Annotated in this window: 53 protein-coding genes (1 of these 53 running past the window's edge); 23 read left to right on the top strand and 30 right to left on the bottom strand. The window is 43.4% G+C overall.

Annotated features, from left to right (window positions below; all coding sequences use genetic code 11):
• Positions 1-201 (top strand): winged helix-turn-helix domain-containing protein (locus J5X94_RS00005; RefSeq protein WP_210539200.1); only part of this gene is annotated, 201 nt, incomplete at its 5' end.
• A gap of 1 nt (position 202) precedes the next feature.
• A complete protein-coding gene (locus J5X94_RS00010; protein WP_210539201.1) occupies positions 203-1,735 on the top strand; it encodes an ATP-binding protein in 1,533 nt (510 codons plus the stop codon).
• Between the two features lie 674 nt (positions 1,736-2,409).
• Here the strand turns inward: J5X94_RS00010 and J5X94_RS00015 are convergent.
• From J5X94_RS00015 to J5X94_RS00075, 13 genes are all read right to left on the bottom strand, one after another.
• Positions 2,410-3,771: an MFS transporter gene (locus J5X94_RS00015; RefSeq protein WP_210539202.1), complete on the bottom strand. Its 1,362-nt coding sequence runs from the start codon at positions 3,769-3,771 to the stop codon at positions 2,410-2,412.
• Between the two features lie 392 nt (positions 3,772-4,163).
• A complete protein-coding gene (gene pcaD / locus J5X94_RS00020) occupies positions 4,164-4,940 on the bottom strand; it encodes a 3-oxoadipate enol-lactonase (protein ID WP_210539203.1) in 777 nt (258 codons plus the stop codon).
• Positions 4,941-5,028: 88 nt separating this feature from the next.
• On the bottom strand, positions 5,029-6,261 hold the full coding sequence (gene pcaF, locus J5X94_RS00025; protein ID WP_210539204.1) for a 3-oxoadipyl-CoA thiolase: 1,233 nt from the start codon (positions 6,259-6,261) through the stop codon (positions 5,029-5,031).
• A 51-nt stretch (positions 6,262-6,312) separates the two neighbouring features.
• A complete protein-coding gene (locus J5X94_RS00030) occupies positions 6,313-6,972 on the bottom strand; it encodes a 3-oxoacid CoA-transferase subunit B (protein ID WP_210539205.1) in 660 nt (219 codons plus the stop codon).
• A 37-nt stretch (positions 6,973-7,009) separates the two neighbouring features.
• The gene (locus J5X94_RS00035) at positions 7,010-7,711 is read right to left on the bottom strand and encodes a 3-oxoacid CoA-transferase subunit A (RefSeq protein WP_194621168.1); all 702 of its coding nucleotides are present in this window, start codon (positions 7,709-7,711) and stop codon (positions 7,010-7,012) included.
• A gap of 115 nt (positions 7,712-7,826) precedes the next feature.
• Entirely contained in the window at positions 7,827-9,023 is a 1,197-nt protein-coding gene (benE, locus tag J5X94_RS00040; RefSeq protein ID WP_210539206.1) for a benzoate/H(+) symporter BenE, read from the bottom strand.
• A gap of 78 nt (positions 9,024-9,101) precedes the next feature.
• The gene (locus tag J5X94_RS00045; RefSeq protein WP_210539207.1) at positions 9,102-9,881 is read right to left on the bottom strand and encodes a 1,6-dihydroxycyclohexa-2,4-diene-1-carboxylate dehydrogenase; all 780 of its coding nucleotides are present in this window, start codon (positions 9,879-9,881) and stop codon (positions 9,102-9,104) included.
• A 49-nt stretch (positions 9,882-9,930) separates the two neighbouring features.
• Entirely contained in the window at positions 9,931-10,956 is a 1,026-nt protein-coding gene (benC, locus tag J5X94_RS00050; protein WP_228293090.1) for a benzoate 1,2-dioxygenase electron transfer component BenC, read from the bottom strand.
• 138 nt (positions 10,957-11,094) lie between these two features.
• The gene (gene benB, locus J5X94_RS00055) at positions 11,095-11,601 is read right to left on the bottom strand and encodes a benzoate 1,2-dioxygenase small subunit (protein ID WP_416346159.1); all 507 of its coding nucleotides are present in this window, start codon (positions 11,599-11,601) and stop codon (positions 11,095-11,097) included.
• Positions 11,602-11,663: 62 nt separating this feature from the next.
• Complete coding sequence (benA, locus tag J5X94_RS00060; RefSeq protein ID WP_210539210.1) at positions 11,664-13,043, bottom strand: benzoate 1,2-dioxygenase large subunit; 1,380 nt, start codon at positions 13,041-13,043, stop codon at positions 11,664-11,666.
• 131 nt (positions 13,044-13,174) lie between these two features.
• Entirely contained in the window at positions 13,175-14,098 is a 924-nt protein-coding gene (gene catA / locus J5X94_RS00065) for a catechol 1,2-dioxygenase (protein ID WP_189582365.1), read from the bottom strand.
• A gap of 213 nt (positions 14,099-14,311) precedes the next feature.
• Positions 14,312-14,602, bottom strand: a complete 291-nt coding sequence (gene catC, locus J5X94_RS00070; protein ID WP_102077926.1) for a muconolactone Delta-isomerase — start codon at positions 14,600-14,602, stop codon at positions 14,312-14,314.
• 89 nt (positions 14,603-14,691) lie between these two features.
• On the bottom strand, positions 14,692-15,864 hold the full coding sequence (locus J5X94_RS00075; RefSeq protein WP_210539211.1) for a muconate/chloromuconate family cycloisomerase: 1,173 nt from the start codon (positions 15,862-15,864) through the stop codon (positions 14,692-14,694).
• Positions 15,865-16,104: 240 nt separating this feature from the next.
• Between J5X94_RS00075 and J5X94_RS00080 the strand changes: the two genes are divergently transcribed.
• Together J5X94_RS00080 and J5X94_RS00085 are read left to right on the top strand one after the other, a co-directional pair.
• Positions 16,105-17,022, top strand: a complete 918-nt coding sequence (locus J5X94_RS00080; RefSeq protein ID WP_194621161.1) for a LysR family transcriptional regulator — start codon at positions 16,105-16,107, stop codon at positions 17,020-17,022.
• A gap of 254 nt (positions 17,023-17,276) precedes the next feature.
• Positions 17,277-18,404, top strand: a complete 1,128-nt coding sequence (locus J5X94_RS00085; RefSeq protein WP_210539212.1) for a M14-type cytosolic carboxypeptidase — start codon at positions 17,277-17,279, stop codon at positions 18,402-18,404.
• A gap of 55 nt (positions 18,405-18,459) precedes the next feature.
• Here J5X94_RS00085 and J5X94_RS00090 read toward each other — a convergent pair whose 3' ends face one another.
• Positions 18,460-19,350 (bottom strand): LysR family transcriptional regulator, encoded by an 891-nt coding sequence (locus J5X94_RS00090; RefSeq protein WP_210539213.1) that lies wholly within the window; start codon positions 19,348-19,350, stop codon positions 18,460-18,462.
• Between the two features lie 189 nt (positions 19,351-19,539).
• Between J5X94_RS00090 and J5X94_RS00095 the strand changes: the two genes are divergently transcribed.
• The 14 genes from J5X94_RS00095 to J5X94_RS00160 all read left to right on the top strand — a co-directional run bounded on the left by J5X94_RS00095 (position 19,540) and on the right by J5X94_RS00160 (position 34,632).
• A complete protein-coding gene (locus J5X94_RS00095; protein ID WP_210539214.1) occupies positions 19,540-19,929 on the top strand; it encodes a RidA family protein in 390 nt (129 codons plus the stop codon).
• A 231-nt stretch (positions 19,930-20,160) separates the two neighbouring features.
• Positions 20,161-21,636: an aldehyde dehydrogenase family protein gene (locus J5X94_RS00100; protein ID WP_210539215.1), complete on the top strand. Its 1,476-nt coding sequence runs from the start codon at positions 20,161-20,163 to the stop codon at positions 21,634-21,636.
• Between the two features lie 107 nt (positions 21,637-21,743).
• Complete coding sequence (locus tag J5X94_RS00105; protein WP_210539216.1) at positions 21,744-22,733, top strand: membrane dipeptidase; 990 nt, start codon at positions 21,744-21,746, stop codon at positions 22,731-22,733.
• A gap of 199 nt (positions 22,734-22,932) precedes the next feature.
• Positions 22,933-24,621, top strand: coding sequence for a BCCT family transporter (locus J5X94_RS00110; RefSeq protein WP_210539217.1), 1,689 nt, complete (start codon positions 22,933-22,935; stop codon positions 24,619-24,621).
• A 134-nt stretch (positions 24,622-24,755) separates the two neighbouring features.
• The gene (locus J5X94_RS00115) at positions 24,756-26,483 is read left to right on the top strand and encodes a hypothetical protein (RefSeq protein ID WP_210539218.1); all 1,728 of its coding nucleotides are present in this window, start codon (positions 24,756-24,758) and stop codon (positions 26,481-26,483) included.
• The gene (locus J5X94_RS00120) at positions 26,480-27,205 is read left to right on the top strand and encodes a DUF3726 domain-containing protein (protein WP_210539219.1); all 726 of its coding nucleotides are present in this window, start codon (positions 26,480-26,482) and stop codon (positions 27,203-27,205) included. Before J5X94_RS00115 ends, J5X94_RS00120 begins: the two co-directional genes overlap by 4 nt.
• Before the next feature lie 387 nt (positions 27,206-27,592).
• On the top strand, positions 27,593-28,384 hold the full coding sequence (locus J5X94_RS00125) for a putative hydro-lyase (RefSeq protein WP_194365333.1): 792 nt from the start codon (positions 27,593-27,595) through the stop codon (positions 28,382-28,384).
• A 159-nt stretch (positions 28,385-28,543) separates the two neighbouring features.
• Positions 28,544-29,074: an acetyl-CoA carboxylase biotin carboxyl carrier protein gene (locus J5X94_RS00130; protein ID WP_210539220.1), complete on the top strand. Its 531-nt coding sequence runs from the start codon at positions 28,544-28,546 to the stop codon at positions 29,072-29,074.
• Between the two features lie 79 nt (positions 29,075-29,153).
• A complete protein-coding gene (accC, locus tag J5X94_RS00135) occupies positions 29,154-30,500 on the top strand; it encodes an acetyl-CoA carboxylase biotin carboxylase subunit (protein ID WP_210539221.1) in 1,347 nt (448 codons plus the stop codon).
• 81 nt (positions 30,501-30,581) lie between these two features.
• Positions 30,582-31,235, top strand: a complete 654-nt coding sequence (gene pxpB, locus J5X94_RS00140; protein ID WP_210539222.1) for a 5-oxoprolinase subunit PxpB — start codon at positions 30,582-30,584, stop codon at positions 31,233-31,235.
• 52 nt (positions 31,236-31,287) lie between these two features.
• Entirely contained in the window at positions 31,288-32,211 is a 924-nt protein-coding gene (locus tag J5X94_RS00145) for a biotin-dependent carboxyltransferase family protein (RefSeq protein ID WP_210539223.1), read from the top strand.
• A complete protein-coding gene (gene pxpA / locus J5X94_RS00150) occupies positions 32,201-32,938 on the top strand; it encodes a 5-oxoprolinase subunit PxpA (protein WP_210539224.1) in 738 nt (245 codons plus the stop codon). Before J5X94_RS00145 ends, pxpA begins: the two co-directional genes overlap by 11 nt.
• A 54-nt stretch (positions 32,939-32,992) precedes the next feature.
• A complete protein-coding gene (locus J5X94_RS00155) occupies positions 32,993-34,180 on the top strand; it encodes an NRAMP family divalent metal transporter (RefSeq protein ID WP_210539225.1) in 1,188 nt (395 codons plus the stop codon).
• Between the two features lie 23 nt (positions 34,181-34,203).
• Complete coding sequence (locus J5X94_RS00160; protein WP_210539226.1) at positions 34,204-34,632, top strand: acetyl-CoA carboxylase biotin carboxyl carrier protein; 429 nt, start codon at positions 34,204-34,206, stop codon at positions 34,630-34,632.
• 308 nt (positions 34,633-34,940) lie between these two features.
• Here the strand turns inward: J5X94_RS00160 and J5X94_RS00165 are convergent, their stop codons facing one another.
• From J5X94_RS00165 to J5X94_RS00190, 6 genes are all read right to left on the bottom strand, one after another.
• Positions 34,941-36,818 (bottom strand): hypothetical protein, encoded by a 1,878-nt coding sequence (locus tag J5X94_RS00165; protein ID WP_210539227.1) that lies wholly within the window; start codon positions 36,816-36,818, stop codon positions 34,941-34,943.
• Between the two features lie 775 nt (positions 36,819-37,593).
• Complete coding sequence (locus J5X94_RS00170) at positions 37,594-38,178, bottom strand: TetR/AcrR family transcriptional regulator (protein WP_210539228.1); 585 nt, start codon at positions 38,176-38,178, stop codon at positions 37,594-37,596.
• A gap of 236 nt (positions 38,179-38,414) precedes the next feature.
• Positions 38,415-39,272 carry a glutathione-dependent disulfide-bond oxidoreductase gene (gene yghU / locus J5X94_RS00175; RefSeq protein WP_210539229.1) on the bottom strand — a complete coding sequence of 286 codons (858 nt, stop codon included), beginning with the start codon at positions 39,270-39,272 and terminating at the stop codon, positions 38,415-38,417.
• 29 nt (positions 39,273-39,301) lie between these two features.
• Positions 39,302-39,985, bottom strand: a complete 684-nt coding sequence (locus J5X94_RS00180) for a glutathione S-transferase family protein (RefSeq protein WP_189582305.1) — start codon at positions 39,983-39,985, stop codon at positions 39,302-39,304.
• Between the two features lie 133 nt (positions 39,986-40,118).
• The gene (locus tag J5X94_RS00185; protein WP_210539230.1) at positions 40,119-41,381 is read right to left on the bottom strand and encodes an MFS transporter; all 1,263 of its coding nucleotides are present in this window, start codon (positions 41,379-41,381) and stop codon (positions 40,119-40,121) included.
• A gap of 507 nt (positions 41,382-41,888) precedes the next feature.
• Positions 41,889-42,806, bottom strand: a complete 918-nt coding sequence (locus J5X94_RS00190; protein WP_194621143.1) for a LysR family transcriptional regulator — start codon at positions 42,804-42,806, stop codon at positions 41,889-41,891.
• Between the two features lie 161 nt (positions 42,807-42,967).
• Here J5X94_RS00190 and J5X94_RS00195 point away from each other — a divergent pair, with 161 nt between their 5' ends.
• Complete coding sequence (locus J5X94_RS00195) at positions 42,968-43,423, top strand: DoxX family protein (RefSeq protein WP_201588626.1); 456 nt, start codon at positions 42,968-42,970, stop codon at positions 43,421-43,423.
• Positions 43,424-43,617: 194 nt separating this feature from the next.
• Positions 43,618-44,715, top strand: a complete 1,098-nt coding sequence (locus J5X94_RS00200) for an L-dopachrome tautomerase-related protein (RefSeq protein ID WP_210539231.1) — start codon at positions 43,618-43,620, stop codon at positions 44,713-44,715.
• Between the two features lie 327 nt (positions 44,716-45,042).
• Here J5X94_RS00200 and J5X94_RS00205 read toward each other — a convergent pair whose 3' ends face one another.
• Entirely contained in the window at positions 45,043-45,939 is an 897-nt protein-coding gene (locus J5X94_RS00205; RefSeq protein WP_210539232.1) for a 3-hydroxyacyl-CoA dehydrogenase, read from the bottom strand.
• Between the two features lie 532 nt (positions 45,940-46,471).
• Between J5X94_RS00205 and J5X94_RS00210 the strand changes: the two genes are divergently transcribed.
• The 3 genes from J5X94_RS00210 to J5X94_RS00220 all read left to right on the top strand — a co-directional run bounded on the left by J5X94_RS00210 (position 46,472) and on the right by J5X94_RS00220 (position 49,753).
• Positions 46,472-47,713, top strand: a complete 1,242-nt coding sequence (locus tag J5X94_RS00210; protein ID WP_210539997.1) for an efflux RND transporter periplasmic adaptor subunit — start codon at positions 46,472-46,474, stop codon at positions 47,711-47,713.
• Positions 47,710-48,981 (top strand): ABC transporter permease, encoded by a 1,272-nt coding sequence (locus J5X94_RS00215; protein ID WP_228293091.1) that lies wholly within the window; start codon positions 47,710-47,712, stop codon positions 48,979-48,981. Before J5X94_RS00210 ends, J5X94_RS00215 begins: the two co-directional genes overlap by 4 nt.
• A 64-nt stretch (positions 48,982-49,045) precedes the next feature.
• A complete protein-coding gene (locus J5X94_RS00220; RefSeq protein WP_189582290.1) occupies positions 49,046-49,753 on the top strand; it encodes an ABC transporter ATP-binding protein in 708 nt (235 codons plus the stop codon).
• A 283-nt stretch (positions 49,754-50,036) separates the two neighbouring features.
• On the opposite strand, the gene J5X94_RS00225 is transcribed toward J5X94_RS00220, so the two are convergent.
• The 9 genes from J5X94_RS00225 to urtD all read right to left on the bottom strand — a co-directional run.
• Positions 50,037-50,723 carry a HupE/UreJ family protein gene (locus J5X94_RS00225; RefSeq protein WP_210539233.1) on the bottom strand — a complete coding sequence of 229 codons (687 nt, stop codon included), beginning with the start codon at positions 50,721-50,723 and terminating at the stop codon, positions 50,037-50,039.
• A gap of 117 nt (positions 50,724-50,840) precedes the next feature.
• The gene (ureG, locus tag J5X94_RS00230) at positions 50,841-51,494 is read right to left on the bottom strand and encodes an urease accessory protein UreG (protein WP_210539234.1); all 654 of its coding nucleotides are present in this window, start codon (positions 51,492-51,494) and stop codon (positions 50,841-50,843) included.
• 38 nt (positions 51,495-51,532) lie between these two features.
• A complete protein-coding gene (locus J5X94_RS00235; RefSeq protein ID WP_210539235.1) occupies positions 51,533-52,348 on the bottom strand; it encodes an urease accessory protein UreF in 816 nt (271 codons plus the stop codon).
• Complete coding sequence (gene ureE, locus J5X94_RS00240) at positions 52,341-52,901, bottom strand: urease accessory protein UreE (protein ID WP_210539236.1); 561 nt, start codon at positions 52,899-52,901, stop codon at positions 52,341-52,343. Before ureE ends, J5X94_RS00235 begins: the two co-directional genes overlap by 8 nt.
• A 74-nt stretch (positions 52,902-52,975) precedes the next feature.
• Complete coding sequence (ureC, locus tag J5X94_RS00245; protein WP_228293092.1) at positions 52,976-55,108, bottom strand: urease subunit alpha; 2,133 nt, start codon at positions 55,106-55,108, stop codon at positions 52,976-52,978.
• A gap of 143 nt (positions 55,109-55,251) precedes the next feature.
• Complete coding sequence (ureA, locus tag J5X94_RS00250; RefSeq protein WP_010200554.1) at positions 55,252-55,554, bottom strand: urease subunit gamma; 303 nt, start codon at positions 55,552-55,554, stop codon at positions 55,252-55,254.
• A 150-nt stretch (positions 55,555-55,704) separates the two neighbouring features.
• A complete protein-coding gene (locus J5X94_RS00255; RefSeq protein WP_210539237.1) occupies positions 55,705-56,694 on the bottom strand; it encodes an urease accessory protein UreD in 990 nt (329 codons plus the stop codon).
• 44 nt (positions 56,695-56,738) lie between these two features.
• Entirely contained in the window at positions 56,739-57,437 is a 699-nt protein-coding gene (urtE, locus tag J5X94_RS00260) for an urea ABC transporter ATP-binding subunit UrtE (RefSeq protein ID WP_011513331.1), read from the bottom strand.
• Between the two features lie 46 nt (positions 57,438-57,483).
• Positions 57,484-57,671 carry the end of an urea ABC transporter ATP-binding protein UrtD gene (gene urtD, locus J5X94_RS00265; RefSeq protein WP_210539238.1) on the bottom strand. The gene runs 784 nt beyond the window's last position, so the window shows 188 of its 972 coding nt (coding positions 785-972); its start codon lies beyond the right edge, outside the window — the gene reads right to left on this strand; the stop codon is at positions 57,484-57,486.

Below are 57,671 nucleotides of genomic sequence, written 5' to 3' on the forward strand. Positions count from 1 at the left end.
GTCATTGCTTCTCAAGTATGGGATATGAATTTTGAAAATGATACCAATGTGATTGATGTGGCGATAAGGCGTCTTCGTATAAAAATAGATGATGAGCATGATGCAAAGCTGATTCATACTGTGCGCGGTATGGGTTACCGATTGGAGGCTGTCGATACAGTGCTTGATAATAATTCGTCTCACGAAGCTGGCAATATCTAATATGAAACACAGGTTGGACAATCGACGCTTGCCACTATTGTGGCGTACTGTGTTGCTGCTCACGATATTTGTCGTTATGTCACAGATTATTATTTATATTTGGGTACAGCACTCTGTTAAGGGCCATTTTGAACAAATGGATGCTGAGATTATGACTCATGCCGCGTTTAACTTACGTAAGCAAGTGGCAGAACCTAACAGCCATATAACCTCTCAAATGCTAACAAATTCTCAAGGTCTATTAAATAACCAGCCACCGTTAAGCTTGTCATCTGATACAACGTCATTTTCTGCAGAAGCATCAGAGGAGGCTGGTCATCTACATTCTTCTTGGCTAGATTACGATCTAAAAACGGTCATTGCTAACAAAGACGGACAGATACTGTCTAGCACCCCCAACAACTTTACTCAAGAGCTAGGGGAAGCGTTTAATCTGTTGTCACTGCGACAAGATAATGATAAGCAACAGTTTGTGATGAGTATTAACAGTAGATATTATCGAGCGATGGTCATTGAAGACGACAAAATGCTCGCGCTTATCGCGTTACCTATAGATGTACATCATCAGTATTTATTACAGTTCAATCGTCAGCTTAGTATGATTTTATTCGCCATTACACTATTACTCGTCTCAATCGCCGCATTGAGCGTGTATTGGGGTTTTGCGCCTTTGGCCACTATCGTACAAAAAATGAAAAGAATCAATCCTGAAAGGTTGGATGAAAGAGTAACGGTCAGTGACATGCCATTAGAGCTGCGACCGCTAGCCGAATCTTACAACTCAATGATGGTCAAGCTTGAAAGCAATTTTGAATCTTTGTCACGATTTTCAGACAATATCGCCCACGAGCTGCGTACCCCAATAGCGACGCTTAGTACACAAACGCAGGTCATGTTAACTAAGCCAAGAGAAGGCGACGAATACATTGAGCAACTGCATCATCAGCATGATACGTTAGAGCAGTTATCGGTGCTGATTAATAATATGTTGCTGCTGGCAAAAACTCAGAAAGGATTAAGTGACTCGCAAATTAATCACGTAGATACTGAAAACCTAATCACCAAGCTCGTTGATTACTATGAAATGATTGCAGAGGATCGAGGGATAACTTTTGAAAGATCAGGCGAATTTAAGACAGTATTAGGTGATGAAGGCCTATTGCAGCGGCTGTTTGCCAATCTGATGTCAAATGCCATTTATTACGCCGCTAGTGACAGTGTTATCACAATATCAGCTACCATTATTACCTCAGGCAGCACCCTTGATACGGCGAAAGAAGAGGCTCTATCCTCAAAACAGTCGTTATCAATAACAGTGGCCAATCGCTTAGACAAGATGCTCAATCAGAGTGAAGCTGATAAATTGTTTGAGCGATTCTATCGTCACGATAAGACCAGCCATCAGCACTCAGGTACAGGACTAGGGCTATCTATTGTTCAGGCTATCGCTAATGCTCATAAAGGCAAAGTTGGCATCACGATTAAGGATGACTATTATTTTCAAGTCAGTGTAGAATTATTGACTGAGGGTTAAGGTCTGTTGAGCATTCAAATATTAGGACTGCTGATTTTAGCATCAGCCTTTCAGGGCAGGGCTATTTTTTGCCAATACCTGGCGAAATTGTCTACCCTAGAATGACTAGGCGTCAAAAATTTCACTGCGTATTGTCTAAAAAATAACCACTGCCAGTACCACATTTGAATGCTCAACAGACCTTAATCTAAACCTTCGATAGTTGAGCATATAAATTTGATCTGAATAGATATAGCAGATTCACTTTAAAAAGAATGCAGTACTGCTGGGATAAATTTTTCGACGCCTCTAGAGGGCAAAACACGCAGCAAGCGAAAAAATTTTATACCAGCTGAGTGCTTTATTTTCCATATCTTTTTATATTGAACTGACTATATCGTTCTAAGCGATGTTGAAGAGGTCGAAAGATAATAAAAGCCATTCTCTGGAAAATACGTACAGGTGCATCTTCCCATTGAACCGTCCCAGTATTGTCGGAGACTCAATATTCTGGGAGGATACGTCAATGATTGTCATCTTAGACACCGATTAAAACGAACTACTAGAAGAACGAGTTGTTTTTCTAAGAAGCTCGACAATCATTCTGGCGTATTTGAGTTGATGTTCTTTTATTCTATGTTTGATGCCAGTATTCTTTTTAGAACACTACCAAATTTTCAAGCTTACTATTATTTTTACGCTGACGAAGTGTCTAACCTTGCGGGTTGCATTTTACTTTCCTTGCTGTCCACTGCTGCAGTAAGATTCACTAAGAAGATAGCGATGGCTGCGATAATACCTGGTATAGCGATAAACAAAAAATTCATCTGATGGGTCAGCTCTAAGGTGAGTAGCGCACCAGTTAGGATTGGACCTACGATAGCACCAATACGCCCAATACCTGATGCCCAACCCATAGCCGTCGTACGTACAGCGGTAGGATAATATTGAGCCACAAAAGTATAGAGCAGAATTTGTGAGCCGATAGTGGTAGCGCCAGCAATCGCAATAAGGGTATACAGTACAACTTGAGGACTATTGTAGCCAAGTAGTATTAATGCCACGGCACCAGCGACAAACATAATAGTCAATACAGGTTTTAAATGAAACTTATCGGCCAGTACGCCACCGCCAATAGCCCCAATCATCCCACCAATATTAAGTGCAAATAGAAATAGCATACTAGCACCTAGCGAGTAACCGGCTTGAATCATTAGCTTTGGTAACCAACTTGCTAAAGCGTAAACCATCAGCAAACACATAAAAAATGCGATCCAAAACATAATAGTAGTGAATCCACGTCTATTCAGAAATAACGCTTTAATTGGGGCATCATCACCTTTGGTGGGTTCGTCCAGTACTAAAGTGGTAGAGGGTGTAACTTTTTCTTGAGGAGCCAATTTTTGAACGATATTTTTAGCTTCATCTTCTCGATTTTCTTTGACCAAATACATCAAGGATTCAGGTAGCATCTTCCATATAATTGGCAATAGTAAAGTAGGAATGCCCGCAATATAAAACATAATTTCCCAGCCAAAATCTAGAACCAAAAAAGATCCTAATAATGCTGACGTCATACCACCAATTGCATAACCACTGAACATAATAGCGACTAAAGTACTACGCATACGTTTCGGTGCGTATTCAGATGTTAGTGCCACGCAGATTGGCATCACGCCGCCAATACCTAGACCTGCAATGAAGCGTAAAGCCGCAAACTGCATAGGCCCACTAGCGAAAGCACCAAAGAAAGTAAAGCTACTGAATAGAGCGACACAGATCATAATTGTTTTTTTACGACCGATCTTGTCAGATAAAGTGCCAAAAATCATGGCGCCAAACATCATGCCGAATAGTGCTGCGCTAGCAAGAAAACCTGCTTGTACCGAAGTTAACGACCACTCTTCCATAAGTAGTGGGAGAGCCACGCCGTAAATAATGAGGTCGTAGCCGTCAAAGATAATAATCAATAAGCACCAAAACAGGACTTTCCAATGAAAAGGTGAAAATTTGGCTTCATCAATAACTTTATTGATGTTTAAGGTTTGAGATTCCATTCATATTCTCCGTTGATGATATCCTTATACATGCTTTACAAGTTAGGGTTTTACAGGGGCTAAGTCAAAAACTATCTAGGTATTAATCGATACCTAAAAGGTATATCTTTCCATATAACACTTTATTGAAATAATGTTGGCCTTCATCTTAATTAGAGGAGTGAGTACTCTTATAAAGTATTAGGTACGAAGAATGATGCTTGCAGTGAGTGTATGTAAGACAACTAACACCAAAAATTTTCATTGATTTCTAATATAAAAATACCGGATGCGCAGAAAATCATCCATATACTAAAAAAATATATAGATGATTAAAAATGTAAGATAAATAGATTAAATTAGCCTAATTAATCAAGGCTAATAAATGTGTTTTTTAAAAGCATTTACTGGCGTTATTGTAGGTAATATCTAACATACTCATTAAATGCTTCAGGTTGTTCAATATTTGAGATATGCGAAGCATTGATAGTCGCAAGCGTAGCATTAGGTATATGATCGACCATATATTGGCCATCGGCAACGGTCGTCACTGGGTCTTCAACGCCTGCTAACACTGTAATTGGTACACGAATATCTTTTAACTGTTTGTGAGTATCAGCGATAGATAACGCCTCGCAGCAGCTTGCGTAGCCCTCTGCACTGCCAGCCGCAAGAGTGTTAGACAATGACGCGACTACATCTGGGTAATGATCGATAAAATCTGCTGTGAACCAACGCGGAGCGGCCGTAGCCGCGATAGTAGCTAGACCTTGCTCACGTACCAATCTTGCACGCTCCGTCCATGCTATTTCGTTACCAATTTTCGCTGCAGTATTACATAACATCAAGTGGTGGAAGCGGTCAGGGTGATTGATAGCTAGCCATTGACCAGTCATACCGCCCATAGAAATGCCACAAAAAAATGCCTTATCAAGATGCAGGTGATCTAACAAGTCAATCACATCTTGCCCCAGCTGGTTTAAATTATAAGGACCTTTGGGTGCTGATGATTTACCATGGCCACGAGTGTCATAGCAGATAATAAAGTAATCGGCTTGCAAAGTATCGATTTGTGGTTGCCACATATGATAGCTAGTACCTAAAGAGTTGGAGAATATTAGGGCAGGGTTGCTGCTATTGCCAAAGGTGGCATAGTTTAGCGTGACACCTTTATTTTCAAATACAGGCATGATGAACGTCCTTGTGTTAACTGTCGGGTGATTGAGGTCTTCTTTTTGATTTATCAAGCTGGGTGTCTATTTTATTTTGAACGATTAATCAGCTCTCAACACGTTCAATAATCATTGCGATGCCTTGTCCAACACCGATACACATTGAGCAAATTGCATAACGCTTACTCGTTTTTTCAAGCTGGTTGAGAGCGGTTAAGATCAAACGTGCACCTGATGCGCCGAGTGGATGACCAAGGGCAATCGCACCGCCATTCGGATTGACACGTGCGCTATCGTCAGGCAGACCTAAATCACGAGTACAGGCTAATGATTGCGATGCAAAGGCTTCGTTTAACTCAACGACATCCATATCATCAAGTGACAGGCCAGTTTGCGCTAGTAGCTTTTTCATCGCTGGTGCTGGGGCAAAGCCCATAATACGTGGCTCAACGCCTACCGTAGTTGAGGCCACGATACGTGCACGTGGCTTCAAATTGAATTCTTTAACCGCTTGCTCTGACGCTACTAAGAAGGCTGCTGCGCCATCATTGATTCCAGAAGCATTTCCAGCGGTTACGGTGCCATCTACGGTGACGATAGGGCGTAATTTGGTCAACTTTTCAAGTGTAGTATCAGCACGAGGATGCTCATCAGTATCGATGGTGACAGGCTCGCCTTTACGTTGGGGGATGACGACAGGAGTAATCTCATCTTTGAAGAATTCTGACTCTTGCGCCGCTGCGGTACGTTGTTGGCTACGTAGCGCAAATGCATCTTGGTCAGCTCGATTGACATTAAATTGCTCTGCAACATTTTCAGCCGTTTGAGGCATGGTTTCTGTGCCATATAGCTCATCAAGTTTTGGATTGATAAAGCGCCAACCCATGGTGGTATCTTCAAGATTTTGGCTACGACCAAAGGATTTGTCTGATTTACCCATCACAAATGGCGCACGGCTCATACTCTCAACACCACCTGCAATAATTAGATGAGCTTCACCGGCTTTAATCGCACGCGCCGCTATCGCTAACGCATCCATCGACGAGCCGCACAAGCGATTAACAGTAGTTGCAGGCACTTGATAAGGTAGGCCGGCTAGCAATGACGACATACGTCCGACGTTACGGTTGTCTTCACCGCTTTGATTAGCACAGCCGTAGATGACGTCATCTACTTTTACCCAATCGACATTAGTATTACGTTCGATTAGCGCCTTGATAGGGATAGCACCTAAATCATCCGCACGTACTGGTGCTAGACCGCCGCCGTAACGACCAAAAGGAGTGCGAATGGCATCGATAATATAAGCATTGTTTAAATAGACAGTTGAATCAGTCATGGCGATTATCCTGAATTTTTGGTTGTTTGAAGTTTTGAGTAAGACCTGTTTTTATTGAGTAGCGTCAATTAACATTGCACCAGTCAATTCTTGCAAGTCCAAAAAGCTCATACCATCGACCATTTCAGTGACTAGCAGTCCTTTATCAGTGACATCAATGACGCATAAGTCAGTATAAATCCGATCTACGCAATTTTTCCCAGTCACAGGGTAGGTAAGTTCGCTGACGATTTTAGGATCCCCAGTTTTGGTGATGTGATTGGTCATTACAAAAACTTTTTTGGCGCCGACGGCTAAGTCCATAGCACCTCCAACAGCGGGTATCGCATCCTCTGCACCAGTACTCCAATTGGCTAAATCACCATTAGCAGCTACTTGAAACGCACCCAACACGCAAATGTCGATATGGCCACCGCGCATCATGGCAAAAGAGTCACCATGATGAAAGTAGCTACCGCCATCGAGCATAGTAACGTATTCTTTTCCAGCATTAATCAGTTCGGGATCTTCTTCACCTTTGGCAGGTGATGGACCAAAAGCTAATAAGCCGTTTTCTGAATGCAAAAATACGTCTTTATCATTAGATAAATATTGTGCGATTTTAGTCGGTAGTCCGATGCCTAAATTGACATAGGCTCCATCTGGAATGTCTTGTGCAGCTCGTTCGGCTATTTGGTCACGGGTCAAAACGGTGTAAGAGGTATGGCTCATGATGACGCTCCTTATAATTGGCAGTATTTAGCGGTGGCTACGCTGCAGTATCAGAAAGTTCAGTACTAGTGCTAGCAGGTTGGACTTGCACCACGTGCTGCACAAAAATGCCTGGTGTAATAACGTGCTCAGGATCAAGCTCACCAAGATCAACTGTTTGAGAGACTTGAGCGATAGTCACGTCAGCTGCCATTGCCATAATTGGACCAAAGTTACGTGCAGATTTTCGGTAAACTAAGTTACCCCAACGATCACCCTTGTTTGCTTTTATTAAGGCGAAATCAGCTTTAATTGGATATTCCAAGACATAGTCTTTGCCATCGATATGACGAGTTTCTTTGCCTTCTGCGAGTAGAGTACTGAAACCTGTTGGGGTATATACGGCTCCAAGCCCCATGCCTGCCGCTTGAATACGGCAAGCCAAATTACCTTGTGGTACTAATTCCAGATCAATTTTGCCCGCATGATAAAGCTCATCGAATACCCATGAGTCTGATTGACGAGGAAAAGAGCAAATGATTTTACGTACTGCGCCCGTTTTTAATAATCTAGCAAGACCATGATCACCGTTTCCAGCATTATTATTAATAATGACAAGGTCTTTAATACCTAAATTTATAAGGCCATCAATGAGTTCAGCTGGCTGCCCTGCAGTTCCAAAACCACCAATCATAATAGTGGCGCCATCTTTAATTTGGCTAAGTACATCCGTGATATTTTTTTCAGCTTTATTAATCATGTTTATGTCCTATACAAAAGTAATATTAGGTATTGCGAGACTTAAGTTTTATGCATCTTCGAGACTGTCTTGTTGTTTTAGCTGTTCTATTAATAAAAGTGACGTATATTTTTGCTTATGAAAATAGAGGTAATAATCGTTTTTTGGTTAAAACATAGTAAGCAATCATGCCGATAAGAATGCCCCAAAAAACAGAGCTTAATCCAAGAAAACTCATACCAGATGCTGTTGCTAAAAAAGTGATTAGCGCTGCATCTCTTTGAGAGTCATCTTTCATTGCTATAGTAATGTTGGTAGAAATAGCACCGATAAGTGCAAGACCGGCTAATGCTGCAACTAGCTCTTTGGGCAGCAAGCTAAATACCATCACGATGCTACCGGCAAGTAGTCCCCCTAATAGATAAAAAATACCGTTTGCTACACCTGCTATGTAGCGTTTCTCTTTTAATTCATGGGCATCCTTACCAGTACAAAGTGCTGCGGTGATTGCTGCTAGGACAATCGTAATACCCCCTACACAAGCGACTGCTAACGAAGCTAGGCTTGTAATACTGACGATAGGCTTGGCTGGTGTGTCATAACCACTAAGATTAAGAATCGCCATACCAGGTAAAAACTGTCCAGTTAAGCTAACAAGAATGAGTGGAATCGCAAGGTTGAATACGGCATTCCACGTCCACTCAGGCCATATCACAGTAGGTATGGTAATGGCTAAATCTATATTGACAGGGTTCATTTTTCCTAATAGAACACTTAAAATGACACCGCATAGCAGTACCCAAATCATCGTGTAACGTGGTGCAAAACGTTTGGCTACTAAGTAACAGCCAAGCATGCTAAACACGATAAATGGCATCGTATTGGTTGCTACAAATAACTCTAAACCAAATTGAAACAGGATGCCTGCCATCATACCGGCAGCGATACCATTAGGAATCCATCTTAAAATTTTGTCAAAAGATCCAGTTGCGCCTACTAAAAAAATCACAATCGCTGATACGATATAAGCGGCTATCGCTTCATTAATACTCATATTCGGAAAGACGGTTACCAATAGTGCGGTACCAGGCGCTGACCAAGCGGTAATAATAGGGGTTTTATACTTAATGGATAAATAAATACCTGAGACAGCGGCACCTATAGACACCCCCCAAATCCACGATGCCATCATCGCTTCTGACACCTGCGCTGCTTGTGCTGCCTGAAAGAAGATAATTAATGGGCCAGCATAAGAGATTAGTACGGCCAAAAAACCTGCTACGGTGGCAGAGATTGACCAGTCGTCTTTCAATGTGTGTATTACGTTTGCCATATTGCTTCCTTGCAAATCAGCAGCGAGTAGATAGTTCTCTGTTCAACGCTATGCTACTTAATAATCTGAGGAGAGAGATTAGCCTGCGTCACCACCGCCTACAGGGATAGTGCTTCCAGTGATATAGGAAGATTCATCAGAAGCCAAAAATGCGATGGCATTGACTTGTTCATCTATTGTGCCGTAACGTTTCATAAATGTGCTGTCGATGGTTTGATCAACAACTGCGTTCATCCAGCCTTTCTCCTCATCAGTTGAAGGCTTTGTATTACGTGGAATCTTTCTAGGCGGGGCTTCAGTACCACCCGTTGCCACTGCATTAACGCGAATTCCGTCACTTGCATGTTCAAAAGCAAGTGATGCAGTCATGGCGTTTACACCGCCTTTTGCAGTTGAGTAGGGTATACGGTTGATACCACGCGTCGCGATGGAGGAAATATTAACAATAGTGCCAGATTGTTGTTTGATCATCGATGGTAATACTGCATGGCAACACCATAATGTTGGAAATAGTGAGCGACTAATTTCTTTTTCAATCTCTATCTCAGAGAAACTGATGAATGGTTTCATCCATATTGCACCGCCTACATTATTGACCAATATGTCAATACGACCGTAGGTATCAAGTGCTTTATCGATAACATCCTGTGCCCCTTGATAAGTCTCAAGATCAGCTTGGATAGTCGTCGCATGCCCGCCATTTGCAGTGATTTCTGCTAATACGTCTTCTACCAAAGGTGAAAAGTCTGCCATAACTATCTTGCCACCCTCATTTGCTAAGCGTAATGCGACCCCGCGACCGATACCTTGTGCGGCACCCGTTACGACACATACTTTATTATCAAAGCGCTTACTCATTGCTGTCTCCTAGAGAAAAGTATTATCTCGCTGTATTGTTTGAGCTATATTACTGCTCACTAGGTGTGAACTTTTCATAATAAAAATTGCTAGGTTTGAGGCTACTTGTATCTAACCAATTACTAACGGCATCGACCATCGCCAGAGGACCACACAGATAGACATCAACATCGCCATCATTTAGCCAATCAGCTTCAACATGGCTGGTCACATAGCCTTTGCGCTCATGGTCGCTTTCTTCGCTTGCTACACAGGTATAATAGTCAAACCAATCGTGGTTTTTCTTCACTTCTTCCAGTTTTTCAATCTCTATCAAATCAGCATCATTAGTAACACCATAGACCATCTTGACAGGATGATGAGCACCCGATATTTCTAAGCTTTTTAGCATCGATAAAAAGGGTGCGATACCTGTACCCCCAGCTAAAAATACAGTAGGGCGTACGATAGGACGTAAATAGAAACTACCGAATGGTCCTTCAAAGTCAATATCTTGACCTAGCTTGGCAATATCAGATAAAAAGGTACTCATCTTGCCATTTGGAATATTACGGACGACAAATTCAGCCTGATTGGTACTAGGCATTGAGCTAAAAGAGTAGGAACGTGTCTCATCAGAGTCAGGGATGGTGATATTGACGTACTGCCCAGGTAAAAATACTAAGGCATCTGGGTTATCAACTTCAACGCCGAAATGAATGGTGGATTCTGACAATACATTTAGCTGCTGTAGCTTACCTTTGAACACAGATTTGCTGACTTTGCAGGCTTCTGATGAGGTTGGCACTTTAATGACGCAGTCGCTCTCAGGAATCATTTGACAGGTCAAGACGTAGCCATCATTAGCTTCGGTTTCGGTCAGCGCCTCTTCAATATACATATCAGGATGCATGTCATAGCTGCCCGACTCACAATGACAACGGCAGGTACCGCAGGCGCCATCAAGACAGTCCACAGGGATATTATATTTTTGACGATAAGCGGCTTCGGCGACGGTTTCATCCTCTTCGCATTTGATAAATCCCGTGACACCATCTTCAAACTGTAGAGCTATGTTGTATTCCATGAGAAACATCCTTTTTCAATATATGGCTACTGACTAACATCACTATATTTTTGGTTGGCTCGTTGATACTTCATAAATTACCAACAAGCTATTTTTAAATTTGATTATTTGTACTAGCTGGCAAGCATAAATAAAATCATGCGAACTCTAGACGTGATATACATCCATAATTTGATGTACGTAATCATCTTTTAATACGATGTATTTGTCCAAGATCTTTGGGCTAGCTTGATTCATGTCTATCTTGTATTTAGAGAATCCCCAATAAGTGTTAGTCTCATGATAACGATAAGACTTATTGATCCAGTTAAATCGGATGCTAACAATGCCGTCATTATCTTCAAGTAATTCGATATTAGATAAGTTATGTGTGGTACGGGTATCAGGAATGGTTGCAGAAGAACGCTCAGTCTCGATACGGAAAATACGATCTTCAAGTCCACGACGATCAGGGTAATAAATCAGAGATATTTCACGTTGCGGATTGCTTATTAGTTCGCCATCATCATCCCAACTAGGCATCCAAAATGGACATTCTTCGTCATAACAAGCCAGCCATTCTTCCCATTTTTTTTCATCAAGCAATCGTGCTTCACGGTACAGAAACTGACGCACATCTTCGATATTAACCGTTGCATTTTTCATTAGCGATATCCTTTTATATTTGTTCGTCCTGCAATAACTAGCAAGTTACTGGTCTAAGTAGGTAGCTAATATTAGCCTGCGCCATGTAGCTGCTGTTCTTGCTCTAGGGCTTTTTTCATCTCTTCATGCCAGTATCGATGTTGCACGGTATACAATCCTTCATCTTCAGTCTTAGCTCCGCTTAACAAAGGCTTCAAGTCGATGGCTTTTGCACCTTCGTCAGCGCCTTCTATCCAGTGCTCGGAACCACGACACATGTCGTTCCATTCGAGCTTAATGCCGTTATAGCCTTGCTGGCATGAGCGGAATTCTTCTAAGTCATCTGGTGTTGCCATACCAGTTACGTTAAAGAAGTCTTCGTACTGACGGATACGGCGAGTACGTGCTTCATCGCTTTCGCCTTTCGGTGCGATACACCAGATAGTGACTTCAGTTTTATCAACGGCTATTGGACGCAGCATACGAATTTGCGAGCTAAATTGATCCATGATATAGACGTTTGGATATAAGCATAAGTTACGAGAGCGTCCAATCATCCAGTCGGCCATTGCTTCACCATACTGGGCAACATAGTCATCGCGATACGCAAAATTAGGACGATCCTGCGGGTTTTCCCATTGAGTCCAGAGTAGTAAATGACCGTTCTCAAAAGAATAGAATCCGCCACCTTGACGACCCCATTTACCAGCGTTCATGGCTTTAATATTGTCTTCTTTTTTTGCTTCGTGCTCTTTGCGACGTGCTGTTGTCGCAGCATAGTTCCAATGGACAGCTGAAACATGGTAGCCATCAGCACCATTTTCAGCTTGTAGTTTCCAGTTACCATCAAAGGTATAGGTTGAGGTGCCGCGTAGTACTTCTAGGCCTTCTGGTGATTGATTGACAATCATGTCAAGAATTTTGGTTGAACCGCCAAGCCAGTCTTCAATCGGTTCGACGTCATCTTTAAGACTAGCAAACAAGAAGCCTTTGTAATTGGCAAGTTTGACTTGCTTTAGGTCATGAGAGCCGTCTTTATTAAAAGCGTCAGGGTAACCTGCGCCGCGTGGATCTTTAACTTTAAGTAGCTTGCCAGAGTTGTTATAAGTCCAACCGTGAAAGGGGCACGTATAAGTTGCCTTATTGCCTTTCTTATGACGGCATAATTGAGCGCCTCGATGAGAGCAGGCATTGATCATACAATGCAGTTCACCTTCTTTATTACGCGCAACGATGACCGGCTGGCGGCCGATGTATGTTGTATAATAATCGTTGTTATCAGGAATTTGAGTCTCATGAGCCAGATAAACCCAATTGCCTTCAAAGATATGTTTCATTTCAAGCTCAAACAGCTCTTCATTGGTAAAGGCACTGCGATGTAGGCGATAAATTCCTTTTTCTGCATTTTCTTCTAAAAAATCATCGATAGCGATATCTGATCCTTCAGGTATTAGATTAATACGCTCGCTCATGGCTGTCTTCCTTGTAAATAACGGTGTTAAACGATGTTGGGGTATGACGCTTGATACGCCAACTGCATGCATATCAAGCGAAAATCTATAATATTTAGTAGTTGCTAACAGTAGCTAGGGATATTCAACAACTAAGCTTGCGCACGACGGCGTTCAACTTCACTGCCTTGTACTGGCTTATCGATGTCTTTTACTAAGTGAAAGTCAAAGTCGATACTGGCATAAGGCTTGTCCAGACCGTGCTCTTTTAACTTGTCAGCATCTTCTACCATATTTACTTTAGGGACTAATCCTTCACGACTAGCAAAGGCAAAGTCATCCCATAGGTACTCATCACCATCGATGTTAATTTGGGTCGTCAATTTGCGATGACTGTCAGCACTCGCGAAGAAGTGAATGTGTGCTGGACGATGACCATGACGTCCTAGTGCGCCCAATACCTTTTGCGTCATACCTTCTGGCGGCACTGAATAACCTAATGGGACGATACTGCGGAAAGCATAAAGTCCGTTTTTATCAGTGATAATGCTACGACGTAGGTTAAAGTGAGACTGCGACTCATCAAAGAAAGAGTAGTTACCTAAGCTGTTGGCATGCCAGACTTCTACTTTTGCATTTGATAAAGGCTTGTCATCTTCGCCATAAACGCATCCTTGCATGAATAAAACGGTACCATTCTCAATATCAGTGCCATCATCTAAACGCGCAAAGCCTTTTTCTTCTGGCGCACCAGCGACATATAGTGGGCCCTCGATAGTACGTACAGTGCCACCGTCAAGACCCGCCGCTTTTAAGTCTTCTTCAATCATTAAATCCATAAAGTGATCAAAACCAAGACCAGGGGAGAGTAATCCTGCCTCTTTGCCTAAATCTCCAATGAACTCAACCCCAGACCAGTATTCATCGGCCGTGATTTTCAAATCATTGATGGTTTGCATGAGGTCGGTTACGATACGTAAGACAATGGCTTGTATACGTGGGTTAACTTGTTCAGGAAAGTCAATTTTACCTTTGATGAACTGAGTGGCTAATGCTTCAATTTGGCTGCGTTCCATGTCTCTCTCCTTGTTGAGGACTATTTAAAAGGTAGTTATATCGAGTACTCTTACTCAAACTTTATTCACTCATTGCTTATTTTTGGCAACAGGTGTCCGTTGGTCTGGTATAGACCAATAATTGTTAAAAAATAGATTAAGGCGATTTTGGGGTGCTATTATTTGATTAACATCAAAGGTAATAATGAAATCTAGTAATAGCGTTATAAGGCACTAACTATCATCATCGCGAATAGAAGAAGGATGACGAAGTAGAGGGGTGACCTCGACTTTCATATAAGGGTAAAGTGGTAGCGACATCATAATGTCATGTAGTTCTTCATTACTTTCGACATCGAAAATACTAAAGTTAGAATACTCTCCCGCTAAGCGCCAAATATGACGCCACTTACCTTGTTCCTGCAGTTTGTGTGATAGCGCTTTTTCAGCTTGTTTAAGTTCACTGACTTTATCAGCATTCATATCTGTCGGTAACAATACATCCATTCTGACGTGATATAACATAATTATGTCCTTATACTTTATAGGTAGTTATATAGCTAATATTTGGTCTTTATCAGCACTTATTGCATGGATCCTTTAGTAAAGCACTATCAGACCCCAGCGTGAGAGTCGCTTACGTAAGTTCCTAACGATATAGGATTTGAGGATGATAAATTTGCTTGTCTGGCATAGTGATAGACTTTGTCATTATCTACTTCTATACCTAGACCAGCGCCAGTTGGAATAGTTAAACCAAAATTTTGATAATCAAGCGGCTGAGCTAGGATATCCTCTATTAATAGCAACGGACCAAACAGCTCCGTGTCAAAGTTCAGACTAGGATAAGTAGAGAACACATGCGCTGATGCAGCAGTACCAATGGGTCCTTCTAGCATCGTCCCGCCATAAAGCTCGATACCCGCTAGATGTGCCATTTGTCCAATGAGACAGGCAGCCTTCAATCCGCCGGCTTGATTGATTTTTACAGCAAAGACATCAGCACAGTGATCCGCTGCCAATTGAAACGCATTATATGGATCTTGCACGACTTCATCAGCCATAATAGCCACGTCGAAGTGTTCAGCTAAACGCTTTAACGCTGATTTATTACGCATCGATACTGGTTGCTCGATCAAATCAACGCCGCCGTCCTGCAACAGACTAATACCTTTCATAGCTTCAAGCTCTGTCCATGCTTGATTAACATCAACGGTGATGCGGCAATCGGGTAAAGCTTGTTTAATAGCCAACACGTGGGCAACATCATCAAGAATAGGGTTGCTGCCTATTTTCAATTTGAAAATTCGATGTTTTCTTTGTTCAATCATTTGATGAGCTTCAGCGATATCGGTATCAGTATTTCCGCTAGCAAGCGTCCATGCTACTTCGATACGATCACGGATGCGACCACCGATGAGCTCGCTGATAGGTAGGTTGAGTCTTTTGCCTTCGATGTCTAGTAGAGCAGTTTCAATCGCGCATTTTGCAAAACGATTGCCACTGATGTGGGTGTTCAATAGCTGCACTGCTTTTGCTGTGCTTGTAGGCTTCTCTTTCATCAAGAGAGGGGTGAAGTAAGTATCGATATTGGTTTTTATACTATGAGGGCTTTCTTCAGCATAACTTAAGCCGCCAATCGTTGTTGCTTCGCCCCAACCTTCGTAGCCATCCTCGGTTTGGATATGTACCAGAACCAATACCTGTTCATTCATTACGGTACAAGCCAATTTATGCGCTCGAATAGTAGGTATTGGTACTAGTAAAGTATTAATTGAACGAATCATATCTGTCCTTAGTATAAAATTTTGGCTTCCTTATGCTTAATAAGAACTATAGGTGCTAAGTATTGATATGTCTAAGACCTATTTAGTCTTATTTTGATACCTTTTAGGTATTTTGTTGAAAGGTATATAACATGTTATGTTCTTTAGGTATGAATATTCTGTATATGAAGTAGATTGTAGAGAAGAAGGAAATAGAACGAATTAGGATAGAAACGATAGATAGTCAATCAAGGAAGAATAATGGAACTCAGGCATTTACGCTATTTCGTAGCCGTGGCAGAAGAAAAAAGCTTTAACAAGGCAGCTGCTCGTTTGTATATCTCACAGCCACCACTTAGCCGGCAGATAAAACAATTAGAAGAAGAAATTGGCGTTACGCTTATCGATAGGGAGAACCGTCCCTTGAAATTGACTGAGGCTGGCGAGTTCTTTTATGATCACGCGATTCAAATTTTAAAAAAATCAGACGACCTACGTACCATGACTATCCGTAAGGGAAATTTTGATAATTCGCTTTCGATAGGCTTTGTGTCGTCTATATTGTATGGCATATTACCGAGAGTGATAGCGCGTTTTAGAGAGGTTCATCCGAATATTGAGATTAAACTGTATGAGTTGAATTCTTGGCAGCAAACGCAGGCATTGACAGAGGGCAAGATAGATGTAGGTTTTGGCAGGTTGTTATTTGAGGATGCTTCTATTAGGCGAATGGTGCTTAGAGAGGAAGACTTAGTAGTTGCTGTTCCTATTGAGCATCCTTTATCAAAAGAAAAATGCAAAAGTTTGAGCCTTATTGATTTAACGAATGAAAATTTATTACTCTATCCAACAGCACCGAGGCCAAGTTTTATCGATTACGTATTGGACTTATTTGAAACTCGCAACTTGAAAGCGAACTATTTTATAGAAGTGCGTGAGTTGCATATTGCCTTAGGGTTGGTAGCAGCAGGAGAAGGGTTGACTATCGTACCAAAGACACTTGAGCACTTACGCGGTCAAGAGATAACCTATATACCATTTGAAGAGGGGATACTAACTTCGCCAATTGTGATGAGTATCAGGCATTTCGATAAGTCCGAACTATTAGAAACGCTATTAGATGTCACTTATCAAATTTATGATGAAGAAGGCTTTATTTATAAGCGTGAATATATTTAGAGGATTTGAAAAAACAAAGATAGACAAGTTTAATTAAGAGCTTTGGGTGTTGAAAGTTCTTGCTTGATAGCTATACAGTATTGATAAGTAGGGGTTGGGGCAATGATAAACTTTAAAAGGTATGCGTAAAAACTTGGTCAGCCAATGACTTGAAAAGAAATTTACTATGACCAAGTAAATGCATATCTACCATTTTTCTTATATTTCACCATATGTTTTAAAACACAACTATAAAAAACAATTAAGGAGCGATTATGCATATCACAGCGAATTTTGACGCAGGAAATATTGACATTATTAATGCAGATGACAAAAAAGACATTCAATTAGCGATTCGTCCAGACGTTGGCGAAGAGTTTTTTCAATGGTTTAACTTTCGCCTATCTGGCAAGGTTGGAGAGCAGTATATTCTCAATATTATGAATGCAGGGGAAGCGTCCTATCTGGAAGGATGGGAGGATTACCAAGCGGTTGCTTCTTATGATCGTCAGCATTGGTTTCGTCTGCCAACGGCTTATAAAGATGGCAAATTAACCATCGTGGCAGAGTTAGAATGCGAAACCATGCAAATTGCTTATTTTGCGCCTTATAGCTATGAGCGTCACCAAGATTTATTGGCGGCCGTGCAGATGCACCCGTTAGTAACTTTGGAGCATCTAGGCGAAACGCTTGATAAGCGCGATTTAACTTTGGTTAAGATTGGCGATGGTGCTGCCCACAAGCGCAATATATGGATTACTGCCCGTCAGCATCCAGGTGAAACGATGGCTGAATGGCTCATCGAGGGCTTATTGTATAGCTTGCTAGATAGCGATAACGCGACCGCAAAACAGTTATTAGACAAAGCCAACTTTTATATTGTGCCCAATATGAATCCCGATGGTAGTGTACGTGGTCACTTGCGTACTAATGCTGTCGGAACCAACCTAAATCGTGAATGGCAAAGTCCAAGCTTAGACAAAAGCCCTGAAGTATTTCATGTGATTAATAAAATGGAAGCGACAGGCGTGGATCTATTTTATGATGTGCATGGCGATGAAGCATTGCCATACGTATTCCTTGCTGGGTCACAAGGGACACCAAGTTATAGTGACCGTCTCGCACAGCTACGCGATAGATTTTCAGACGTATTAAAATTAGCCAGTGCCGATTTTCAGTCCGAATTTGGCTATGAAATTGATGCACCGAGTGCTGCCAATATGACCGTTGCCACCAATTGGGTAGCAGAACGTTTTGATTGCCTTGCTAATACGTTAGAGATGCCATTTAAAGATAATAATAATCTGCCTGACGAAGAGATGGGTTGGTCACCAGAGCGTTCTATCAAATTAGGGGAAGCATCACTAATTGCAATGCTTGCTGTCGTCGATGATTTACGGTAGGTAGTGATTCAATAGGAGAGAGAAAATAATAGATATCCCAGTGATAATAACCCAATTACAATAAATAGTGCTCTTGAACATACGCAACACAGAGATCATAAAAAGCTTGAGCTGGGGGAGAGATAGATTTATTAGCGAGTTTAAAAATTCCGATCTGCCGGTTTAAAGACGGGTCAACTAAATCTATCCAAACTAGTTCCGGCTCATTCGCAGGGAAGGCAAGCTTGGGTAAAGTAGTGATACCTAGATCATTACGCAATAAAGAAAACAGCGATGTGATGTTTTCTACCGTATATCGCGCCCTGCGATTGAGCGCCTCAGCTGGTGTGTTTTCGAGCAATCGGCAAGTGCCATTATAGATAAAAGGCTGGGTCATGAGTTGCTGCCAGCTTAGCCCTTGCGACTGATTTAACTGGTTGTTTAGCTCATTACTTTGCAGACAGACCACGCCAATTGGGTCTGATATGAGTAAAGTAAAATCTATATTCGTTTGATCAATACTGGTGCAATTGCCCAGTGCCAAATCAATTTCTCCGGCTAACAATCGATTGGCCACACCGACAGAGTTATCATCTATCAATACAATCTCGATATCAGGATGTTTTTTTGAGTATTCGACCAACACGCTAGGTAACAATTTAGTCACTAGCGACGGTACGCTTGCAATCCTAATCTTACCTTTTTCGCCAGACGCAGAGGCTTTTAAGTCGTCTTCTAGCGCTTGATAAACGCTAAGAAACTGCTCAACTTTTGGTAAGCAGGTTTCACCAAAGGGCGTCAGTATGGCTTTGTTTCCAACTTCAAATAAACGCTGTCCTAACGTTTTTTCTAATTCCTTTATCGAGGCTGATAAAGCGGCTTGCGAACGGTTAGCGCGATCAGCCGCCGCACGAAAGCCGCCTTCTTCCACGACAAATAAGAAATGACGCAATTGCTGTAGCTTCATATTCAGACCATCCAAAACTATTCTTTAATAATCTATCTTAGATGATAGATTAAATCTATCAAAATTCAAATTTAATTAGTTAGATTTATCGTTGCTAATTGAGTAGGATAAGTCATGTAGCAATTGGCAGTGATTAAATAAATCTCAAATCGCTTACTGCTGAAACCACTTATCAAAGGACATGACGATATGACGACTCACTTAACCAAACAGGCCATCAAAACCTCACTTTATGCGTCTAAAGCACCTTTGGAATGGGCTATTACTAATAATGGAACCTTATACACCGCGCAGATTCCTATCGATGAGAATGGTGATGTGGTTGCAGGTGGTATTGAAGCGCAAACCCGCCAAACGTTAGACAATCTCAAGCACACACTAGAATGTGCCAATGTTGGCATGGATGCAGTTCTACAAGTAATGATCTACGTAACCGACCGCGACTATCTAAAAACCGTCAATCAAGTCTACGCCGAATATTTTGAAGCACCATACCCAAATCGGGCAGCGCTGGTGATAGCCGGATTGGCTCGTGAAGAGATGCTGGTTGAGTTGGTCGTATATGCCGCTGTGCCCTAAATTTTGAATGTACTCTAGGGCGTGTCCTCAATTCAAACGAGTGTCCTCTAAATGGGCTAAAAATAGCTAAATTTTGCCAAACATCGTCAAATAGTTGGTCAATATCTCGATATTATCTGCACTATTTTCCTCGTTTGACGGCAATTTATCTCATTTTTATCACCATTTTTAAAATGAGGACACGCCCTAGTCAATAAATAAAATATTTAACACTTTATCAAGGAAGCTCTTATGTCAGCTCACACCGCCCAACAGATATTGCAGCAAGACCCAACCAAATCACTTTATATCAATGGTGAATGGCAGGCAGGCGCAAATACCGTTGCCAATATTAACCCATCTGATATCACTGAAACTATCGGCGAGTTCGCACAAGCGAGTAGCGATCAAGTCAAAGATGCCATTGCGGCGGCGCGTCAAGCCCAGCCAAAGTGGGAAGCGACTCCTTTAGAAAAAAAGCAGTCTATCCTACAAGCGATTGGCGATGAAATGATTGCTCGTTGTGATGAGCTAGGTACGCTGTTGTCTCTTGAAGAAGGTAAGCCGTTTGCGGAAGGTCGCGGCGAGATTTACCGCGCAGGTCAGTTCTTCCATTACTATGCAGCGGAAGTACTGCGTCAAATCGGTGATAACGCTGATTCAGTACGCCCAGGTGTCAAAGTCGAAGTCACCCGCGAAGCAGTCGGTGTGGTTGCCATTATCTCACCTTGGAACTTTCCAACTGCCACCGCTGTATGGAAAATCGCGCCAGCATTAGCGTTTGGTAACACTGTCATTTGGAAGCCTGCAAATTTAACACCAGCCAGCGCGGTCGCATTGGCTGAAATCATTCATCGTCAAGGCCTGCCAGAAGGTACGTTTAACTTACTATTGGGTGGCGGCTCGTCAGTCGGTGATGCCCTCATCAATTCTACAGACATCGACGCCGTTAGCTTTACAGGTTCTGTACCAACAGGTCGCAAAGTCGCTGCTGCTACTGCACCAAACTTTATCCGTTGTCAGCTTGAGATGGGCAGCAAAAACGCCTTGGTCATCGCTGATGATGCTGATCTGCAAGTCGCTATCGATGCGGCAGTGGCTGGTGCGTTCGGCGGTTCAGGGCAGAAATGTACGGCTTCTTCACGCCTCATCGTGATGGACAGTATTCACGATGCGTTTGTAGACGGTGTGATTGCCAAAATGAAAACCTTAAAGGTCGGTCATGCACTCGAAAACGGTATTTTTATGGGCCCTGTCGTCGATGACAAGCAACTGGCATCAAACATGGACTGGATCGAAAAAGCCAAACAGTCTGGTGCTCATTTAGCATTTGGCGGTGAGCGGTTAGAGATGCCACATGATGGCTATTATATGTCGCCGACGTTGTTTACGGAGACGGATAACAGCTGGGATATCAACCAAGAAGAAGTGTTTGCACCGCTGGCGTGTGTCTTGCGTGTCAAAAACCTAGAAGAAGCGATTGCCATGACTAATGACACGCGCTTTGGTCTGACGGGCGGCATCATCACCCAAAGCTTGCGTAGCAGTGCGATGTTCAAAGAGCAAGTACAAGCAGGCTGTGTCATGGTCAATCTAGCAACTGCGGGTACTGACTATCACGTGCCATTTGGTGGCCGTAAAGAGTCAAGCTTTGGCCCGCGAGAGCAAGGTCAATATGCCAAAGAGTTCTATACCATCGTCAAGACCGCTTATCAAAAAGCGTATTAGAGACCTTCTTGACAAGCATGTTAGCCGCTATCGAGGCGACAGGGTGTAAACACGCACTTAATAGCAAATGATAGCGGTCACTCATAAAAGTATTAAAGGGAATTGATATGTACCAAGACCATATCGTCATTGACGGATTACAGTATAGCCATTGGGATCGCGATTATTTTAAGATGCTGCAAGCCAGTGGTATCAATGCGGTACATGCCACCTTGGTCTATCACGAAGACGCTCGCCAAACCACGACTCGCTTTGCTGAATGGCATGCACGCTTTGAGCAAAACTCAGATCTTATCTTGCCCGTGTACTCAGTGGCTGATATCAAGATGGCAAAAGAGCAGGGCAAAGTTGGCATCTTTTTTGGCGCGCAGAATTGCTCACCAATCGATGACGAAATTGGTCTGATTAGCGTGATGCGGCGTTTAGGTCTATTGATTATGCAGCTGACTTACAACAACCAGAGCTTACTAGCGACAGGTTGTTATGAGCAGAATGATAGCGGTATTACTCGTTTTGGTCAGCAGGCCATCGCTGAGATGAATCGTGTCGGTATGATTATTGACATGTCACACAGCGCTGAGCGATCAACGCTTGAGGCGATAGAAGTGTCATCGCGTCCGATATGTATCAGCCATGCCAATCCGACCACGGCTCATGAGGCCTTGCGTAATAAGTCAGACACGGTCATCAGTGCCTTGACCCAAGCAGGCGGGTTGTTAGGGTTTAGTTTATATCCATTCCATTTGCCAAATGGTAGCGCATGTACGCTTGATGACTTCTGTACCATGATTGCCAATTGCGCTGATAAGTATGGTGTGGAGCATTTAGCGATTGGCAGTGACTTGTGTCTTAATCAACCACAAGCTGTACTTGAGTGGATGCGTAATGGACGTTGGTCAAAAGCGATGGACTATGGCGAAGGCAATGCCAGTAATTCAGGTTGGCCAGATACTTTGCCATGGTTCGCTGGCAAAGACGGTATGGAAAACATCTATAACGGTCTGCTAAAGCACGGTTTTAATGAAAGTGATGCTGGGAAAGTCATTGGTCAAAACTGGTTCGATTTTTTAGAGCAAGGCTTAAAGCCTTTGGCTTAACCAATCAGTCTTAAAACAGTGTTTCAATCAACGGTTACTCGAAATCGCTATAAGACGTCTGTCGTCTTATAGCGTATACCCATTTGAAGTAGGTAATTTCGAATTAGATAGTATGTATAGTGAGGTTGTTTGGTTATATCCTCATTGCTACCCCTCTGATTTAAAACGCAACGTTAGCATTAGTATATGGAGCCACATCATGGCCGATTTAAAGGGATTTAATCAAGATGAGCAAGGACGCTCAGCGCCTGTTAATCAAGGAACAAGTGAGTCCGAAGCCGCCGCTATTTCTACCGACACGTTAGGCTTTAAAAATCCTGCGTTTTGGTACAGTGGCGGATTCATTGTAGCCTTTGTTTTGATGGCGATTTTTGCAGAAGCACGTTTAGCAAAAATAGTCGAAGTGGGCTTCTCGTGGTCCGTCAAAATATTTGGACCTTTTTGGCAAATATTGCTACTAGCTACTTTTGTCATTGCTTTGGCAGTCGGTGCTGGCCGTACAGGTCGCGTGATATTGGGCAATCTACCCGTACCTGAGATAGACAGTTTCAAATGGATGGCTATCTTATTTTGTACGCTACTTGCAGGGGGCGGGGTTTTTTGGGCTGCCGCTGAACCCATCGCGCATTTCGTTTCAGCACCTCCTTTATACGGTGAGTCAGCCGATCTACAGCAACGCGCTTTTAACGCATTGTCTCAATCATTTATGCATTGGGGGTTTTTGGCGTGGGCGATTGTAGGTAGTTTAGCCGCAATTGTGATCATGCATTTGCATTATGACAAAGGCCTACCATTAAAGCCTCGCACCTTACTCTATCCTATGTTTGGTGAGCGTGTACTCACAGGCCAAACTGGCGCAATTATTGATGCTTGCTGTATCGTGGCGGTTGCTGCCGGTACTATCGGTCCTATTGGTTTTTTGGGATTGCAAACCAGCTATGCGCTGAATGAATTGTTCGGTATTCCCGATACGTTCACCACTCAGCTAATCATCATTGTCTTTGCCATCGTACTCTATACGTTGTCTGCGATCAGTGGTCTGACTCGTGGTATGCAACTACTCAGCCGCTTTAACGTCATTTTGGCTTTTGCGCTGATGGTCTTTATTTTAATATTTGGACCGACCAATTTTATTGTCAACGGCTATATCCAAGGTGTGGGTACGATGATTGACAACTTCGTTCCAATGGCAACCTTTCGCGGTGATGAGGGTTGGCTGAGTTGGTGGACGGTATTCTTCTGGGGTTGGTTCTTGGGTTATGGCCCTATGATGGCAATCTTTATCGCTCGTATTTCACGTGGTCGTACGATTCGTCAGCTGATTACGACAGTCTGTATTATTGCACCGCTTGTGACGTGCTTTTGGTTTACGGTCGTTGGGGGCTCTGGTTTAGCATTCGAGATTGCCAACCCCGGCAGTGTCAGTAGTGCATTTGAAGGCTTCAACTTACCTGGTGCGCTATTGGCCGTGACGCAGCAACTCCCATTTCCTTTGATTACCTCGATATTGTTCTTGATTTTGACGACGGTATTTATCGTGACCACTGGCGACTCGATGACTTATACCATCAGTGTGGTCATCAGTGGCGAGCGTGAGCCGAACGCCATGATTCGCACCTTTTGGGGCATCATGATGGGGGTGACGGCCATTGTTCTAATCTCGCTTGGTTCGGGCGGCGTGACAGCATTGCAGTCCTTTATCGTTATTACTGCCGTGCCAGTCTCTTTTGTATTATTGCCTTCATTATGGAATGGCCCGCAAATCGCGCAACAAATGGCACGAGAGCAAGATTTGTATCGCCCTAATCAGGTAGAGGTAAGGCATAAAATCAGTGAAGCCGAAAACGCTCAAACGTCTAAAGAAAGCATGACGCAAAAAACTGATTAAGGTTCTAGATCACCAAACGGTAAATATGAGACAGCCATTGCATGCGCCGCTAATTTTATATTTACCAATAGATATCATCATTGAGATTATTAACGAAGCTGCTGGCTCAGTATATTAGGTAAGGTAGTGACATTATGAATATGGTTTATGCAAATGATAAAAGTATCGACGTCAAATCGCCTTTACTTAGTACAGGTTTCCGTACTCGTGATGTGATTATGGATGCGCAAAGACTGGGCGCCATGCATCAAACCCGCGTTAGCTTTGTGCGTACGTTATTGCGTAAGATTGATAGAGAAAAATGGACGCTCAGCACTCATTTGTGGGATTTGGATGAGCAAGGCTATGGCAAGGTTATCTATCGTCTACATACCCCAGAGCATCTGTATCATCTGGTGGTGTTTTGTAATGAGCTGGCTGATGACGAGCGTAATGATAGAGTGATTGCCCAAAAATGGGATGTCACCTTTGGGCTTGTATTTGGTGAGATAAGCGAAGAATTACTGAATAATCTACAAGCCAACGTACCGCTACAAGAAGCCGGTCGTAACTCCAACATGATGATGGTGCTGGCACGAGCAAACAAGAGCGTGCGGGTCTTTGATCATATCGTCAGCTCGCTTGCGGCTGGCAAGCAGCCTGAAATTGACGTACTCGCACAAGTGGGCTACATCCTGCGTACCACGGCGGTCTATGGCAATGGTAAGTTCGGTATTTATGATTTTAAGCCGTTAGATCATAGCGAGGACTTTGATCAGTCGTTCCGAGCGCAGATGTGTGCGGTGTACTTGCTGCGTGAGTTCAGCCTCGATTGGGTCGATTATTTAGCAAAACAAAAAGGCGGTAGCAAAGCCGCGGTTCTGCATCCAGAAATCAAGCGTTATCTGGGGATTGGTAATGCCACCGGTTTAGGTATGGCGCCTTATCTAATCAATCATCCATGCGTCGTTGATCAATGGCTGACTACTCGTGAGGAAGCGTTGCAAACGACATTGGTTTGTCAGATTGAGCCCAAAGAATCGGCGCATTTTGCCAGTCTAATCAAACGTGCTATCCAGCATTTTAGCGAGATTGTCACCATCAATGAGCAGCAAATTAAACGCAATGAAACGGTTGTTAGGGAGTTAATTGTTTTACAAAATAACTTGATGACAACCATTAATAATCATGCGACATGGGCGCATTTTTTACAGGCGCATGACCATTTGAGCTTTGAGAGCCAAGAAGTCATCATTTCGTGCTTAATAGAGCTGTATCCTGAGCGTGTCGATGCACTGCTCGACAGAGTTAATGCTGATGAAGTATTATCGTTACCAAAAGGCAAAGTCATTCAGGATCTAATTGACGTCTTAGAGCAGCATTATCGCTGGGCCATTGATATTGACTTTACTCAGCCTGATAACAGTCATTGGTTTTGGTATCGTTCCGTCGATAAAGAAGAGCCGCGCATGGGCGTACGTGAGCAAGAGGTGGGTGCAGATCGTGAGCTGTCCTTGGATATCGCTCGCCAAGCCAATCATTTATATTTGGGTTTAAAACAAGCCAATCCACAGCAGCTGATATCCGAATTCATCTTGAATAATCCCAAATATCGCTCAATTGCGCGCCGCGTCTGGACAATGGGGCATAAGCAGCTGGGTGATATTCAGATGAATGTTCTGCATAAAGACGCATTGCCCATGCATCTATTACGGTGTAAATTGTCAATGTTTGGGGCAACCAAGTTTGATCCCAGATCCGATCGCTGGGTCAGGATTACCCTGTTTCAAGGCGCGCCATTATTTGCAGAAGTAGGTAGTGATGAATGGCTTTTTCCTTTACTGCCTGATGTATCAATAGAGCAAGGAGGCTCTGACTTATGATGGTATCGCACAATGAAATCGTCACGATGGTATACAAAGCTTTTACTGGGCTGCACCGAGAGGTAGGGGAAGCTGATGTGATTGCCACTATGGTCGCCGAACTACAGATGGCAGGATTGGATGGTATCAAACATTTTAATAATGCCACCCCTTATATCTTGACCGAGATTGATACGCCAATCGATATCGTTCATCAGGAAGAAGGTGCTATCCGTTTAGATCTGCATGGTAGTAGCTTAGCTTGTCATTTGCCGACTATCATTGACTATGCGCTTGAAAAAATGGGCGACTCAGCGCATTTTTATATTTATTTGCAGAACTGTCATAATCGCTGGTTGGCTTATAGCGAGTTGGTGGGACTGGCTGCCAAAGGCTTTGCTTGCTTGGCCAAATGGGACAATGGCTCTGTGCCCAAACATACATTGTTTACGTTAAATAAAGACTTTGTCTATCCTGACCTTTACTTTTTTGACAAACCGCAAGCCAACTATAACACCAATGATATGGTTATCGAGATTTCCACGCAAAACTTTGATATCGAATCAGACATCCAGCATTTCGATCGTAAAATATCGACAGATGCATTGTTTGAAACCCATCAGCGCGCATGGAAAGAAGGCATCTATGTTGATGATACGCAGTGGGCGATACTCAAAACAACAGCAGCGGCGATATTGGTTGAGAATAGTGAAGCATCAAGTAAAGGCGCGGGAGGCGTATAAAGAATAAAAACATTTATTTTAGGTTATATGAGTAGCAACTGTTAAACATATTCGACGCTAGCAGTCAGATATTATTTAATCGACATATACCACGGCTAAATTTTGCAAAATGGTACCAACACTTCTACCAACGTTTGAACCTCTTTTCGATCTGACTCATAGTTTTATTTATATACCCAACCCCCTCCCTGTCTACTCTCATTTATGTATCACATGCGTTTATTTACAACGCTTACGTCTTGTCATTTTAAAAATGTTCTGCTAGGTTACATAACGATAATATAGTTATCTATATATAAAATACTGTTACAAAGCGCCAACTTCATACAGGTTTTATTAGATGATTTTTTATCTGCCAGAAATGACAAAACGTAAGAGGTTGTAATCATGTTAGATTTAGCAAATATGACGCCACAAGAGGTCAGAGCACTAATTGGTAAGAACGAAATCAACAAGCCGACTTCTGGCATGTGCAAAGGTCACATACAAGCAAACCTAGTCATAGTACCCAAGAAATTGGCCTATGATTTTTTATTGTTTGCACAAAGAAACCCAAAATCTTGTCCTATTTTAGACGTAACAGATGTTGGTAGTTCGGAACCACGGCTGATGGCGAAGGGCGCAGACTTAAAGTCTGATGTCCCAAAGTATCGAATATACGAGTTCGGCGAGCTAGTAGCTGAGGTGTCAGACTTAACAGACTATTGGAGGGAGGACTTGGTCTGCTTTCTTTTAGGATGTAGCTTTTCCTTTGAGTCTGCCATGCTCAATGCGTCTATTCCTGTCAGACACATCGAAGACAATCACAATGTGCCGATGTATATCACGAATATAGAAACTGAACCTGCAGGACAGTTTTATGGAAAAATGGTGGTCAGCATGCGACCGATACCTTATCCATTAATCACCAGAGCCGTACAAGCCACTTCTCGGTTTCCGCAAGTACATGGCGCGCCTATCCACATTGGAGACCCTAGTGTCATCGGTATAACAGACATCCATTCTCCCGATTTTGGTGATGCATCACTCATAAAGGAAGGCGAAGTGCCTGTGTTTTGGGCTTGCGGCGTGACGCCTCAAAGCATCGCAATGACCAGCAAACCTGAACTGATGATAACGCACGCGCCGGGACATATGTTTATCTGCGACCCAAAAGATGAAGACTTGGCAGTTCTGTAATGTTGGGTAACAACGCTATTTTAAAACGCCCTTTTAAAATGTAATGGCATCTAATCTTGTTTGTCCACAAAGCTCTCGGTAAATAAAAGCGTATCGCATCGCACAAATTTTTTATAAAAAACAATTATTCACTTTTACTCTAATGGAATAGCTAATAATATGAATATTAACTTTACAGATCTAGAAAAGCTGATCAAAATCGCAGAAAGCGCTGACATACAATCATTAGAAGTAACCGATGGTGATGCACGTATCTCTATCATTTGTCAGGCTAATGTCAATGAAAGCACCAATCATATTGGTAATACTCGCCACTCAAAAACTGCTCATTCAGAATCACACACAGTAACCTCCTACAATAACACTTCTAATAATACCAGTGCAGACAACAGTTCTATGGATGAAACGGTGACTACTGAGGTCGCCAATTCATCTGCCTCTTCATCTTCATCTCAAGTATTGGCACCTATGCTCGGTACTTTCTATCTTCGCTCTGAGCCGACCGCTGAGGCGTTCTTTAAAGCAGGCGATCAGGTAGTAGCAGGGCAGACCCTATGTATCATTGAAGCCATGAAAATGATGCATGAAGTAAAAGCAGAAGCTGACGGTACGATTCAAGAGATTCTGATTGAGGAAGGTGATGTCGTAGAATATGCACAGCCTTTATTTATTATAGCGCCAGACAGTTAAAGTCAATCAATAGCCACTCAATATTGCATAGACGCTGCACAAACACTGTATTTGACACTATATTTTTAAGGGAATAAACATGTTCACAAAAATCTTAATTGCCAATCGTGGCGAGATTGCTCTACGTATTATCCGAGCTTGTAAGCAGCTGGGTATTAAATCCGTCATTGCACATTCTGAATCAGACAAAGACTCGTTACCCGTACGCCTAGCCGATGAAAAAATCTGTATCGGGCCTGCCAATGCCACACACAGCTACCTCAATCAAAGAGCGCTGGTTTCTGCTGCAAAAATTACCAACGCACAAGCCATCCATCCAGGCTATGGCTTTTTGTCTGAAAACGCAGACTTTGCTGCTTTGATTGAAGACTCAGGTCTCACGTTTATTGGCCCAACGGCTGACAACATCAGAAACATGGGCGACAAGGTTGAAGCCAAAAAACAAATGACAATGGCTGGCGTGCCCTGTGTACCTGGTTCTGATGGCGCATTGCCTGCTGATTCAGAGCAAGTTATCAAGATTGCCAGTGAGGTCGGTTATCCAGTCATTATCAAAGCAGCAAGTGGCGGCGGCGGGCGTGGGATGCGCGTGGTCGAAAAAGAAGCCGACTTACTCTCTGCGATTTCTATGACGCAAACAGAGGCCAAAGCCAATTTTGGTAGCGCTATCGTTTATCTCGAAAAATACTTACAAGCACCGCGTCATATCGAAGTGCAAGTCATGTCCGATACCCACGGTAATGCTATTTATTTAGGCGAGCGTGATTGCTCTATGCAGCGCCGTCATCAAAAAGTCATTGAAGAAGCGCCAGCACCCGGTATCACCGAAGAGCAGCGTCAGAAAATAGGCCAAGCCTGTGTCACAGCTTGCGAGCAAATGCAGTATAGAGGCGCAGGCACGTTTGAGTTTTTATATGAAAACGGCGAGTTCTTCTTTATCGAGATGAATACTCGTGTGCAAGTTGAGCACACCATCACTGAGATGGTAACGGGCGTGGATATTGTGCAAGAGCAAATCAGAGTAGCTGCAGGACTGCCACTGGCATACAAACAGAATGATATCGCCATTACCGGACACGCTTTTGAGTGCCGTATCAATGCTGAAAACGCGCAGACATTTTTACCAAATGCTGGACGCATAGACTACTGCCATATGCCAGCAGGGTTTGGTATTCGAGTAGACAGCCATGCTGAGTCGAACTACACCGTGCCGCCATCTTATGACAGTTTGATTGCCAAGATATGTGTACAAGATCGTTCAAGAGAAAAAGCGATAGAAAAAATGCGTGCGGCATTATCAGAAGCGCAAATCACGGGTATTGATACCAACATTGGTTTGCATCAACGCTTATTTGAAGATGAGGTGTTTTGTGAGGGGCAAATGAGCATTCATTATTTAGAACAGTGGATACAAGATAATATATAAATCAGGTCTTGCCCGCAAAAATGAAAACCAAATCTGGCATTAGCGTCAGAATGAAGATAACAGATAATGGAGCCCGTGCTAATGGAACTACAATGGCAAATATGCAGTGAAACCAATCTAGCGTTGTTTTTTCCTAAACCGACCACCTTAGAAAAACAACAAAAATGCTGGGCGTTATCAGACAGCATCCAAAAAATGCCAGAAGTCATCGAAGTAGTGATTGGTATGAATACACTCAGTGTGTTCATCGTGGCATTAACGTGGGCTGAGCTTACTACTTTCAAAGACAGACTATCAGATTTGCTCAATGACATCCCTTCAAAAACCATACAAGGTAAGCACGTCGAGATACCAGTGCATTACGGTGGTCAATATGGCCCTGATTTGGCAAGTATGGCAAATGAGCTAAACCTTTCGGTTGAAGCCGTTGTCGATCTACATACCAAAGCCACTTATACCGTTTACTTTATTGGGTTTCAGCCCGGGTTTCCTTATCTGGGCGGGTTGTCTGAGTCGTTGTATTTCCCAAGACACGCCATCCCTAGAACTCAAGTACCCGCAGGCTCGGTTGGTATAGGTGGCGAGCAGACAGGGGTGTACCCTTTTGAGTCTCCGGGCGGCTGGCAGTTACTCGGCCAGACGGATACTGCTTTATTTGATTTAACCAAGACCTCTCCGACGTTGCTTAACGCAGGCGATACTTTGACATTTACCGCAATTGATATTCATCAGTAAGCGGTAGATAAGAGATGCATGAATCAAAAAAACCAATAAACAGGTGGTATCAATGAAAATTTTAACCGCGAGTGCCCTTGCCAGTATTCAAGGTTCGGGACGACTGGGTTACCGAAGCATGGGCGTGGGTAGAAATGGCGTGATGGATATCTGGGCGCTACAAGCCGGCAACGCTTTGATGAAAAACGAAGCCAACGAACCCGCTATTGAAATAGCACTGGGTGAGTTAACCATACAGTTTGAAGAAAACGTCAGTTTTTGCTTAACGGGTGCTTTATACGAGGCTTATCTAGACGACAAGCGTGTTCCTTGCTATTGGCGTATCAATGCAACAGCGGGGCAAACGCTCAAGCTGTTGCGTCCACTACAAGGCATGTATACCTATCTATGTGTGCATGGCGGCTTTGATATCGATCCAGTATTGCAGTCAGTCAGCACCAATCTGAAAGCAGGATTTGGCGGATTTGAAGGCAGATATCTAAAAGCCGATGATACCTTAACGGTAAAAACTGAATCAAACCTGCCTGTCATTGGGGTGGCTCGACTTGCACCAACCGAGGTTATTCGAGTGATAAAAAGCAGTGAGTATGATTGCTTCACTAAGTCGTCTCAACAAGCGTTTGAGACCCAGCCATGGAAACTACAAACCAGTAGCAACCGTATGGGTTACCGCTTAGAAGGAGCTACAGCGCTTGAATTTAGTAAGCCAGTAGAAATGAGCTCACATGGCGTTGATATTGGCATGATTCAGGTACCACCACAAGGACAACCGATTGTCCTAATGGCAGACGGGCAAACGACGGGGGGCTACCCCAAAATTGCCACCGTTATTAACGCAGACATAGGTCTGATGGCACAGATTAGATTTGGCAAAGCCTGTCAGTTCGTCGTTGTGTCGTTAGAACAGGCGCTGCATGAACAACAGAAAAGACAACATTACATCGATCAAATAAAGGAGTATGCCAATGAAAATTGATTTAAATGCTGATGTGGCTGAAGGCTGCGGGCAAGATGATAAATTATTGACAATAGTCAGCTCAGCGAATGTCTGCTGCGGTCTTCATGCTGGTTCTTACAGCGAGATGCTAGCAACGTTGCAATTGGCAAAAGCAAACAACGTGAGCGTAGGCGCGCACCCTGGTCTAAACGATAGAGAAAACTTTGGCCGTATTCATGAGCCGTTAAGCGAAGCCGATTATCGTGCTTTATTGGTATATCAGCTGGGCGCAACCAAAGCACTTTGTGACTTAGTCGGCGTGACTTTGGACTATGTAAAACCGCATGGCGCATTATACAACCAAGCCGCTATTGATGAAAATTTATCAGATATCTTGGTGAGCGAAATCAAACGCTTTGATCCAAGTCTAAAGGTCATGGGTTTGTCCGGCGGCTATTTGGTCAAGTCAGCTAAGAAACATGGTCTAGAGGCGATATCAGAAGTGTTTGCCGATAGGAACTATGAAAAAGACGGCTCATTGGTCTCTCGTAGCAAAGACAATGCACTAATAACCGATACGGATGATGCGGTTAAGCATGTATTACAGATGATAACTGAAGGGACTGTCACCAGTGTCTGCGGTCAAACCGTACCCGTAGAGGCGCAAAGTATCTGCCTACATGGTGATGGTGAGCACGCTATTTTGTTTGCGCAAGAGATAAAGAAACAACTAGAGCTCAAAGGTATCACTATATCTGCCCACTAAATATCCTCCCATTAATCGTTTGATTGAATAATCCCATATAGCACAAGGATGTTTATGAGCACTATAAAAAAACATAATACCGCCATTTTAGGCGCGGCCTTCCTGATGGCTACATCAGCAGTAGGGCCAGGGTTTTTGACCCAAACGGCCACATTCACCGAAAGCCTAATGGCAAGTTTCGGCTTTGTTATCTTAATATCTATTGTTATGGACATCGGTGTCCAGCTTAACGTTTGGCGAGTAGTCGCTGTCTCCAAAAAACGTGCACAGGAAATTGCCAACTTGGTGTTCCCTGGTGTCGGTTACTTGCTCGCTTTCTTAATTATTGCGGGTGGTCTGGCTTTCAATATTGGTAATATTGGCGGTGCCGGACTTGGCATGCAGTCCATGTTCAACATGTCGCCTATCACAGGCGCTTTGATCAGTGGTGTGATTGCCGTAGCGATATTTTTAGGCCGAGAAACGGGGCCTATGATGGATAAGTTCGCTCAATTAATGGGCTTTATCCTGATTGTATTGGTCATTTATGTGGTCTTTAAATCTGATCCGCCATTAGCAGAAGCCGTCAGCAAAACGATCATGCCTGACAAAATTGATGCAGTGGCTATCGTGACGCTAGTCGGCGGTACGGTTGGTGGTTATATTACCTTTTCAGGTGCGCATCGCTTATTAGAAGCAGGCGTCAGCGGGGAAGAGAATTTAAAATCAGTGACCAGAAGCTCGGTCTCTGGCATTTTGATTGCCTCTGTGATTCGCGTATTTTTATTCCTTGCAGTATTAGGCGTGGTATCTCAAGGCTTTGCATTGGATCCCGCCAACCCAGCCATGTCACCGTTTCAGTATATTTTAGGAAACACAGGTAAAGTTATTTTTGGTATGGTGATTTGGGCGGCTTCTGTGACCTCGGTGATTGGCGCTGCTTATACCTCTGTGTCTTTTATGACCAACTTCCATCCATTCATTGAAAAGCACAAACGCTACTTCATTATTGGCTTCATCGTGATCTCGACAATGGTGTTTGCCACTATCGGTAAGCCGGCCCAAGTATTGGTATTGGTCGGTACGTTAAATGGTTTGGTATTGCCTATTGCCATGGTCATCATCTTGATTGCCGCCTACAGAAAAAATATCGTTGGCGATTATAAGCATCCTATTTGGATTGCGGTATTTGGTTGGTTAATCGCCATCGTTATGAGTATCCTAAGTGTCATGACCATTGCTAAATATCTGGGCATGAGTTAAAAAATTAAGATAAGGAATGTATTATGGATATAGAGCAAATAGCACGTGTGGTCAAACTGGTTGAAAGCAGTCAGCTGCACGAAGTCACGATTGCAGACAACGGGCAATCTATCAAGGTAGTTAACAGTCTAGGTGTGCAGAGTAAGGTGAGCGCTAATCCTATAGAGGCCACACCTACTCATGAGCCTGAAAAGACTGGTAGTGATGTCTTGCAAGTAGGTGCCACTTACGTAGGGCAGGTCTACTTAAGTGAAGACGATGCAACAGACAATTTGGTCAAAGAAGGCGATCATATTCAAAAAGGTCAGACCATTTGCTTCATTGATGAATTGACCCGTTTGCAGCCAGTAATTAGTAATAAAGAAGGTGTTGTCACGGCAGTTTTGGTTGAAAGTGGCCAGAACGTTGAATACGGACAGCCTATTTTAGACCTATCGGGCGTTCCTATTTAGACAGGTAGGTATTTAATATTCGTATAGGTGGGTATAGGTGGGTATAGGTGGTATTACCTAAGGCGGTTTCGATAGCTGACATTGATTTTTTATTGACCTATGATGTCACGCTGTCTCTGTTTTACATTGACCTGACTATAGCCTGTAAACTGGAGTTGTGACTCTGTTAGTTACCCTGCTATCACAAAGAGAATTTAAGCTATAACTATTTTGGTAGCAAAAACAGCCTTTGTTAAGCGCGCTTGGATCACCGAAAGAACCAAGAAAGGCCACTCAAAGGTGGCCTTTCTGCTGTTGCAGTGAGTCAATTACTGAGCATTGCGTTTGATAAACGCGAGCAACGGATCAATCACATTGTTGTTGGCATCGTCGTCAGCGGAAAGTACATCGTTATGTGCATAGCCTTCACTCATATATACTTCAAAGCCGCCTTCTGTCCCACCATAAGTTGGAAATGCGCTTAAATCTGCCGCGCCAGACAACATTCTTGGTGTCCCATTACAAGTCATTGTGACACAAGGAGCGATTGCATTGGCAAAGCTACGCCAGAGCCCCGATACAGGTGTCAGACCATTAGTACCACCAAAACCAATCACCGGCACATCAATCTTACGAGCTTGAGTTTGATTGACAATATCTGATCGGCCCCGTCCACCTTGGGCTATTGGTAATGATAGTTTACTGGTATCGAGCCCCAAATTTGCACCACCTGCCGCCGCGTTGTTAGCAAGTAGCAAACCAGTACTAGGATAATACCAATCACTGTAGTTAGTACCACCGACAAAGAACGATGGTGCGATGCGCTTCAGATTGGTTGGCTCTGCCTCAACACCCCAAATCAAAGGCTGATTCGATAGCATGGTCGGCGCAGGCCCATTGTCAACAAAGACTGAACTTGGCAAGGGCTGATCATTATCTAACCATGTAAACACGCCATCAGCATTTGAATTGCCAATGATACCCATTGATAGTTGAATGAATGCTGGTGTGAGGATATTATCATCATCCTGAAAAGTACCTACAGCAGCGCCAGCGGTCACTGGCACAGGACGATCGACAAGGCCTTCTACCTGCTGATAGACGCTATTTGTTTTGCCATTGCGATCTGCACCGAAACCTTGTTGTAGTATATTCTGGGTGCCATTAATCGTATCCTCAAATACCATTTGCATACCCAGTACTTCAGTCGATGCCACTAGCCGCGGACTTAGGCCTGGTAAAGCAATATATGAGCTTATTCGACCTGCTTGCGCTGCTGCATAAAGTCCACCATCAGCGGCAGCTTCCACAGCATCTAACTGAGCATCAGAAGGAGGCTCACCTGCTAGCGCGCCACCTGAACCTTCCAGTAGTACCAGTCCTCGCAGCTTAGCGTAACCAGGCTCTTCAGCACCCATGCCACTAAAATTAAAATCAGTCGCCGCATAACGTGCTACAAATCCCGTACCAGCAGAATGACCTGCTAAAAAGACGTTGCCATTACGCGCCGCTTCTCGTGCTAACTCGATCACCACATTAATATCTTGTGAATGAACTTGAGGCGTCCAATTCACCATAAAAGGAACGTCATTTTGCTCATAAAATTCAGCACGACGATTCAACTCAGGACTCAGATCTAGATCCAGCTCACCACCAAAAAGAGAGTCTAAAGCGATCTTAACATCTCTATTTTTTTCAGCAATATCTAGACCAGCTGTGTCTTCAAGTAATGTAGAGCGACGATCAAAACCCCATACCTCGACTGTCATTCCAGCAGCCTTCGCCTTTATCATAAGGTTTTCAGCCAGTCGGAAATAATTGTGCGCTGAGCCTAGTGTGCCGGGTACGGCAACCAAAATCGCATCGGGCTGTTGATTGTCTTGATCAGCGAGTGCGTAACGCGTATAACGTGCTTGGTTGAGATCAGCGTTTGCACCTAAATGAGTGATGAGTTTGGGATTAGTGACGACTACGCCTGCCGTACCAGGGGTTTGTGCTGCTTTAGCAGGGCTCGATACAGTCGTGGTCGATACACACATATCATTTACTTGGATAGCATTAAGTACCGAGGAACAAGGCTCAATTACCGAAGGTGTGCTAGTAATATTATTGTCGTTGTCATCATCAGAAAAACATCCTGCCAACGCAATGCTAGCTGCAAAAATAGTAGCCGCATGAACGGCCATCGAAAGCTTATTCAGTCGCATTTAAATCTCCATTTCCGGCTAGACCGGCAACATTTCCGTATGTAAGATTTTTTATATCACATAATTATTACATTGTGTTAAATTTAAGTAGTAAATGAATAAAAAATAATAGATATAAAGCATGCTAAGTTATGAATCATAACTCACTGAATATTAAATAATTTTACAGCTGATCCCTGCTATCAAGTTTTATAAACAAACAATGACGTTTTAGTTATGCGCCCTGACGATGATAATCAAACTATTTTTTTTTGGCGATTTATAGCCTAAACTCTTTTAAATTCTATTTCCACGGCGCGCACAGCCCTGCGGGTGGTACTCGACCAAAGCAGTACTTTGCTTATTCTCACTTATATAGTCAGAGCACTTTTAAACCGCTACGGTGTTACCTGTCCTAGATGTACTCAGTGTACTATCCTATCTGCGGTCGGTCGCCTTGTAGCGATTCTAAAACTCCTTGACTATAGGATAATACGCCATAAAAAAGACAGCCTAGGCTGCCTTTTTTGGAGAGTAATTTATTAGCGTAAGGCGAGGCGATATTGCCATCTCAAACTGAGTGGGATTAGCGAATATTTTAAGGGTATTGAGCAAAAAAACCATTTGCCACTTGACCTGCCGCATCCTCAGCCTATGTTTTGTCTGAGGTAATGGCAGCTAAATATGGCTTACGCATTGAGGCATCAAAGACGCGTACATTTAAATCAAAGGTGTGCTGATTTATTTTCATAGATAACATCCATGTAGGTTTGAATGATACCTAACAAAAATCATCTTATAAAAACTGCTCGAATATACCATCAATATATCTGTCTACCGCTTCTGTATCATTACTTACCTGCGCATAAGTCCTCAAACCGATGAGTTGAATTTGGAAGTAGCGCGCCAGTTCGTTTGGATCTTTATCACTGCTTATTTCACAGTTATCGATGGCTTGCTCAAAGGCTCTAACAAAAGAGGTCTCCACACGTTCTAAAATGCTTGTCGCGTAAGCCAGTAACTCTGGGCTGTCGTTTTGTGTGAGCTCCGCGATGGTTTTGACCACCATGCACATGCCGCTGGGAGCAGTGCCTTTGCTACAGACAGTCACACTTCGGACAAACCGCTTGAGGCCAGCTAGGACGGTTTTTTCTTGCGCAATGCCATTGGTAAGATTGACCGCCCCTTGATCAGCATAGCGGTTTAAGGCTTCTTTAAACAAATTGTCCTTGTTACCAAAAGCGGCATAAAGACTGCCAGGGCGCATGTCCATGACCTCCTGTAAGTTTCTCATGGAGGTGGCGTGGTAGCCTTTTTCCCAATAAAGATTTTTGGCTTTTTCGATTACGTCATCACGATTAAACTTCGCTTGTTCACTCATCATGTTCACCTTAAAAGCTATTGTTTTATAAAACTGCCATCTTAAATTCTGGAAAACTAAGTCACACTAGTCTTATTGGTAGAGTTAATCTCAAACTACAAAAGCATAACCATTATAACGTGTTACTAGGATAACTGTTTCTTGCGTGCTGTGCCTATGTGTCTATGTGCCTATGCGCCTACGCCGACAGAGGCGACAAAAAATTATCCTAGCAGCACTGTATTGGTGCTAACCAGTTACTCCGGTTTTAGTGCCAATACTTTATCGATATCTGTCGCACTGTAACGGTTTTCCAGTTGTTCCCATGCTTCGCCCCACGTGCGGTTGACGATACGACCACGTTGTACTGCGGGACGCGCTAAGATAGCTTTTGCCCAACGCTGCACATGGGTGTAATCATCGACTTGCAAAAAGTCTTTTGCCTCATACTGATTGCCCAGCACCAAGTTGCCATACCAAGGCCAAGTGGCAATATCGGCGATACTATACTCATCACCGGCAATAAATTCATTTTTTGCCAATTGCTTATCAAGCACGTCCAACTGGCGCTTGGTTTCCATGGTAAAGCGATTGATGGCATATTCAAATTTTTCGGGTGCATAAGCATAAAAATGCCCGAAACCGCCGCCCAAATACGGGGCAGAACCATGTAACCAAAATAGCCAGTTAAAGACTTGGGTGCGTTTGCTGCCTGCTTTAGGTAGTAATGTATCAAACTTTTCAGCAAGGTAAAGCAAAATAGATGCCGATTCAAATACCATTTCAGTCTCTGAGACAGAGCGATCAACGAACGCTGGTATTTTTGAGTTGGGGTTGATATCGACAAAGCCTGATGAAAACTGATCGCCGTCGCCAATATTAATCATATGGGCGTCGTATTCTGCATCTTTGCCTAGCGCTAGTAGCTCCTCTAACATGATGGTGACTTTTTGACCGTTGGGCGTGCCCATCGAATATAGCTGCAAATCATGCTTGCCTACTGGTAATTCTTTCTCATGGGTAGCACCGGAAACGGGGCGATTCACACTGGCCCATTTACCGCCACTCTCTGCATCATGCGTCCAGATTTTGGGAGGTACGTATTGGTTTTCCATTTTTATTATTCCTGTTTTTATATTCGAGGTTATTTAATATCTTTGGCGAAGTTTTGTGGATATAAGGCGCGTGCAGCTACGTCATCAAAATCTGATTTGAACTCAATGTCTTTGGCGATATTGCGAGCTTTATCAACCGCAGGACGAGTGTTTATACTAGCAAACCAACGTTTGAGATTCGGGTAATTGTCTAACCCTGCTTCGCCCAATACAAAGGCGGCCTTGTCAACCCAGCCCCAAGCAGAGATATCCGCAATAGAGTAGGTGTCTCCAACCAAGTAGTCACGGCCTTCCATGTGCTTATCCAGCACTTCGTAATGACGCTCTGCTTCACGAAGATAACGATTGATCGCATAAGGGTTTTTTTCAGGTGCTTTATGTCTAAAGTGCACTGATTGACCAGAAAATGGACCTAGGCCTGTCGCGACAAACATTAGCCATGACAGCATCTCGCCTCGGTCTTCTGGCTTTCCAGCAAGCTTGCCTGTTTTTTCAGCCAAGTACATCAAAATAGCTGTTGAATCAAAAACTCGGTGGCCATCGTCCTCGATAGCGGGCGCTTTACCGTTTGGGTTAATCGCGCGATACTCAGGCGTGTGTTGCTCACCTTTCAAAGTATCTACCGGCATCAGCTCGTAAGCGAGGCCTGTCTCCATAAGATACAAAGCCACTTTCATTGGATTAGGCGTTTGGTGAAAATAAAATTTAATCATAATACTATCCTTAAAGGGTGAAAAGAATTTAGATGTCTGTCGCGTAGCTACAATAAACATAAATGAACGACCGTTCAAGTGTATTTTGACCAATTATTTGTTTTATTAAGGTCAACTGTAGCGATAATTTTTATTAAACAGACTTTTGTGGTCGTAATAATAAGGCGAGACCAATCGCGACAAAGGCGGCAATACCAGACATCATATAACTGATACTAAAGTCGCCAGTAAGCTCCGCGAGATAACCTGCTGCCACTGGTCCGAGCGCCTGCCCACCCGAAAAAGCAAAAGTCAGCGCTGCGAGAGCACTTGCTGCCGCCGCAGGTCCGAAATAATCGCCAGCAGAAGCTGCCATAATGACAGGCACGCTCCAAACCACCAAGCCAAACAGAATGATGGACATATACAGTCCTAAAGTCCAATCGGTCAATCCGACCAGTAGATAAGCGATGGCCAGAAAGAAAAAAGCCAGAGCGAGCCCAAGACGTCTGCCAATGTGGTCGGAAATCCAGCCAAAGAGCATACCTGAAAAGACACTAAGCAGCCCAATCCATGCCCAGATACCACCTGCAGTCGCTTCGCTCAGTTGATATGAGCCAACCATGCTAGTCACGATAAAAGTCACGTAGACCATATAAGTGGCGCCATATATAGCAAATATAATGCCCAAATGCACAAGCAGCTTGATATTGCTACGCTCTAGTTTTTTCTTATTCTTTACAGGCAAGGTTGGGGTGCGCCCAAAGGGACTTTGATTGACATCGTTTGGGTGATTGCGAATCAAAGCGAAAGTAAGACAAGCCACTACAACATTGATAACCGCAAAAATTAACCAGCCTGTTTGCCAAGACAGTAGTGTGAAAACAGGTAGGAGTTTTGGGACAACAAAGCCAGACAAAATAATGCCAAACCCAGGACCAGCCATGACTAGTCCTAAGGCAAGACCACGGTGCGAAGGAAAAAACCAATGCGACATGACGCTCATCATCGGTAAAACCACGCCGCCGCTACCAATACCAGTGAGCACATAAAGTGTGCATAGTAGAGGGAAGCTTGTGGTAAAAGCCATACCAAGCATGGAGGCAGCAATTAAGAGAAGGCTGGCCGTCCCAGTAGCTCGAGTACCAAATCGAGGTAGGATGAGCGGACTTAAAATAACGGCGACGAGATAGCCTATTAGGTTAGCAAACCCCAATATGCCGCTTTGAGTATAGTTTAATTCCAAAGAAGCCGACATAGATGGCAATAGCATCCCAAAGGCAAATCGTCCTAAGCCAAGCCCGCAAAACATTGCTACAGCGCCTGTGGCAGCAACGATCCAAGCATAGTGTAATCCACCTAGTCTAAGGGGAGGCGTGCGATCTTGGTCTTCTTGTTGAATGATCCCATCATGCATTGTGATTCTCCGATAAGTGGAGAAAAGCACGTTTTTCGATCACAGTGCTCATGTTAGGTAGATCGAATAAAGCGGTTATCTGGCTTAAAGTATTACCCATTTTACACACATCCTTTTGTGTTTAGGTCTCGTAGAATTTCCAAGCGACTGGGGCATGATCGTGATATAAGCAGTTTTTGCTGCTTCCTTAGCGACGGATATCGACTAGATCTTTCTAATCGCCATCATGCACAATACAAATGAGTATAACTTTGCCTGAACGTTCGTTCAATAGGGTTTTACATAAGAAGCTAAATACTTCATGAATGACATAAAAAATGCCAGAACATTTGAGGGACTGGCATTTTGATTACTACTTCTACGGTATAGTCTTCATACGGATGTCTTTCTGCTATTACAGTAGTATTTTTCTTTGATATATAGATCTCTCAGTTGCTTATTCGCGTTCAAATTTTCAAGGCAACCGTAAGTATTAATAAATCAGTGGTTGATCATTGAAGTTTTTAATCATTTCCTGCTTATACATTCATCCCAATATGGCGGTGTACCATAATAGTCTGCCATAAAATCAATGAAACACCTGATCTTGTGAGGTAGCAGTTTTCTATGGGCATAGATGGCATATAATCCGATAGGGGTCGGTTCATATTCAGGTAGCACTATGACTAGCTTGCCAGCATTTAATGCTTTGCTAGCAATAAAGGTCGGTTGTAATACCAATCCAGCGCCTTCGATGGCTGCTTCTACCAATACGTCGCCATTGTTACTCCGAAAAACACTACTTTCCTTGAGTTGTTTGGCTTTTAGGTATTTGAAAACTTGTCCCTTAGTTTCTATATTCATATAGCTATAATGCAAATAGCGATGCGCTTCTAAATCCTCAAGTCGTTTAGGCGTACCGTGAATATTAAGATAGTCGGGCGATGCGCATAAAACCACACGAATAGGTGCGATTTTCTTAGCAATAAGTGATGAGCTTTCAAGCTGTCCAATACGCAGTGCAACATCAAACCCTTCTTCAACAATATCGACTTTTCGGTCGCTTAGCTGTAGATCAACAGTGACTGAAGGGTATCGTGCTTGAAAGTCAGTGACCAATTTTGCCATATGCTTTAAGGCGAACGAGACGGGCGCACTGATTCGTAAGATACCTTTAGGGAGCTGCTGTAAACCGCCCAATTGCGCTTCCATTTCATCAATACTCAATAAAATCTGCTGCGCATGGATAAAATACTGGCTGCCAGCTTCAGTCACGCTTACTTTACGAGTCGTACGATTGAGCAGGCGAGTATGTAGCTGCTCCTCTAGTTTCGCAATATATTTGCTGACCAGTTGTGGTGAGAGCTGTGTAGTAGTTGCCGCCTTACTAAAGCTGCCCTCGTTCACCACCGCTACAAAGGTACGCATCGCATCGATTCTGTCCATATTACTTCCTACTACCAGTTAGTCGTCAAATAAATTATAAATGTTTTGTTGTTAATCATTCAATATTATCCATCTTACTCTTTTGATTTATTGATAGTAAAGTGTGTTCATTCCAATAGATCGAATAACTTTAAATAATAAACATGATGGAGTAATCATTAGTGAAAACGTCAATACTACATAAAGCTTTACTATCGAATGCTGGTGCAGCTGCTCTAATACTACGTGTACCAATAGGTTTGATTTTGGCTGCCCATGGCGCGCAAAAGCTATTTGGTTGGTTCGGTGGCAATGGGCTAGCAGGCACTGCGCAATGGCTGAGTAGTATGGGTATGGAGCCTGGTTTGCTAATGGCGATATTGGCAGGCGGCGCTGAGTTCTTTGGTGGTCTTGCCTTAGTCTTGGGCTTACTCACACGACCTGCCGCACTGGTTGCTGCATTTACGATGTTAGTTGCGATTTTCTCTGTACATATCAGTAATGGTTTATTTGCCGCTGATGGTGGTTACGAATACGCCTTAGTCTTGATGGTCGCTTTGCTTGCTTTAGCCGTACAAGGCGGCGGTTCTCTTAGTCTGGATAAAGCGTTATCAGAGAAAATAGGGTCGGTTAAATAACGATCGAAGATAAAACCTGCGAAAAGTTGTGCTTTTTGAATCTCAATGTTGACACTTACCAGCGCTTTATTTGTCATTGAAATAAAGAGCAATGGGGTAATAGCTGATGGGTAATCAATCATAGCCAAGCAGCCCGTATTGTTTAATAGATAAAAAGGCTATCATAGGCCTCTTTAAATATTTGGGAATCAACGATGAAAAACATTTTTATTATTGGGTTGGCCACTATAGCCCTAGCAGGATGTAGTCTATTAAAGAGCGAAGCTATATCCGCTCCTCAAGTAAAAAATGAAGTGGCGACATCGGGACAGATAGAAACAGTGATCGCTTTGCCTATTCGTCCAGGGAATGTCATGGCTACGGCTGATGGTCGAGTGTTTTCTACCGTGCATCCGAACGACGGTGAGCAGGGCGTGCAGTTATTTGAAGTGACTGGCGCCAACAGTTATAAGCCTTGGCCTTCAAATAAGTTTCAATCACCTAAAGGTCAGTACAGTGAAGCGACCATTGATACGCCACTAGGTATCACCAAAGACAATCAAGGTGGGTTATGGATTGTTGATATGGGTCAGCACATCGGTAAAACTCGTGTTTGGGGCTTTGATATTAAAACCGGCGCATTAATTAGCAAAATCGATATACCTACAGACATCGCACCCAAAAATAGTTTTGTGCAAGATTTAGTGGTTGATAGAAAGAACGGATGGATTTATTTGGCTGATATTCCCAATCCAGCTATTATTGCGATTGATATGAATACCAATGAAATACGTCGTTTTGGCAATCACGTCGCTTTACAACCTGAAGCTGACGCAAAAATGGTGATCAATGGCGTAGATATCATGCTAGGTGGTCAGCCGACAAATAATGGTATCAACCCAATCACGATGTCCGCCGATAACAATACGATTTATTTTGGCGCGATGAATGGTAAGTCTTGGTACAGCTTAGACGCGACCTTATTTAGAGCAAATGCCAGCGATGAGCAGATTGGTAAGAGCATTACCCGTGTTGGTGACAAGCCCGTATCTGATGGTGCTACTGCAGACAGTCACGGAAACCACTACTTTACCAACTTAAACGATAATGGCGTAGATGTGCTTGATAATAAAGGACAGCTAACCTCGTTGGTAAGAGATAGTCGATTCGATTGGCCTGACAATGTGTCTTTAGATGCAAATGGATGGTTATATGTTGCAGTCAATCAATTACATAAAACACCACAGTTCACTGGCACTGTCGATCAAGGTCAGCCACCTTATTATATCTACAGAGTGTGGGTAGGTCGTTAATGTAGATACAGGTTATCTTGTTTAGGGAGTGTCCTCAATCTGAACGAAAGCGACTAAATGGGCTAAAAATGGCTAAATCTTGCCAAACTGCATCAAATAGCAGGTCAATATCCCAATATTATCTGCACTATTTTTCTTGCTTGGCTGCAATTTATCTCATTTTTATCACTATTTTCAAAATGAAGACACACCCTAGTAAACTAAATTATTTATTTTTGATGGTATATCAAAAACTATGCTGCGGAGAGAAAAGAAAGCTATTGCTGATAAGCCAGCTTGCAGAGCAAGGCAAACTGGTGAGTAAAAGCCGACTTTATAATCTATTTGTTATTTCAAAAAATCAGGACTCATAAAGGCAGGGTTTGGATAAGTATAAAATCCTTCGCCAGTCGCAGCACCCAGTTTATTTTGATCGATCAACTGCTCTTTTAGATACTTAGCGGCCTTGAATCTGACTGGGTTTTGAGTCGTTTCAGCGGCTAGCTTAGTGATGTTGTAGGCCGTATTGATACCTATCGTATCCAATATGCCAAATGGCCCTACAGGCGCGCCAGTCACTATCATCCACGTCTTATCTATTGTATGCGGATCGGCAACTTCTTTGGCTAGTAATTGTAGGCCTGCGTCTATGAAAGGCGCTAATAAACTGTTCATTATATAGCCGGGTTGCTCTTTGTCCAGCGGTAGTGCCACCATGCCAATGGCGGTAGCAAAAGCAACAACATCATCAAACACTTTAGGATCTGTGCCAGGATGCCCCATGATTTCAGCGACATTATGCATCCAAATTTTATTGGCAAAATGTAGGGCTAAAAACTGCGCAGGTCGTCCCGTTGATGCCGCAAACTGGCTAGGGAGTAAGGTTGAGGTATTGGTGGCAAATATCGTTTTCTCTGGCGCTAGTTTGGCAAGTTTTTCATAGAATTCGATTTTAATTTTAGGAATCTCAGGAATGGCTTCAATCATTAGATCGGCATCTTTGACCGCTTCCGCTAAGTTTGAGGTATAGCTCAGATTTTCAAAGGTCTTGTCCAATTGCTCTTGCGTTGCTCCCAAATCTTTTCGAAAAGCCTTGCTCATCAATGGAAACTTTGACTTTGCTTTTTCTAATATCTCGTCATTGATATCATAGACACTGACATTAAAACCATGGAATGCGGCTTGAAAAGCAATTTGATAGCCTAGGATGCCGCTTCCAGCGACCGTTACATTTTTATACGTCATTGTATTCATTTCCTAAAAGTAGTGGATATAAGTCGCTAGATAAATGTCTAAAACTTATAGACCTATTATTAAGTCAATTTACTTTATTATTCAACCTTCATTTCTATAAAAATATTAGGGTCGGTCCTCAATTAGTTGACCATTACATCTTGGTGATGGTTGAGTTTATTTATGATAATTAATTCTTTCCGGTAATATTTGATAATAGGGTCTGTTGAACATTCAAATGTGGCACTGGCGGTAGCTATTTTTTAGACAATACGCAGTGAAATTTTTGACGCCTAGTCGTTCTAGGTTAGATAATTTCACCATGTATTGGCAAAAAATAGCCCTGCCCTGAAAGGCTGATGCTAAAATCACCCCAAACGTTGTTGCAAACCTAACTAAGGTCTCGACATTATCGTCGGTTTACGCCTAGTTTGATGCGATTTTAGCAATCAGCAGTCCTAATATTTGAATGTTCAACAGACCCTAATCAAATTTAGCAGGTGCTACACTTAGATAGCTCTTTACTATGAACTGGAGAAACTCATTGCGCGCTATTCCTTATAAATCTATTGTTAGCGCACTATTACTCATAGCTGTCGCAGGCTTTTTAGTGTTTCGCTGGTGGCAAGGACCGCTGTTACCAAGCTATAAAATATCTTCTATGCCTCTGGTGCAGACGGTAGTAGCGACTGGACGTATCGTTGCAGTCTCACGTACTGAGATTGGTAGTGAAGTGGCTGGTGTGGTATTAGAACGACTGGTACAGGAAGGTCAGCAAGTAGCAGCTGGTGATTTATTGCTAGTTCTTAGCGCCGATGAAATTACTGCTCAAGTGCGTCAAGCAGAAGCAGAACTGGCAGAGCTGGTCAGTAGTAATCGTCCACAGGCAGCAGTGGATTTGGCCAATGCCGAAGTTGCATTGGCGCAAGCTAGCCGTAATGTCGAGCGGAGGCGTGAGTTAGCAGCCATCTCGGCCATTTCTGATGAAGAAATGGAGCAGGCAATCCAAGTACAAAAACAAGCCCGTAATGACCTTGAAAACGCCCGCCTCAAAGCAAAGGCATTATCCACTGGTGGTGTAGAGGAGGACTTATTACGTGCCCGTATCGCAGCATTGCAGGCGCAGCTCAATAAAACGCAAGTACGTAGCAAAGTATCCGGCACTATCTTGACTCGTAATGTTGAGATAGGGGAGTTAGTACAGCCGGGTCAGAGCTTATTCACTATCGCTCTCGATGGTAATACTGAGATACGAGTACCGCTTGATGAGCGTAATTTATCCAGCCTAGAAGTTGAGCAACAAGCGGTCGCTATTGCTGATGCTTATCCTGATAGACCATTCCCAGTGCGTATCAGCTTTATTGCGCCAAGCATAGATCCACAGCGTGGTACGGTAGAAGTGAGATTGGCCGTCGATCCTATACCTGAGTTTTTGCGTCAAGATATGACGGTATCAGTAAATATCGAAACGGATCGACGTGCAAAAGCGGTGGTGGTTCCTAATGATGCGTTAGCCAATGTCAAAAAAGACAATGCTGACGTTCTGCTATCACGCAATGGTCAAGTACAACGCCAGCAAGTGAGATTAGGATTGCGTGGGTTGTCAGCATCAGAGGTGCTCTCAGGTTTAAGCGCAGGCGATGAGATCTTGGTTGATGCCACTGCCTCACTAGCTGATGGCGCACGAGTTAGAACCGTTCAGCAAGCAGCCCCTTTTGCTAATACTGATGCTGACAAGATAACGACGGCAAATGATAAGAGCCAATCAGTGGAGACAGTCAATTGACGGCTTTTTTTGGTAGATTTTGGATTGATGCAAACATTGCCATCAGTTTTTTGCGCGAGGGACGAATACAGTCACTGATGATTACGTTGGGAGTGGCAATAGGGGTTGCGGTTATTATATTTATCACCGCATTGATTCAAGGATTGCAGACCAACCTTATTGATAGCACCCTTGGTAGTCAGGCACATATTCGCTTAGTATCGCCAGATGAAGTCAACCTAATAGCGCCGCCTGTTGATGATACGCTACAACTGATAAAAGAGGACAAGCGTCCGCAGCGCCTGCGTTCAATCAATAATTGGCAGCAAATCACTGATACTTTAGATCAGCTGCCTCTCTTAACAGCAGTATCACCAAACGTATCTGGGCCTGGTTTCGTACGGCGTGGTGAGGCATTGGAGTCAGTGATACTAGTCGGTACTGATCTGGAGCGCTATCAAAAAATCATACCACTCAGTGAGTATTTAATCAGTGGCGAGCTACGAGTGAGCGCAGATAATGTATTGATTGGCAGTGAATTGGCTAAAAACTTGGGTGTAGAAGTCGGTAGCAAACTGCGCTTAGATAGCGGTCAAGACGATGATGATAGTAGTCGCGATAATAATTTCAATAATAATCTCAATAACAACAGCGCTGTAGTCAATATCGCTGGTATATTCGAGCTTGGCGTACGAGAGCTCGATGCACGCTACGTTTATCTAGACCTAAAACAAGCGCAGTCCTTACTAAACTTGCCGGGTGGTATCACAGTCATTGATCTGACTGTTGAAGATATTTTTGAAGCAGAGAAGATCGCTGCGCAAGTTGGACGTTTGACCTCGCTGCAAGCAGAAAGCTGGATAAAGACCAATGCCCAACTGCTGAGCGGTCTCACTGCTCAAAGCCTATCTAGCAATATGATCGTAGGTTTTGTAGCGATCTCAGTGGCTTTTGGCATTGCCAGTGTGTTGTCGGTCAGTGTGGTTCAGCGTACGCGAGAAATTGGTATTCTACGAGCAATGGGCGCGACCCGACAGCAAATTTTGCGAATATTCTTGATTCAAGGGGCTGTATTTGGCTTGTTAGGCTCGATTGTCGGTAGTGGCGTAAGCTATTTATTGGTATGGTCTTTTAATACCTTTGGACCCAATATATTTACGATTCCAATATCGATAGACTTGATCTTAGTGACTATGTCGTTAGCAACGCTAACCGGTATTATAGCCGCCGCTATTCCAGCGCGGCGAGCAGCGGCACTTGATCCCGTGGTGGCTATTCGTTATGTCTAATACTGATTCCACAGACACTCTTAACAGCCGTTCTACTAATTTTTCTAATAAGACGTCAACCCTTATGTCCAGACAATCTCACGAAGTCTTGCGTTTAGAGGCGCTCAAAAAGTCTTATAACATCGGTCAACCTAATGAGATTGAGGTGCTTCACGGTATTGACTTAACGATTGGTACTGATGATTTTGCAGCCCTGATTGGTCCTTCAGGCTCAGGTAAAAGTACTTTATTAAATGTGCTAGGGTTATTGGATCAGCCAACTAGCGGCGAGCTGTATCTGTTGGGTCAAGCAACCAGTGCTATGAATGATGCTGGTCGCACCGCTTTGCGCGGCAGTAGTATCGGCTTCGTGTTTCAGTTTCATCATTTAATTCAAGCTTTCAGTGCCTTAGATAATATCTTGATGCCTCTAACGCTAACACAGGGTCGTCCAGATAAGTTCGCTATTCAAAAAGCGCGCGAGCTGCTAGCAGCGGTTGGTCTAGAGCGCTTTGCTGACAGCAAACCTAACGAGCTCTCAGGTGGACAGCAACAGCGTATCGCCATTGCTAGAGCGCTTATAACTGAGCCTGCATTATTGTTAGCCGATGAGCCTACGGGTAATCTGGATACCGTTACGGCCGGAGAAGTGTTCGAGTTATTCCGAAAAGTCCATCAGGAACGTGATTGCGCAGTATTGCTGGTTACTCATGATCCGCGCTTGTCAGCATCCTGTGATCGAACGATTAATTTGGTTGATGGTCGTATTGATAGTGATACGTTGAATAATTAAAAAATGTAGGGTCTGTTCCACATTTGAATGTTCAACAGACCCTAATATTAGCGGCGTGCTTGATTAGATAAGTAATCGCTCATCATTACAATTATTAATAAGAAAATTCAACCAATTTTATCCTACCATCATAGAGGAAGTTTTTATGAAACTACAATACGCAAATCTCCCAAGTTAATGTCTATAGATTTGAAAGCATAGGTCAATGTTATCGAAGACTATTATGATAGATCATTAGCATGGATAAGCGATGTTTAATAAAGCTGCTAATATTCTGCTAGAACTAACTCAACAGCACACCGCATAAACCGACAACAGCTATAACACGTTGAATAATCAAGCTGTCTTGCAGATGAGTGTTTAGATAGGTAGCAAACCCTTTGCCGACAGTATACAGACTTAGCATGGCAACAATCATACCGATAAAGAATCCAGCAGTACTACTGTTGGCAGGAACTTCAATGGCATGTGCCGCACCATGGAACATAGCGAGTGCACCAAAGCCAACGATGGCTAAGTTATGCCATGTGTTCACTGATGCCTCGTTGCTTTGATTCGGTGCATGGTTAAAGTAGCGGCTCATAAGTGCTAGGGTTAATAAGACGATAGACAGTAGGATACCGAATTCAATCAACGTGCTGTTAAGGCTCACACTTAAACTCAACGCAAACCCTGCTACCAAACCAATGGCTAATGAGGCAAAGCCTTTTTTGAAGCTGTGCATTTGGGTAAATAGCATGCCCATGCCCAGTGCTAGCATCAGATGGTCGAACCCAGTCAAAGGATGCAATATACCAGACAACATTGAGTTGCTAAATATGCTCTCTGCTACTATCAAGCCATGTCCTGGGTGAGCAAATGCCAGTGTCGGTAGCGTTGCCAACCATGTTAGCAGTGCTAAGCCACTGACCATTGCCGTTTTGTTAGTCAGGTTTTTACGTGTCATGGATTGTGAGGTTTTTATGGTCATGATAAATCCTTAATTTGTAAGCTAATCGATATGATCACTGTCTGATAATCTGCTTATCATTCAGTAGTTTGCAGAACATCTATTTATGCCATAGCATGTGGCATTACAGGCACGGTCTTACGCTATGTTTATCATGCCTTTATCAAGGATAAAAGCAACGATGTCATCAACGCCTTCACCCGTTTTCATGTTGCTAAAAACCACAGGCTTATCGCCGCGCATTCTTTTGGCATCACGTGCCATCACCTCAAGTGACGCGCCTACGTAAGGGGCAAGGTCGGTTTTATTAATAATGAGCAAGTCCGATTTCATGATACCAGGGCCGCCTTTACGAGGAATTTTATCGCCTGCCGAGACATCAATGACATATAGTGTCAAGTCGGATAATTCAGGACTAAAGGTGGCTGCCAAATTATCGCCACCAGACTCGATGATAATAAGCTCAAGACCTGCAAACTGCTGCTGTAATTCGGCGATGGCAGATAGGTTAATCGAGGCATCTTCACGGATGGCAGTATGCGGGCAGCCACCCGTTTCGACACCGCGAATACGCTCGGCTGGCATGGCCTCATGACGCGTTAAAAATTCAGAATCTTCTTTGGTATAAATATCATTGGTCACTACTGCCATGTTGACGTCATCGCGCAGGCGTTGACACAATCTCAGCGTCAATGCCGTTTTTCCTGAGCCTACAGGGCCACCAATACCTAAGCGTAGTGGCGATAATGTCGTGTCTGAATGTTTCTTTTCGACTTTAGGAGTCAGTGCCATAAATAAATGTCCTCAATAAGTGTTTGGGTTATCAGCGATTAAGAGCGAAATAGGCGGCTATATTGCCTTTCATGCTGGCAAGACAGGAGCGCTAAATTTGGTAAGTTGGCTGATATTTGTAGCTGTTGATAAAGTAGATTTAGCTTTGATATCGCTATGTCAGAGCTATCTGCCATTAACGGCAGCCTTTGAGCGTACAAAAAGCTTTGCTTGACGCTAGCAGCCAGTGGCTGTACTTGTTGGCTTAATAGCTGTTGCAGCTGCCAAATGATTCGCTGTCCTGCCATTTGTCCAAGTGGTACGGTTTTGACCGCAGCCAGCACCATATTTTCGATTTGACCAAAAGCGTAAGTGGTCATGGCTTGTACAGGGTTAAATTGCCAGTGCGAGCTAATATGGGCAAACAGCGGCAAAAACCCATGAGCGAGTAAGCTATCAGGCACATTGAGCTCAAGGACATTATCAAGCCATGCGGATAAAGACAGAGCCAATTGACTTGACTCATAAACGAACTCTTTGGTTTCGCGGCTAGCGTGGTAATCTGCACCTAAAGCATCAGCAAGTGCGACGTCCTCAATCATAAGGGCTTCAATCATGAGCGCTAGTAGCGGTAGCTCATAACGACATAATGCCAGCTCCAGATAATCACTCATAAAATCCATACTACTGCTTTCATCATGGATAAGCCCTGACTCAATAGCAGGTTCTATGCCTTGCGAGTAGGTATAACTGCCAATAGGTAAGTTGCTTGACGCCAGCATGAGCAAACGTCCGGTCACATCTGCATGATTCAAATCATTCATACCTTGTGCAGTACTGGCAGGGTGCTGGGAGTGCGTGGCATGATTAGTCATGAGAGTTGCCATGGGTGTGTGAATGGTCGTGATCGTGATGACTATGATTGTGATTATTACCATGATCATGAGAGTGAGAATGTCCGCCTTGATTGCCTTTATAAGCACCCGTTTCTGGCTCAAATGGCGCTTGTACGGCTTGGGTATGTAGGCCAAGTTGATGTAACATCGATTCTAAAACATGGTCAGGCTCAAAGTAGAGGGCAGTAGGGGTCAGCATTAAAGGCACATGGCGGTTGCCTAAATGGTAAGCGCCTTTCATAAGGTCAAAGTTATTATCGGCAGTTACTTCGATTAATCCCTGCTTGGCGGCCATAATCTGTATTAGGTTGCCTTGATAGTCTGCTAAAACACTGCCATTCTTAATGGTTTCCGTACGTGGCAAATCAACACCAATGGTTTCTTGATGCTGGGTTTCTGCTTTAAAACGGCTACGCTGACGGGTATCGAAATCTAAATATAAAAAGTTTTCTGCCTGTTTTTGCCTATCGATAATTGCTTGTTGTTCAGAGTTGAGGGTTGATGGATCAAGACGTTGCGTATAAATGTTCATAATTATGTTTATAGTCCGTTAAAATAGATTATTCACAGCTGATGGGGGATTATCAGCACGGCAATAAAAAGCAGCTAGAATAAAAAGTAGCGCTGTGCCATCGGTAGATAGTCGGCAGGCTCACAGGTCAGCAGCTCACCATCGGCATATACTTCATAAGTCTCAGGGTTGACCTCCATCTGAGGACAGTAGCTGTTAAACTTCATGTCTTGTTTGCGTACCTTGCGAATGTTGTGTACCGCTTTGATGACCTTTTCTAATCCTAATTGCCTATCAACTCCCTTATCAATAGCCGCACTTGACATAAAGGTGATGCAAGTCTGCGCCACTGTTTTGGGGAAGCTGCCAAACATGCTGCGATAGTGCACAGGCTGCGGAGTAGAAATGGAGGCATTAGGGTCGCCCATAGGTGCCGCTGCAATCAAACCCCCTTTTATAATTAAATCAGGCTTTACGCCAAAAAATGCCGGCGTCCATAAGATCAAATCTGCCCACTTTCCTATTTCAAGTGATCCCACTTCATCACTAATGCCATGAGTGATTGCGGGATTAATGGTGTATTTTGCGAGGTAACGTTTGATACGAAAATTATCGTTGCCGCTATCAGAATCCGTAGGGCTTAGCATGATATGCTCTGAAGATTGCTCAGTTTTAGCTGATTGATCAGGAGCAAGGTGGCCACGCTGGGCTTTCATTTTATCAGCTGTTTGCCACGTGCGAATAATGACTTCTCCCACGCGTCCCATCGCTTGCGAATCACTACTCATCATAGAGATAGCGCCCATATCTTGTAAAATATCTTCAGCGGCAATGGTTTCTTTACGAATACGGCTTTCTGCAAAAGCAACATCTTCAGCAATGGCTGGGCTTAGGTGGTGGCAAACCATGAGCATGTCGAGATGCTCGTCAATGGTATTGATTGTAAACGGGCGCGTTGGGTTGGTGGACGAGGGTAAAACGTTGGTTTCGCCAATAGCTTTTAAGATATCTGGTGCATGACCACCGCCAGCGCCTTCAGTATGGAAGGTATGAATACAGCGATCTTTAAAGGCACCTAGAGTGCTATCCAAATAGCCGCTTTCATTCAACGTATCGGTATGAATAGCCACTTGCACATCATATTCTTCAGCCACGCTAAGGCAGTTATCAATGGCTTTGGGCGTGGAACCCCAGTCTTCATGAAGCTTAAGCCCGATAGCACCCGCTTCGATTTGCTCAACAATGGGGGCAGGCAGACTAACATTGCCTTTACCTAAGAATCCGATATTCATCGGAATAGCATCAGTGGCTTTTAGCATACTGTGGATATGATAGGCACCAGGCGTACAAGTGGTGGCAAGAGTACCTTCAGCAGGTCCCGTACCACCGCCTAACATCGTGGTTACACCAGACATCAATGCCGTCTCACACTGCTGCGGTGCAATGAAATGAATATGGCTATCGATACCGCCAGCAGTCAAGATTTTACCTTCTCCTGCGATAATTTCGGTAGCCGCGCCAATAGGTAACGTCACGTTAGGCTGAATATCAGGATTGCCAGCTTTACCGATGCCACTGATACGACCCTCTTTGATAGCCACATCTGCCTTATAGATACCGCTGTAGTCCACAATCAGAGCATTGGTAATAATAGTATCGGCAACTTGCTCACCCAGCAGCTGTGACTGACCCATGCCATCGCGGATAACCTTGCCGCCGCCAAATTTAACCTCTTCACCGATGCTGACGCTATCAATGTCAGGCTGGTGATCAATATGACTGGTCAAATCATACTCAACCTCAAGCCATAAATTTGTATCTGCCAAGCGTACTTTATCCCCTGTGGTAGGGCCAAAATGTTCGGCATAAATACGTCGGTCAATGCGTTTTTTCGAGGTGTTTTGAGAGGTTTTAGGGTCTACAACGCCCATGACTTTGCCCGCAAAACCATAGATATGCTGTCTACCTGAGATGGCAACCAGCTCCACTTCGCGCGTTTGTCCCGGCTCAAAGCGTACCGCAGTGCCAGATAGGATATTGAGTCGATAGCCAAGCGTCGACTCTCGATCAAAGCTCAGTGCTGCATTGACTTCATAGAAGTGATAATGAGAACCGATTTGAATAGGGCGGTCGCCGGTATTGATTACTGCTATGGTTTGAACGCAGCGACCAGCATTCAAAGCCATATCGCCTGCTTTAATCTTATATTCGCCTACTTTCATCGTCATTTTTATTATCCTTAATCGTCTTATCGCATTAGCTACAATTTAATTTTAAAGCGTTTTTCGTTTTATATCGTTTTACTAGTAGGTTACATCGTTTCTTAGTGCGATTTATTACTAGAACAGAGACATCGCCATACACAAACAAGCTATACGATGGGGTTATGTACCGTCACCAGCTTAGTGCCATCGGGGAAAGTGGCTTCAACTTGGACATCATGTATCATCTCTGCAATGCCTTCCATGACGTCATCGGCAGAGAGATAAGTGGCTCCTTCACTCATCAGTTGTGCCACGGTTTTGCCATCACGCGCGCCTTCCATTAGTAACATGCTAATGTAAGCGATAGACTCAGGATAATTGAGTTTTACACCGCGATTTTTACGACGTTCCGCTACCATACCGGCTGTAAATAGTAAAAGTTTATCTTTTTCGGTAGGATTTAATTGCATAAAGCTTCCTTAATAATTATTGTGCTTTAAAGACTATGAACCGTTTTTAATCTTCATAAAGTAAATGTACTAAGTTAAATGTACTAAGTAGAGTCATTCTGGTTTGATTCAGCATTGTTTGAGGATGAGATTAAGTGGGAGCACATGATACTAAGTGTCCCAAATTCTCGGTCGATGAGGCTCAAGCTTGTACCATTTAGACCTGATAAGCTCGCGAATTTGGTAAAAGGCTTCAAAGCACGCACGCACATCTGCCCCTAAATAACGGCAATTAATAGCTTGAAAATTATGAGTACAATAAATAGGTAATGACTGCGTATCAATGAGATGGCGTATCTCGGTAATAGTGGCATCTAAATATTGACCGAGCTTGAGCGGATTATTCTGTAACTCAGGCGCAATAATCTCTGCGCTAGGTATTGCCCAAAAAGAGCCATGCACATGTTGATTGTTCAATCCTAATGGTGAGGTAAACCAGCGCGTATTTGCTGGCTGGGAGGTGCACTCACTGACCAATAAATCACTCTCACGCCATATCTCTAAGCGGTTGGCATAATGACCATTAGCAAACGTCTCTTGATACGCTTGACGTCCGAACACAGCAATATCCCAAGTCAACAAACTTGCTGTCTTAGCCAAATAAAAGCGATTATTGGCAGTAGAGACAGAATGATCGTAATAGATGCTTTCTTGTGGTAGCCATTCAAGGACAGCGTGATCATCGAGGCGGGCGTCGATATGCTGTTCAGCACTGATAACATCATTAAAACAGTCGTTAGAAGTGTTGCTATGTGCCGATTGAGTACCGTTGTTAAATTTTGATGAGTCGCTGAGTCTAGAGAATCGTAATGATTTACGTTGCCCGTACCATTTACCGGCTCCAGGGGTGGTAATCACCGCATGGCTATTAGAGTGTAGGTTAAATTCCAATGTTAAACGGTCATCATCGGCGATACCAGCAGGAGGATACAATACATAAATATGGCAAATCCCTGCTTGGCTGTTATCAGTACTATCAGGCTCAGGATACAGCGCGCGCTGCACCATTAATGCCCCAGTATGGGCACGATGATACAGCCGAGTTTTTGCAGCAGTAGAGGCGCAGTCGAAATGGAGCTGTAGTGAGGATTGCCAAGTCAAAATTGTATTCCCTTTTAGAAAGTGTCTTTTTATAAAGTGTCCTTTTAGATTGCCACCAACTCTTGAATATTGTTTTTTGCCATGTCAACTCCAGCCCCTTGAGCAACCACTTGTCCTCTAGAGAGCACGGTATAGTTATCGGCAAGCTCTTCTGCAAACTCATAAAACTGCTCGACCAGTATAATGGCCATTTCACCTTGATAACCTAAATCCCTGATCACCCGCCCGATGTCCTTGATGATAGAGGGCTGAATACCTTCAGTTGGCTCATCGAGTACCAGCACAGATGGCTCGGAGGCAAGCGCACGAGCAATAGCGAGCTGCTGCTGCTGACCGCCAGATAGATCGCCACCGCGCCGATGCTTCATCTCGTCCAGCACTGGAAATATATCATACAAGTGTTTGGGTACTTTGCTTGCTTTTCGTTGAGAAAATTTCGCCATGCCAATCAGAATGTTTTCTTCAACGGTCAAGGTGGAAAAGATATCGCGTCCTTGCGGTACATAAGCGAGTCCTGCGCGCACACGCTGCTCAGGCGTCATCTGACTAATGTCCTTACCGTCTAATAAAATTTCACCTGATTTTATTGGTAGGATGCCCATCAAGCATTTAAGCAAGGTGGTTTTACCGACGCCATTACGACCCAGTACTACGCTACATTCTCCTACAGGGGCGGCGAGGGTGACATCACGTAAAATGTGACTGCCACCGTAATATTGATTTATGGCATTAATTTCTAACATATAAGCACCTCTATTTTTTAGGTCTATTTTTAAGCACTACTATCAATTATCGACCCAAGTAAGTCTCAATAACGGCCTCATTATTCTGTACTTCATTCAACGTGCCTTCAGCCAAAATAGCGCCATTTGCTAAGACCGTTACTTTCTCACTTATGGCATCAATGAAAGTCATGTCATGCTCAACCACGATTAAAGTATGATTTTTTTTAAGGCGTAGACACAACTCAGCAGTAT

Source organism: Psychrobacter sp. K31L (assembly GCF_017942195.1).
Taxonomy (GTDB): Bacteria; Pseudomonadota; Gammaproteobacteria; order Pseudomonadales; family Moraxellaceae; genus Psychrobacter; species Psychrobacter glaciei.

What these genes read in the sequence shown, in the direction of transcription:
- J5X94_RS00010 (WP_210539201.1), top strand. Translation starts at nt 203, where the DNA reads ATGAAACACAGGTTGGACAATCGACGCTTGCCACTATTGTGGCGTACT.
- J5X94_RS00015 (WP_210539202.1), bottom strand. Translation starts at nt 3,771, where the DNA reads ATGGAATCTCAAACCTTAAACATCAATAAAGTTATTGATGAAGCCAAA.
- pcaD (WP_210539203.1), bottom strand. Translation starts at nt 4,940, where the DNA reads ATGCCTGTATTTGAAAATAAAGGTGTCACGCTAAACTATGCCACCTTT.
- pcaF (WP_210539204.1), bottom strand. Translation starts at nt 6,261, where the DNA reads ATGACTGATTCAACTGTCTATTTAAACAATGCTTATATTATCGATGCC.
- J5X94_RS00030 (WP_210539205.1), bottom strand. Translation starts at nt 6,972, where the DNA reads ATGAGCCATACCTCTTACACCGTTTTGACCCGTGACCAAATAGCCGAA.
- J5X94_RS00035 (WP_194621168.1), bottom strand. Translation starts at nt 7,711, where the DNA reads ATGATTAATAAAGCTGAAAAAAATATCACGGATGTACTTAGCCAAATT.
- benE (WP_210539206.1), bottom strand. Translation starts at nt 9,023, where the DNA reads ATGGCAAACGTAATACACACATTGAAAGACGACTGGTCAATCTCTGCC.
- J5X94_RS00045 (WP_210539207.1), bottom strand. Translation starts at nt 9,881, where the DNA reads ATGAGTAAGCGCTTTGATAATAAAGTATGTGTCGTAACGGGTGCCGCA.
- benC (WP_228293090.1), bottom strand. Translation starts at nt 10,956, where the DNA reads ATGTTTCTCATGGAATACAACATAGCTCTACAGTTTGAAGATGGTGTC.
- benA (WP_210539210.1), bottom strand. Translation starts at nt 13,043, where the DNA reads ATGAGCGAGCGTATTAATCTAATACCTGAAGGATCAGATATCGCTATC.
- catA (WP_189582365.1), bottom strand. Translation starts at nt 14,098, where the DNA reads ATGGAACGCAGCCAAATTGAAGCATTAGCCACTCAGTTCATCAAAGGT.
- catC (WP_102077926.1), bottom strand. Translation starts at nt 14,602, where the DNA reads ATGTTATATCACGTCAGAATGGATGTATTGTTACCGACAGATATGAAT.
- J5X94_RS00075 (WP_210539211.1), bottom strand. Translation starts at nt 15,864, where the DNA reads ATGATTCGTTCAATTAATACTTTACTAGTACCAATACCTACTATTCGA.
- J5X94_RS00080 (WP_194621161.1), top strand. Translation starts at nt 16,105, where the DNA reads ATGGAACTCAGGCATTTACGCTATTTCGTAGCCGTGGCAGAAGAAAAA.
- J5X94_RS00085 (WP_210539212.1), top strand. Translation starts at nt 17,277, where the DNA reads ATGCATATCACAGCGAATTTTGACGCAGGAAATATTGACATTATTAAT.
- J5X94_RS00090 (WP_210539213.1), bottom strand. Translation starts at nt 19,350, where the DNA reads ATGAAGCTACAGCAATTGCGTCATTTCTTATTTGTCGTGGAAGAAGGC.
- J5X94_RS00095 (WP_210539214.1), top strand. Translation starts at nt 19,540, where the DNA reads ATGACGACTCACTTAACCAAACAGGCCATCAAAACCTCACTTTATGCG.
- J5X94_RS00100 (WP_210539215.1), top strand. Translation starts at nt 20,161, where the DNA reads ATGTCAGCTCACACCGCCCAACAGATATTGCAGCAAGACCCAACCAAA.
- J5X94_RS00105 (WP_210539216.1), top strand. Translation starts at nt 21,744, where the DNA reads ATGTACCAAGACCATATCGTCATTGACGGATTACAGTATAGCCATTGG.
- J5X94_RS00110 (WP_210539217.1), top strand. Translation starts at nt 22,933, where the DNA reads ATGGCCGATTTAAAGGGATTTAATCAAGATGAGCAAGGACGCTCAGCG.
- J5X94_RS00115 (WP_210539218.1), top strand. Translation starts at nt 24,756, where the DNA reads ATGAATATGGTTTATGCAAATGATAAAAGTATCGACGTCAAATCGCCT.
- J5X94_RS00120 (WP_210539219.1), top strand. Translation starts at nt 26,480, where the DNA reads ATGATGGTATCGCACAATGAAATCGTCACGATGGTATACAAAGCTTTT.
- J5X94_RS00125 (WP_194365333.1), top strand. Translation starts at nt 27,593, where the DNA reads ATGTTAGATTTAGCAAATATGACGCCACAAGAGGTCAGAGCACTAATT.
- J5X94_RS00130 (WP_210539220.1), top strand. Translation starts at nt 28,544, where the DNA reads ATGAATATTAACTTTACAGATCTAGAAAAGCTGATCAAAATCGCAGAA.
- accC (WP_210539221.1), top strand. Translation starts at nt 29,154, where the DNA reads ATGTTCACAAAAATCTTAATTGCCAATCGTGGCGAGATTGCTCTACGT.
- pxpB (WP_210539222.1), top strand. Translation starts at nt 30,582, where the DNA reads ATGGAACTACAATGGCAAATATGCAGTGAAACCAATCTAGCGTTGTTT.
- J5X94_RS00145 (WP_210539223.1), top strand. Translation starts at nt 31,288, where the DNA reads ATGAAAATTTTAACCGCGAGTGCCCTTGCCAGTATTCAAGGTTCGGGA.
- pxpA (WP_210539224.1), top strand. Translation starts at nt 32,201, where the DNA reads ATGAAAATTGATTTAAATGCTGATGTGGCTGAAGGCTGCGGGCAAGAT.
- J5X94_RS00155 (WP_210539225.1), top strand. Translation starts at nt 32,993, where the DNA reads ATGAGCACTATAAAAAAACATAATACCGCCATTTTAGGCGCGGCCTTC.
- J5X94_RS00160 (WP_210539226.1), top strand. Translation starts at nt 34,204, where the DNA reads ATGGATATAGAGCAAATAGCACGTGTGGTCAAACTGGTTGAAAGCAGT.
- J5X94_RS00165 (WP_210539227.1), bottom strand. Translation starts at nt 36,818, where the DNA reads ATGCGACTGAATAAGCTTTCGATGGCCGTTCATGCGGCTACTATTTTT.
- J5X94_RS00170 (WP_210539228.1), bottom strand. Translation starts at nt 38,178, where the DNA reads ATGAGTGAACAAGCGAAGTTTAATCGTGATGACGTAATCGAAAAAGCC.
- yghU (WP_210539229.1), bottom strand. Translation starts at nt 39,272, where the DNA reads ATGGAAAACCAATACGTACCTCCCAAAATCTGGACGCATGATGCAGAG.
- J5X94_RS00180 (WP_189582305.1), bottom strand. Translation starts at nt 39,985, where the DNA reads ATGATTAAATTTTATTTTCACCAAACGCCTAATCCAATGAAAGTGGCT.
- J5X94_RS00185 (WP_210539230.1), bottom strand. Translation starts at nt 41,381, where the DNA reads ATGCATGATGGGATCATTCAACAAGAAGACCAAGATCGCACGCCTCCC.
- J5X94_RS00190 (WP_194621143.1), bottom strand. Translation starts at nt 42,806, where the DNA reads ATGGACAGAATCGATGCGATGCGTACCTTTGTAGCGGTGGTGAACGAG.
- J5X94_RS00200 (WP_210539231.1), top strand. Translation starts at nt 43,618, where the DNA reads ATGAAAAACATTTTTATTATTGGGTTGGCCACTATAGCCCTAGCAGGA.
- J5X94_RS00205 (WP_210539232.1), bottom strand. Translation starts at nt 45,939, where the DNA reads ATGACGTATAAAAATGTAACGGTCGCTGGAAGCGGCATCCTAGGCTAT.
- J5X94_RS00220 (WP_189582290.1), top strand. Translation starts at nt 49,046, where the DNA reads ATGTCCAGACAATCTCACGAAGTCTTGCGTTTAGAGGCGCTCAAAAAG.
- J5X94_RS00225 (WP_210539233.1), bottom strand. Translation starts at nt 50,723, where the DNA reads ATGACCATAAAAACCTCACAATCCATGACACGTAAAAACCTGACTAAC.
- ureG (WP_210539234.1), bottom strand. Translation starts at nt 51,494, where the DNA reads ATGGCACTGACTCCTAAAGTCGAAAAGAAACATTCAGACACGACATTA.
- J5X94_RS00235 (WP_210539235.1), bottom strand. Translation starts at nt 52,348, where the DNA reads ATGACTAATCATGCCACGCACTCCCAGCACCCTGCCAGTACTGCACAA.
- ureE (WP_210539236.1), bottom strand. Translation starts at nt 52,901, where the DNA reads ATGAACATTTATACGCAACGTCTTGATCCATCAACCCTCAACTCTGAA.
- ureC (WP_228293092.1), bottom strand. Translation starts at nt 55,108, where the DNA reads ATGACGATGAAAGTAGGCGAATATAAGATTAAAGCAGGCGATATGGCT.
- ureA (WP_010200554.1), bottom strand. Translation starts at nt 55,554, where the DNA reads ATGCAATTAAATCCTACCGAAAAAGATAAACTTTTACTATTTACAGCC.
- urtE (WP_011513331.1), bottom strand. Translation starts at nt 57,437, where the DNA reads ATGTTAGAAATTAATGCCATAAATCAATATTACGGTGGCAGTCACATT.